This is a genomic window from Bacillus sp. AY18-3 (assembly GCF_008042305.1).
Lineage (GTDB): Bacteria > Bacillota > Bacilli > Bacillales > Bacillaceae_G > Bacillus_A > Bacillus_A wiedmannii.
Genome location: NZ_QKQR01000030.1, coordinates 115,344 through 172,769, shown reverse-complemented (window position 1 = coordinate 172,769; position 57,426 = coordinate 115,344). Strand labels below are relative to the sequence as shown.

Annotated in this window: 68 protein-coding genes and 3 pseudogenes (2 of these 71 running past the window's edge); 55 read left to right on the top strand and 16 right to left on the bottom strand. The window is 32.6% G+C overall.

Going from position 1 to position 57,426, the window contains the following annotated elements; translation table 11 throughout:
- The 19 genes from DM800_RS23600 to DM800_RS29735 all read left to right on the top strand — a co-directional run.
- A protein-coding gene (locus tag DM800_RS23600) for a nucleotidyltransferase domain-containing protein (protein ID WP_147787709.1) crosses the window boundary here: on the top strand, positions 1-378 show its 3' portion. Its footprint begins 324 nt before the window's first position; the window shows 378 of its 702 coding nt (coding positions 325-702); its start codon lies beyond the left edge, outside the window; its stop codon occupies positions 376-378.
- Between the two features lie 15 nt (positions 379-393).
- Positions 394-939 carry a GNAT family N-acetyltransferase gene (locus DM800_RS23595; protein WP_147787708.1) on the top strand — a complete coding sequence of 182 codons (546 nt, stop codon included), beginning with the start codon at positions 394-396 and terminating at the stop codon, positions 937-939.
- Between the two features lie 34 nt (positions 940-973).
- Entirely contained in the window at positions 974-1,474 is a 501-nt protein-coding gene (locus DM800_RS23590; RefSeq protein ID WP_097908584.1) for a GNAT family N-acetyltransferase, read from the top strand.
- A gap of 15 nt (positions 1,475-1,489) precedes the next feature.
- Positions 1,490-2,011, top strand: coding sequence for a DinB family protein (locus DM800_RS23585; RefSeq protein ID WP_147787707.1), 522 nt, complete (start codon positions 1,490-1,492; stop codon positions 2,009-2,011).
- A 69-nt stretch (positions 2,012-2,080) separates the two neighbouring features.
- Entirely contained in the window at positions 2,081-3,019 is a 939-nt protein-coding gene (locus DM800_RS23580; protein ID WP_087980770.1) for a DMT family transporter, read from the top strand.
- Positions 3,020-3,075: 56 nt separating this feature from the next.
- Positions 3,076-3,486, top strand: coding sequence for a GNAT family N-acetyltransferase (locus DM800_RS23575; protein WP_147787706.1), 411 nt, complete (start codon positions 3,076-3,078; stop codon positions 3,484-3,486).
- Positions 3,487-3,795: 309 nt separating this feature from the next.
- On the top strand, positions 3,796-4,986 hold the full coding sequence (locus tag DM800_RS23570) for a DUF418 domain-containing protein (RefSeq protein ID WP_147787705.1): 1,191 nt from the start codon (positions 3,796-3,798) through the stop codon (positions 4,984-4,986).
- A gap of 189 nt (positions 4,987-5,175) precedes the next feature.
- Positions 5,176-5,787: a hypothetical protein gene (locus DM800_RS23565; RefSeq protein ID WP_147787704.1), complete on the top strand. Its 612-nt coding sequence runs from the start codon at positions 5,176-5,178 to the stop codon at positions 5,785-5,787.
- Between the two features lie 20 nt (positions 5,788-5,807).
- Positions 5,808-7,055, top strand: coding sequence for a glutathionylspermidine synthase family protein (locus DM800_RS23560; RefSeq protein WP_147787703.1), 1,248 nt, complete (start codon positions 5,808-5,810; stop codon positions 7,053-7,055).
- Between the two features lie 324 nt (positions 7,056-7,379).
- The gene (gene aacC, locus DM800_RS23555; RefSeq protein WP_131233603.1) at positions 7,380-8,180 is read left to right on the top strand and encodes a BA2930 family N-acetyltransferase; all 801 of its coding nucleotides are present in this window, start codon (positions 7,380-7,382) and stop codon (positions 8,178-8,180) included.
- Between the two features lie 12 nt (positions 8,181-8,192).
- Positions 8,193-8,882, top strand: coding sequence for a phosphopantothenoylcysteine decarboxylase domain-containing protein (locus tag DM800_RS23550; RefSeq protein ID WP_048566190.1), 690 nt, complete (start codon positions 8,193-8,195; stop codon positions 8,880-8,882).
- Positions 8,883-9,019: 137 nt separating this feature from the next.
- Positions 9,020-9,493: a tetratricopeptide repeat protein gene (locus DM800_RS23545; protein ID WP_137036125.1), complete on the top strand. Its 474-nt coding sequence runs from the start codon at positions 9,020-9,022 to the stop codon at positions 9,491-9,493.
- Between the two features lie 12 nt (positions 9,494-9,505).
- Positions 9,506-10,561 carry a hypothetical protein gene (locus tag DM800_RS23540; protein WP_147787702.1) on the top strand — a complete coding sequence of 352 codons (1,056 nt, stop codon included), beginning with the start codon at positions 9,506-9,508 and terminating at the stop codon, positions 10,559-10,561.
- Between the two features lie 166 nt (positions 10,562-10,727).
- Complete coding sequence (locus DM800_RS23535) at positions 10,728-11,252, top strand: ribonuclease FAU-1 family protein (RefSeq protein ID WP_147787701.1); 525 nt, start codon at positions 10,728-10,730, stop codon at positions 11,250-11,252.
- A 171-nt stretch (positions 11,253-11,423) separates the two neighbouring features.
- Complete coding sequence (locus DM800_RS23530) at positions 11,424-12,179, top strand: ABC transporter ATP-binding protein (protein ID WP_147787700.1); 756 nt, start codon at positions 11,424-11,426, stop codon at positions 12,177-12,179.
- A 17-nt stretch (positions 12,180-12,196) separates the two neighbouring features.
- Entirely contained in the window at positions 12,197-13,183 is a 987-nt protein-coding gene (locus tag DM800_RS23525; protein ID WP_147787699.1) for an aliphatic sulfonate ABC transporter substrate-binding protein, read from the top strand.
- Positions 13,184-13,199: 16 nt separating this feature from the next.
- Entirely contained in the window at positions 13,200-14,048 is an 849-nt protein-coding gene (locus tag DM800_RS23520) for an ABC transporter permease (protein ID WP_147787698.1), read from the top strand.
- 163 nt (positions 14,049-14,211) lie between these two features.
- Positions 14,212-15,324, top strand: coding sequence for an FMNH2-dependent alkanesulfonate monooxygenase (ssuD, locus tag DM800_RS23515; RefSeq protein ID WP_098133257.1), 1,113 nt, complete (start codon positions 14,212-14,214; stop codon positions 15,322-15,324).
- A 223-nt stretch (positions 15,325-15,547) separates the two neighbouring features.
- On the top strand, positions 15,548-15,640 hold the full coding sequence (locus DM800_RS29735) for a putative holin-like toxin (protein WP_001289320.1): 93 nt from the start codon (positions 15,548-15,550) through the stop codon (positions 15,638-15,640).
- Between the two features lie 255 nt (positions 15,641-15,895).
- Here DM800_RS29735 and DM800_RS23510 read toward each other — a convergent pair whose 3' ends face one another.
- Positions 15,896-16,717 (bottom strand): HNH endonuclease, encoded by an 822-nt coding sequence (locus tag DM800_RS23510; RefSeq protein ID WP_060487133.1) that lies wholly within the window; start codon positions 16,715-16,717, stop codon positions 15,896-15,898.
- Positions 16,718-16,866: 149 nt separating this feature from the next.
- On the opposite strand from DM800_RS23510, the gene DM800_RS23505 reads away from it, so the two are divergent.
- A complete protein-coding gene (locus DM800_RS23505) occupies positions 16,867-17,952 on the top strand; it encodes an AI-2E family transporter (RefSeq protein WP_147787697.1) in 1,086 nt (361 codons plus the stop codon).
- Between the two features lie 241 nt (positions 17,953-18,193).
- Here the strand turns inward: DM800_RS23505 and DM800_RS23500 are convergent, their stop codons facing one another.
- Genes DM800_RS23500 through DM800_RS23480 form a run of 5 tightly spaced genes read right to left on the bottom strand, consistent with a single transcriptional unit; the run spans position 18,194 to position 19,009 of the window.
- A complete protein-coding gene (locus tag DM800_RS23500; RefSeq protein ID WP_064473550.1) occupies positions 18,194-18,334 on the bottom strand; it encodes a YrzI family small protein in 141 nt (46 codons plus the stop codon).
- A 25-nt stretch (positions 18,335-18,359) separates the two neighbouring features.
- Positions 18,360-18,500 carry a YrzI family small protein gene (locus tag DM800_RS23495; RefSeq protein WP_064469812.1) on the bottom strand — a complete coding sequence of 47 codons (141 nt, stop codon included), beginning with the start codon at positions 18,498-18,500 and terminating at the stop codon, positions 18,360-18,362.
- A 25-nt stretch (positions 18,501-18,525) separates the two neighbouring features.
- The gene (locus DM800_RS23490) at positions 18,526-18,669 is read right to left on the bottom strand and encodes a YrzI family small protein (protein ID WP_017560126.1); all 144 of its coding nucleotides are present in this window, start codon (positions 18,667-18,669) and stop codon (positions 18,526-18,528) included.
- A gap of 28 nt (positions 18,670-18,697) precedes the next feature.
- On the bottom strand, positions 18,698-18,841 hold the full coding sequence (locus DM800_RS23485; protein WP_000142721.1) for a YrzI family small protein: 144 nt from the start codon (positions 18,839-18,841) through the stop codon (positions 18,698-18,700).
- A 27-nt stretch (positions 18,842-18,868) separates the two neighbouring features.
- Complete coding sequence (locus tag DM800_RS23480) at positions 18,869-19,009, bottom strand: YrzI family small protein (RefSeq protein WP_000156189.1); 141 nt, start codon at positions 19,007-19,009, stop codon at positions 18,869-18,871.
- A 438-nt stretch (positions 19,010-19,447) separates the two neighbouring features.
- Here DM800_RS23480 and DM800_RS23475 point away from each other — a divergent pair, with 438 nt between their 5' ends.
- The 7 genes and pseudogenes from DM800_RS23475 to DM800_RS23445 all read left to right on the top strand — a co-directional run bounded on the left by DM800_RS23475 (position 19,448) and on the right by DM800_RS23445 (position 23,640).
- On the top strand, positions 19,448-20,035 hold the full coding sequence (locus DM800_RS23475) for a DUF4825 domain-containing protein (RefSeq protein ID WP_087983790.1): 588 nt from the start codon (positions 19,448-19,450) through the stop codon (positions 20,033-20,035).
- A gap of 14 nt (positions 20,036-20,049) precedes the next feature.
- A complete protein-coding gene (locus DM800_RS23470) occupies positions 20,050-20,538 on the top strand; it encodes a DinB family protein (protein ID WP_098133255.1) in 489 nt (162 codons plus the stop codon).
- 125 nt (positions 20,539-20,663) lie between these two features.
- Complete coding sequence (locus tag DM800_RS23465; protein ID WP_000805192.1) at positions 20,664-21,038, top strand: GntR family transcriptional regulator; 375 nt, start codon at positions 20,664-20,666, stop codon at positions 21,036-21,038.
- Positions 21,039-21,040: 2 nt separating this feature from the next.
- Positions 21,041-21,908 (top strand): annotated as a pseudogene (locus tag DM800_RS23460) (ATP-binding cassette domain-containing protein).
- A gap of 16 nt (positions 21,909-21,924) precedes the next feature.
- A pseudogene (locus tag DM800_RS23455) lies at positions 21,925-22,497 on the top strand (DUF4052 family protein); the annotation flags it as partial.
- A 36-nt stretch (positions 22,498-22,533) separates the two neighbouring features.
- Positions 22,534-23,013: a CcdC family protein gene (locus tag DM800_RS23450; RefSeq protein ID WP_147787696.1), complete on the top strand. Its 480-nt coding sequence runs from the start codon at positions 22,534-22,536 to the stop codon at positions 23,011-23,013.
- Between the two features lie 117 nt (positions 23,014-23,130).
- Positions 23,131-23,640, top strand: coding sequence for a 2'-5' RNA ligase family protein (locus tag DM800_RS23445; protein WP_098133252.1), 510 nt, complete (start codon positions 23,131-23,133; stop codon positions 23,638-23,640).
- A 6-nt stretch (positions 23,641-23,646) separates the two neighbouring features.
- Here the strand turns inward: DM800_RS23445 and coaW are convergent, their stop codons facing one another.
- The 7 genes and pseudogenes from coaW to DM800_RS23410 form a co-directional block, all read right to left on the bottom strand.
- Entirely contained in the window at positions 23,647-24,477 is an 831-nt protein-coding gene (coaW, locus tag DM800_RS23440) for a type II pantothenate kinase (protein WP_147787695.1), read from the bottom strand.
- A 92-nt stretch (positions 24,478-24,569) separates the two neighbouring features.
- Positions 24,570-24,968, bottom strand: coding sequence for a 3-hydroxyacyl-ACP dehydratase FabZ family protein (locus DM800_RS23435; protein WP_087983795.1), 399 nt, complete (start codon positions 24,966-24,968; stop codon positions 24,570-24,572).
- A 56-nt stretch (positions 24,969-25,024) separates the two neighbouring features.
- Complete coding sequence (locus tag DM800_RS23430) at positions 25,025-26,224, bottom strand: LL-diaminopimelate aminotransferase (protein WP_142310746.1); 1,200 nt, start codon at positions 26,222-26,224, stop codon at positions 25,025-25,027.
- A gap of 178 nt (positions 26,225-26,402) precedes the next feature.
- Positions 26,403-26,765: a hypothetical protein gene (locus DM800_RS23425; protein WP_061673347.1), complete on the bottom strand. Its 363-nt coding sequence runs from the start codon at positions 26,763-26,765 to the stop codon at positions 26,403-26,405.
- A gap of 170 nt (positions 26,766-26,935) precedes the next feature.
- A pseudogene (locus DM800_RS23420) lies at positions 26,936-27,222 on the bottom strand (hypothetical protein).
- Positions 27,223-27,387: 165 nt separating this feature from the next.
- On the bottom strand, positions 27,388-28,590 hold the full coding sequence (locus DM800_RS23415; protein WP_000269247.1) for an MFS transporter: 1,203 nt from the start codon (positions 28,588-28,590) through the stop codon (positions 27,388-27,390).
- A gap of 290 nt (positions 28,591-28,880) precedes the next feature.
- Positions 28,881-29,033, bottom strand: a complete 153-nt coding sequence (locus DM800_RS23410) for a YqbF domain-containing protein (protein ID WP_071680000.1) — start codon at positions 29,031-29,033, stop codon at positions 28,881-28,883.
- Between the two features lie 518 nt (positions 29,034-29,551).
- On the opposite strand from DM800_RS23410, the gene DM800_RS23405 reads away from it, so the two are divergent.
- From DM800_RS23405 to DM800_RS23365, 9 genes are all read left to right on the top strand, one after another.
- Complete coding sequence (locus DM800_RS23405) at positions 29,552-29,920, top strand: hypothetical protein (RefSeq protein ID WP_060487118.1); 369 nt, start codon at positions 29,552-29,554, stop codon at positions 29,918-29,920.
- A gap of 196 nt (positions 29,921-30,116) precedes the next feature.
- Entirely contained in the window at positions 30,117-30,902 is a 786-nt protein-coding gene (locus tag DM800_RS23400; protein WP_147787694.1) for a class I SAM-dependent methyltransferase, read from the top strand.
- Between the two features lie 69 nt (positions 30,903-30,971).
- The gene (locus tag DM800_RS23395) at positions 30,972-31,160 is read left to right on the top strand and encodes a DUF3970 family protein (RefSeq protein WP_000621879.1); all 189 of its coding nucleotides are present in this window, start codon (positions 30,972-30,974) and stop codon (positions 31,158-31,160) included.
- Between the two features lie 77 nt (positions 31,161-31,237).
- The gene (locus DM800_RS23390; RefSeq protein ID WP_087983800.1) at positions 31,238-32,203 is read left to right on the top strand and encodes a nucleoside hydrolase; all 966 of its coding nucleotides are present in this window, start codon (positions 31,238-31,240) and stop codon (positions 32,201-32,203) included.
- Positions 32,204-32,375: 172 nt separating this feature from the next.
- The gene (locus tag DM800_RS23385; protein ID WP_000638305.1) at positions 32,376-32,618 is read left to right on the top strand and encodes a GlsB/YeaQ/YmgE family stress response membrane protein; all 243 of its coding nucleotides are present in this window, start codon (positions 32,376-32,378) and stop codon (positions 32,616-32,618) included.
- Positions 32,619-32,695: 77 nt separating this feature from the next.
- Positions 32,696-33,091, top strand: coding sequence for a hypothetical protein (locus tag DM800_RS23380; RefSeq protein WP_000847587.1), 396 nt, complete (start codon positions 32,696-32,698; stop codon positions 33,089-33,091).
- A 125-nt stretch (positions 33,092-33,216) separates the two neighbouring features.
- Positions 33,217-33,714, top strand: coding sequence for a hypothetical protein (locus DM800_RS23375; RefSeq protein WP_137014773.1), 498 nt, complete (start codon positions 33,217-33,219; stop codon positions 33,712-33,714).
- A 107-nt stretch (positions 33,715-33,821) separates the two neighbouring features.
- Positions 33,822-34,679: a gluzincin family metallopeptidase gene (locus DM800_RS23370; protein WP_147787693.1), complete on the top strand. Its 858-nt coding sequence runs from the start codon at positions 33,822-33,824 to the stop codon at positions 34,677-34,679.
- Positions 34,680-34,695: 16 nt separating this feature from the next.
- On the top strand, positions 34,696-35,364 hold the full coding sequence (locus tag DM800_RS23365; RefSeq protein ID WP_147787692.1) for a YjgB family protein: 669 nt from the start codon (positions 34,696-34,698) through the stop codon (positions 35,362-35,364).
- A gap of 79 nt (positions 35,365-35,443) precedes the next feature.
- On the opposite strand, the gene DM800_RS23360 is transcribed toward DM800_RS23365, so the two are convergent.
- Complete coding sequence (locus DM800_RS23360) at positions 35,444-36,670, bottom strand: MDR family MFS transporter (protein ID WP_147787691.1); 1,227 nt, start codon at positions 36,668-36,670, stop codon at positions 35,444-35,446.
- Between the two features lie 101 nt (positions 36,671-36,771).
- Between DM800_RS23360 and DM800_RS23355 the strand changes: the two genes are divergently transcribed.
- The 5 genes from DM800_RS23355 to DM800_RS23335 all read left to right on the top strand — a co-directional run bounded on the left by DM800_RS23355 (position 36,772) and on the right by DM800_RS23335 (position 42,297).
- Positions 36,772-38,508 carry an ABC transporter substrate-binding protein gene (locus DM800_RS23355; RefSeq protein WP_147787690.1) on the top strand — a complete coding sequence of 579 codons (1,737 nt, stop codon included), beginning with the start codon at positions 36,772-36,774 and terminating at the stop codon, positions 38,506-38,508.
- A gap of 156 nt (positions 38,509-38,664) precedes the next feature.
- The gene (locus tag DM800_RS23350; protein WP_060487111.1) at positions 38,665-39,288 is read left to right on the top strand and encodes a YhbD family protein; all 624 of its coding nucleotides are present in this window, start codon (positions 38,665-38,667) and stop codon (positions 39,286-39,288) included.
- Between the two features lie 13 nt (positions 39,289-39,301).
- Positions 39,302-40,012, top strand: coding sequence for a bactofilin family protein (locus tag DM800_RS23345; RefSeq protein ID WP_098150888.1), 711 nt, complete (start codon positions 39,302-39,304; stop codon positions 40,010-40,012).
- Between the two features lie 18 nt (positions 40,013-40,030).
- The gene (locus DM800_RS23340; RefSeq protein WP_048560762.1) at positions 40,031-40,738 is read left to right on the top strand and encodes a cytoplasmic protein; all 708 of its coding nucleotides are present in this window, start codon (positions 40,031-40,033) and stop codon (positions 40,736-40,738) included.
- A 23-nt stretch (positions 40,739-40,761) separates the two neighbouring features.
- Positions 40,762-42,297 carry an MDR family MFS transporter gene (locus tag DM800_RS23335; protein WP_147787689.1) on the top strand — a complete coding sequence of 512 codons (1,536 nt, stop codon included), beginning with the start codon at positions 40,762-40,764 and terminating at the stop codon, positions 42,295-42,297.
- A 54-nt stretch (positions 42,298-42,351) separates the two neighbouring features.
- Here the strand turns inward: DM800_RS23335 and DM800_RS23330 are convergent, their stop codons facing one another.
- On the bottom strand, positions 42,352-42,672 hold the full coding sequence (locus tag DM800_RS23330) for a hypothetical protein (protein ID WP_064449455.1): 321 nt from the start codon (positions 42,670-42,672) through the stop codon (positions 42,352-42,354).
- Positions 42,673-42,895: 223 nt separating this feature from the next.
- Between DM800_RS23330 and DM800_RS23325 the strand changes: the two genes are divergently transcribed.
- The 4 genes from DM800_RS23325 (at position 42,896) to DM800_RS23305 (ending at position 47,267) form a co-directional block, all read left to right on the top strand.
- Positions 42,896-43,675 carry a BC_2878 family exosporium-associated protein gene (locus DM800_RS23325; RefSeq protein ID WP_147787688.1) on the top strand — a complete coding sequence of 260 codons (780 nt, stop codon included), beginning with the start codon at positions 42,896-42,898 and terminating at the stop codon, positions 43,673-43,675.
- A 249-nt stretch (positions 43,676-43,924) separates the two neighbouring features.
- Positions 43,925-44,695, top strand: coding sequence for a GNAT family N-acetyltransferase (locus DM800_RS23320; RefSeq protein ID WP_147787687.1), 771 nt, complete (start codon positions 43,925-43,927; stop codon positions 44,693-44,695).
- Positions 44,696-45,243: 548 nt separating this feature from the next.
- A complete protein-coding gene (locus DM800_RS23315) occupies positions 45,244-45,939 on the top strand; it encodes a CsxC family protein (protein WP_001975871.1) in 696 nt (231 codons plus the stop codon).
- Between the two features lie 125 nt (positions 45,940-46,064).
- Complete coding sequence (locus tag DM800_RS23305; protein ID WP_147787686.1) at positions 46,065-47,267, top strand: BC_2427 family protein; 1,203 nt, start codon at positions 46,065-46,067, stop codon at positions 47,265-47,267.
- Between the two features lie 217 nt (positions 47,268-47,484).
- Here DM800_RS23305 and DM800_RS23300 read toward each other — a convergent pair whose 3' ends face one another.
- Positions 47,485-47,916 carry a GNAT family N-acetyltransferase gene (locus DM800_RS23300; RefSeq protein WP_147787685.1) on the bottom strand — a complete coding sequence of 144 codons (432 nt, stop codon included), beginning with the start codon at positions 47,914-47,916 and terminating at the stop codon, positions 47,485-47,487.
- A gap of 671 nt (positions 47,917-48,587) precedes the next feature.
- Here DM800_RS23300 and DM800_RS23295 point away from each other — a divergent pair.
- The 10 genes from DM800_RS23295 to DM800_RS23250 all read left to right on the top strand — a co-directional run.
- Complete coding sequence (locus DM800_RS23295) at positions 48,588-49,178, top strand: spore coat protein (protein ID WP_147787684.1); 591 nt, start codon at positions 48,588-48,590, stop codon at positions 49,176-49,178.
- Between the two features lie 364 nt (positions 49,179-49,542).
- Positions 49,543-49,743 carry a hypothetical protein gene (locus DM800_RS23290; protein WP_060487103.1) on the top strand — a complete coding sequence of 67 codons (201 nt, stop codon included), beginning with the start codon at positions 49,543-49,545 and terminating at the stop codon, positions 49,741-49,743.
- A 14-nt stretch (positions 49,744-49,757) separates the two neighbouring features.
- Positions 49,758-50,210, top strand: a complete 453-nt coding sequence (locus DM800_RS23285) for a spore coat protein (RefSeq protein ID WP_088063739.1) — start codon at positions 49,758-49,760, stop codon at positions 50,208-50,210.
- A 474-nt stretch (positions 50,211-50,684) separates the two neighbouring features.
- Positions 50,685-51,545, top strand: coding sequence for a DegV family protein (locus DM800_RS23280; RefSeq protein ID WP_147787683.1), 861 nt, complete (start codon positions 50,685-50,687; stop codon positions 51,543-51,545).
- Between the two features lie 290 nt (positions 51,546-51,835).
- Positions 51,836-53,425 carry a M3 family metallopeptidase gene (locus DM800_RS23275; RefSeq protein WP_147787682.1) on the top strand — a complete coding sequence of 530 codons (1,590 nt, stop codon included), beginning with the start codon at positions 51,836-51,838 and terminating at the stop codon, positions 53,423-53,425.
- Between the two features lie 12 nt (positions 53,426-53,437).
- On the top strand, positions 53,438-54,187 hold the full coding sequence (locus DM800_RS23270) for a WecB/TagA/CpsF family glycosyltransferase (RefSeq protein ID WP_000386252.1): 750 nt from the start codon (positions 53,438-53,440) through the stop codon (positions 54,185-54,187).
- Between the two features lie 17 nt (positions 54,188-54,204).
- Positions 54,205-55,584 (top strand): 5'-methylthioadenosine/adenosylhomocysteine nucleosidase, encoded by a 1,380-nt coding sequence (locus tag DM800_RS23265; protein WP_147787681.1) that lies wholly within the window; start codon positions 54,205-54,207, stop codon positions 55,582-55,584.
- A 170-nt stretch (positions 55,585-55,754) separates the two neighbouring features.
- Positions 55,755-56,459, top strand: a complete 705-nt coding sequence (locus DM800_RS23260; RefSeq protein ID WP_147787680.1) for an alpha/beta hydrolase — start codon at positions 55,755-55,757, stop codon at positions 56,457-56,459.
- A gap of 389 nt (positions 56,460-56,848) precedes the next feature.
- Positions 56,849-57,307, top strand: coding sequence for a GNAT family N-acetyltransferase (locus DM800_RS23255; protein ID WP_147787679.1), 459 nt, complete (start codon positions 56,849-56,851; stop codon positions 57,305-57,307).
- Between the two features lie 99 nt (positions 57,308-57,406).
- A protein-coding gene (locus DM800_RS23250; protein ID WP_073515359.1) for a DinB family protein crosses the window boundary here: on the top strand, positions 57,407-57,426 show its 5' end (the start). The gene runs 478 nt beyond the window's last position; 20 of the gene's 498 nt are visible here — the first part of the coding sequence; it begins with the start codon at positions 57,407-57,409; its stop codon lies beyond the right edge, outside the window.

Below are 57,426 nucleotides of genomic sequence, written 5' to 3'. Positions count from 1 at the left end.
AGAGAAGCAAATGATTTACTAAATAAAGGGCCAGCTAAATGGACTGAAGAAATGATGAAGCAAAAACGGTATTTTATTACGGATACTTTGGACGATTTTATTGGTGCATCAAAAAGAGAAGAAGAATTGTTTATCGCGAATTTATTAGCTGATTTATTACATGAATATATATTAAGAGTAAATGGGAAATGGCTTGGAAGTTCAAAATGGTTTATAAGGGTACTTAGAAAATATGATGAACATTACGCAGATCAATTTGTAGAGGCGTTCGATCATTTTTATACAACGGGTGAGAAAAGAAACTTAATTACTTTTGTAGAAAAAACGCTAGAACAGTATGGAGGAAGAATGTTCGAAGGGTTTTCTATAGGAAAATAAAAAGGGGATAGCATAATGAATGTACCAATCGTTCAATTAAGAGAACTGACACTAGATGATGTAGAAGAGCGATATCAATGGTCATTAGATAAAGAAGTGACAAATCATTTAGTTGTACCGGATCAATATCCACCGTTCACTCGTGAAGATACGAAAAAGTGGATTGAAGCATGTATAAATCGAAAAAATGGTTATGAACAAAGAGCTATCACTACAGAAAACGGCATACATATTGGATGGGTAGATCTTAAAAACTTTGATAAAACAAATAAAAATGCAGAACTGGGAATCGCAATTGGTAATAAAGAGTATTGGGGTAAAGGATATGGATTAGCAGGTTTATATAGTATGTTACATCTGGCATTCATTGAATTTGAATTAGAAAAAGTTTGGCTACGTGTAGATGAAGATAATTTTCAAGCTAGAAAGAGTTATGAAAAGGCTGGTTTTGTTTGTGAAGGATTAATGAGAAATGATCGATTACGTCAAGGAAAGTTCATTCATCGTTATCGTTATAGTATGTTAAGAGAAGAATACGAATCTATAGATAGTAGTTTATAAAAATATTATGTTAACTTAAAGGGGCTGGAGAAATATGATTCGATTACTTACGAAAGAAGATGCAAAACAATATTGGGAGTTACGTTTACAGGCATTACAAGTAAATCCAGAGGCATTTGTAACAACTTATGAAGAGGCGATTCGTCAAGAAAATCCAATTAAGCGAGTGGAAAATAATTTAACAGCTACTACTAGCTGTACATTCGGTGCTTTTAATGAAAAGAATCAATTAGTTGGAGTGGTTACTTTACTAACAGAAGAGAAAGAGGCGTATAAACATAAAGGTCATATCGTTGCGATGTATGTAGATGCAAGCAATCGAAGAAGTGGTCTTGCACGTGAGTTAATACGAAAGGGAATTGAAAGAGCAAGAGAAATGAGCTTAGAACAATTGAACTTAGGTGTTGTATCTACAAACGAACCAGCAAAAAAATTGTATGAATCAATGGGCTTTAAAACGTATGGGATTGAAAAGAGAGCTATAAAGATGAATGGTGTGTATAGTGATGATGAACATATGGTCTTGTTCTTTTAATAGAGGGAGTTTAGTATGAAAGATCTCCATTTAGAAAAAAATATGAACCCGCAAGTAGCGATTTTGTATGCGACGGTTACTGATACATTTAAACGATTGCAAAAGTTAGTAGAAGGTACTGATGTGAAAGAACTGTCCTTCAAAAGGTCAGAAAATAATGAAAATAGTATTAGGCAACTACTTCAGCATTTAGCAATAGTCGATTTACACTGGGTGTACCGTTTAAAAGGAGAGGAAGTTCCACCGACACTTGAAAATAAATATGGACCAATGTTGAATGAAATGGGAGGATTGCCTAGTTTAAGAAAGTATAAATTACAAGAATTAATGCAAGATTATGAAGCGGTGCAACATATGTTTTATGAGGAGTGTATGAAACTAACAGAAAATGATTTAACAAGGGAAGTTTTTTATGAGAAGGGAGAAACTGCGACTATAAGGTGGGGAATATGGCATATAGCCGATCATAATCGGTACCATCAAGCTCATATTAGTCAGTTAAGAAAACTATATAGAGCTAGAATAGATGCGAGATAAAGATTTCGAATTTTAATTATATTTAATTTGTTGTATAGTATAAGAAGAAACTAAACAAGGGGTTTTATAATGAAAGCTATTGCAGTAGGGATATTGGCATCATTTTTCTTTGCCTTTACCTTTGTTTTAAACCGGGCGATGGACTTAGAAGGTGGAAGCTGGATTTGGAGTGCTTCATTACGGTACTACTTTATGGTTCCAATGCTTTTACTTATTGTCATGTATAGAGGGAACTTAAAGCAACTCTTTCAATATATGAAAAATAATCCGAAAGAATGGTTAGTGTGGAGTATCGTTGGATTTGGTCTCTTCTATGCACCACTTAGTTTTGCCGGAGCTTTTGGACCTGGTTGGCTTGTTGCATCAACTTGGCAAATTACGATTGTCGCAGGAATTTTGTTAACACCATTTTTTGCAGTAGATCCATTACATAAAAAACTTCCAATAAAGGAATTAGTTATGTCTGGGGTTATTTTATGCGGTGTTGTACTCATGCAAGTAGAACATGCTTCTTCATTAGGAATTCGAGAAACCGTTTTATGTGTAGTTCCTGTACTTATTGCAGCGTTTGCGTATCCTCTTGGAAATCGAAAAATGATGCAAGTTTGTAAAGGCGAATTAGATGTATTCCAGCGAGTTCTCGGTATGACATTAGCAAGTTTACCATTTTGGTTTTTACTATCTGGTTATGAAGTATCAACAGGCGGATTACCGTCAAGTAGCCAAGTTTTCCAATGTTTTATTGTAGCAGTTAGTTCTGGTTTAATCGCGACAGTACTATTCTTCTTTGCGACAGATCTTGTAAAAGATGATCCACAAAAACTAGCAACAGTAGAAGCAACACAGTCCGGTGAAGTTTTATTTGCGCTAGTAGGAGAGCTTATCTTACTATCTGCGCCAATTCCGTCATCTTTATCTTGGATCGGAATGAGTCTTGTTATTGTCGGAATGATACTACATAGTTATGTAGCGGTCGTTGTGAAAAAAGAAGAAAAAATAACAGCGTAATGAGATTAGCTCTTTATAGAAAGAGCTAATCTTTTTTCATGGAAAGGAATGTAGAAATGAATTTGCAACGCGTGGAACAAATTGTGAAAGATCCAATTTTAAATGTGTTACGGTATGCAGTCGGGCCAAGTGAAACTAGCTTAAAGAAAGCAGTTTTATATTATGAGAGTAATAAAGGGACTTTGTACAGATATGAAGAAGAGGCTTGTATAGGTATTGAAATAATCGGAGCAAATAAAGCGAGAATATGTCACATAGCAGTCGCTCCACAATATCGTAATAAAGGAATTGCGTTGCAAATGATAAAAGAAGTAGTAAAAATGCTTCAATTAACTTATATAGAAGCAGAGACAGACAATGAGGCAGTAGAATTTTATGAAAAAATTGGTTTTCAGGTTAAAAGTTTAGGAGAAAGATATCCGGGGATTGAAAGATTTCATGTGTATTTTAAAAATAAAACATATTAAAATCATCTTAGAATATAATATCCGGAATAGGATTTGAAGAAATAGTTCGTTTTATATGTATCCTGCTATTTGTGGACAGTAAAACTCCCACCTCAAAATTTGGCTGGAGTAAGGAAGCTAGGTGGAAGCCCTGAAGCTCGTAAAAGCCCGATTGGTACGGAATAATAATTAGTGGGTGATGAACGAAACCGCCACTGCTTAAAGTTTCACTTTATTTGTTTTAATTTTAATAGCAACTAGTTATTAGTTTTTGACAAAAATGTAAGAAAGGTCGGAATGGTTAGTTGATGCTAAGGAAGGAAGTAAAATATGAGTAAATCAATAAATAATGTAACAATTGAGAAGAAGCGTGCAGTCTCATTAGATTTAGCAAGAGGTACTATGTTACTATTAATCGTACTTGCCCATGCACCGCTTTACTTGTATGCTGCAGATCCTGGAATTATGCATAGGGTGGAAAGCGGAAGTTTCTTTGATCAAATTGTAAACCTTTTTGGTATATTCATAATTGATAACCGTGCAAGAGCGATGTTTGCCGTATTATTAGGCTACGGTTTGGTTCTAGCACTCGAAGGGCAGATATCAAAAGGGAAAAATGAAAATCATGCTGTAAAAATAGTAAGAAGACGCTCTTGGTATTTAATACTGTTTGGGGTTGTGTTAGCAGTATTAATTGGAGGACAAGATATTCTTATGGCCTATGGTATAGCCGGGCTTCTTGTTAGCCCGCTATTAAAGTGTAAAATGAAAACATTAATTCGAACATTTACGATTATCACTATATTGTATATCATTTTTATCCCAATAATATGGGGATTTAATATGCAAGCAATAGGCGATTACGGTTTTTCACCAGATGTTTCAGCAAAAGACACGTATCTAAGTACTACAATGTTACGATTACTTTTCTTTCCTGTTATACCTGTTCTCATCCATTTTATGTTCCCAATTCTTCCTTCGGTAATTCTTGGTTTGTGGATTGCTAGATATCAGTTATTAATAAAACCAGAGCAAAATTTGAAAAAATTATATTATATAACAATTATAGGATTAGCAATTTCCTTAATAGGTGCTTTGCCTCTATCTTTTATAGGGACTTTATGGTATCCAAGTGTATTTACAGCTGGAATGATAAATGGAATCCATATTTTAACTGGAATTGTTGGAGGATTAGCATATGCAACGGGTTTCGGTATAATAGGGAGTAGATTGAAAAATCTAGGGTACTTTAGCCTTTCATTAATTGCTTTGGGAAAGCGCTCATTAACATTTTTTGTTTTGAATGAGGCACTGCTTGTTATACTTTTATCACCTGTAGCATTTGATTTAGGAGGGCATGTAAGTAACGCTCTTGCTGCATTGATAGCTATAAGTATTTGGATATTGTCTGTCATATTAGCTACAATAATGGAGAAAAACAATCTGAATGGACCATTAGAGATTTTATTGAGACGTTTAATATATAAAAATAAAACAATTGAAAGACGACCCAGGTATTAGGTCGTCTTTCAATTTATTATAGTCTATAAATAAAATTATAATCTAATGATAGTTTGTTTTTATTCATGGAATAAAAAGCATAAAATATGCAAATGTGCATCTAAGGTATAGTTTGAAAAAAGTAAGATTTACATTATATAATAAAGGTATCTGGAAAAATATAGATAAAAGAAATTAGGTGTATAACACATGAGAATGGATAAAAGTAAATTTATAAAAATTGCTACTTCAATAGGGGTATCATCTTTTTTATTAACTGGATGTGGCGATTATGAAGAAGATACTGCTCAACAAGAAAGTACTGCTGTTAAAACGGATGGTGAAAAACAAGGAAATGAACAAGAAACTTTACATTGTGATGATAAAACTCCTACCAATGAAAATGTAGAAAATGATGAGTTATGCAAGGAAATTAATCCATCGTTTTCATCGTATAATGAAAACTCACATTTACCGATACTGCCATTCGTAGCGGGATATTTATTAGCAAGCAGAACTTCAAATATGAATTATTCAGCAAAACCCAATGTAATGAAAAAAACGTATGCAAATAATATTATTCCATATCGTGAAAAAGACCAAAGTAGAACTGGTGGCAGCGGTGGTGGAGGATACTACGGTGGAACTAACAGTAACAACAATAATTCTTCCAATAAAGTAGATTTAAACAAACAACAGCCCAATTCCTCAAATAAGGTGACGCCAGATACAAATACGCCGAAATCATCTACTACTCAAACGCCGAAAGTGAATTCTGGTTCAAGTGGAATTGGAAACGCAAAAGCGCCAGCCGGATCATAACACGAAAGGATAATAGGATCATGTATACAGAACAAGAGCAGAAAGAGTATATGAAAGTATGGTTTTCACTTGCGGAAGAGGCTGGTCGGAATGGTTTTACATGGCCGAGTCTATTAGAAAATGAAGAATGGAATCAATATATGGCAACAGGTATGTATCGTATGCCAGTAAAAACTTATACTGCTATTTCAAAAGCGACAGAGGAAGTTATGTACGTGTTATATAGAACGTATCAATATATTGTCAATACAACAGAAGATTTTCAAAAACTAGGATTTCCAGCTGAAACGTGGGAAATTGCGAGAATGAAACATATTGGTTTGTTTTCATATTTTACAAGGTTTGACTTTATCGTAAATGGTGAAGATATAAAGTTAATAGAAGTAAATTGTGACACACCAACAGGTTATTTAGAGCCGTCTGTCGCAAATGAAGTGTTATGCCGTTATCACGACGTGAATCACCCAAATCATATAGAAGAGCATATTGTGCAGGCGTGGGAACAAATTAAACATGACTATAATATAGGTCCTGAAGAGACGATATATTTTACTAGTTATGATTGGCACGATGAAGATCATCAAACAGTTCAATTTTTAAGAAGCTATTGCTTAGATCAATCAACAGACTATATAGGAATACAAGATATCGTCGTTACAGATGATGGTATATATACGCCAAGTGGCGAACGAATCCATTATTTATATAGACTATATCCAATTGAATATTTAGTTTCAGATACCGATAAAAATGGGAAAAGAATTGGACTTCAGCTTTTAGATCATATAGCGCAAGGAAGAGTGAAAATTATTAATCCACCTGCTGCTTTTCTTATGCAAAATAAAAGTGTACTCGCATTAATTTGGCAACTGTTCGAAGAGGGAGTTTTCTTTGAGAAAGAAGAGCGAGAAATCATTCAGAACTACTTCTTACCAACATATTTTACAAATAAACCGTTTATAGAAAGAAATGAATTATATGTTTCTAAACCTTTATACGGCCGTGAAGGCGGAGGAGTATCTATATACGAAAATGATGAACTATTGGCTGAAGATAAAACGAAGTATTACTTTGAACAACGGAAAATATATCAGCAATACATAGAAATGCCTGACTATACAATTGACACATGGGATGGTCCGTATACTGGTAAACTATTAATTGGTTCACACTGTATTAGCGGGAGAGCCGCAGGGTTATTTTTACGTGTAGGCGAGAAAATAACGGGAAACTTATCGATGTTTACAGGGGTTACAATTGAAGGGTAAATGAAACGGAAGAGCTTATCAGTTGTGATGGGCTCTTTCGTTTATATATAGTGTTTGTATTGTTTTGACGTATCACTTTTATTTTTCTTCATACTGAAAAAACGTATGTAATTAAGCAAATTAGTTCAAATAGTAGAAAAGAGAATAAAGTTTTTTTATTTATCTGCTATTATTATTTGAGATCGATATATTGTCATTTGATTATTATGCATGTGAATTTATAACCTTTTTTTGAAGTGACAGAAATGATTAAGTTAAAAATTAAGAAAAATATGATAATATATGTATGTATTAGTTTTAAAAAATGGGGGAACAATCGTGAAAATGAATGACATAGTGGCAAGTACACAATTGCCAAATACAATCAAAACAATTACAAATGATTTAAGAGAATTAGGGTTAGAAAAAGGAATGACGGTTATTGTGCATTCTTCGCTCAGTTCTATTGGCTGGGTATCTGGCGGAGCCGTTGCGGTAGTAGAGGCGTTAATGAAAGTTATTACGGAAGAGGGAACAATTATTATGCCAACTCAATCTTCGGATTTATCTGATCCGAAACATTGGTCAAGACCACCTGTACCTGAAGAATGGTGGCAAATTATTCGAGATAACGTCCCGGCGTTTGAGCCACATATAACACCAACAAGGGCAATGGGAAAAGTAGTTGAATGTTTTCGTACATATCCGAATGTAGTACGTAGCAACCATCCATTAGGAAGTTTTGCTGCATGGGGAAAACATGCGGAAGAAATAACGATGAATCAGTCGCTATCAATGAGTTTAGGAGAGGAATCTCCATTAAGAAAAATATACGATTTAGATGGATACATATTATTAATTGGTGTTGGATATGATTCCAATACGTCTGTACATTTATCTGAAGTACGTACTGGTGCATGTGAGTTAATAAAAGTAGGGGCACCAATTATAGAGAATGGTGCAAGAGTATGGAAAGAGTTTGTTGATATGGATTACGATTCTGATAAGTTTGTAGAAATCGGTGTAGAGTTTGAGCGAAAAGGAACTGTAACAAATGGAAAAATAGGAAATGCAACGTGCCGTCTTATGAAGCAACGAGATATAGTTGACTTTGGAACAGAATGGTTTCGTAAGAAAAATCAGTAAGGGATGGTTACAATGAAGGGGAAAAAGGTATTAATTACGAGTGGTGGTTGTTTAGAAAAATGGGATCAAGTGCGTGGTCATACGAATATGGCAAAAGGAACAATTGGTAGAATAATCGCTGAAGAGTTTATAAGTAAAGGAGCACATGTTATATATTTACACGGTTATTTCGCTGAGAAACCGAACGATGTAAACAATCAATTAGAATTACACCCATTTGAAGGAATTGTTGATTTACAAGATAAAATGAAAAGTATAATTACACATGAAAAAGTCGATGCGGTCATTATGGCAGCGGCTGGATCAGATTGGGTTGTAGACAAGATTTGTGATCAAGATGGTAATGTTCTTAATATGAATGGGAAAATTTCAAGTGATATAGCGCCAATTATTCATTTTCAAAAGGCTCCAAAAGTATTAAAGCAAATAAAAGAGTGGGATCCAGAAACCGTACTCGTTGGCTTTAAACTTGAAAGTGATGTAAATGAAGAAGAATTGTTTGAAAGAGCGAAAAATAGAATGAAAGAATCTAAGGCAAATGTAATGATTGCAAATTCACCACATTCTTTATATTCACGTGGAGCGGTGCACTACGTAATTGGACAGGACGGTAAAGGGAAGTTATGTAATGGGAAAGATGAAACGGCGAAAGAAATTGTCAAAAGGTTAGAGGTACTATGTAATCACATTACTGCTTTATAATTTTAAGTATTTGGATAAGAGTGAATCCGCATAGTATATATAGGCAAGCGAAACTTTAATTTATGGGAATTTTACTTTTACACAAACGTTAACCATTCAAGATGGATACATAAAATAATTGGTGAGGAGTGGATTCTATGGAACATTTATTAAAGCAAGCGATTAAACTAAGAAATGAAAAGAAATATGCGCAATCTAGAGAGATACTAATGGGGTTAACCAATTTTACGCGGGATGCAGAAGTGCTTTTTCAATGTGCCTGGATACATGATGTAATGGGACTTGAAACAGACGCTGTGCCGTATTATGAACAGGCAATTGCAAATGGTCTTGATGGTGAGTCACTTTGCGGTGCATATATCGGTCTTGGAAGTACATATCGTTGTATAGGTGAGTATGACAAAGCAATTACAGTTTTAGAAACAGGTTTGCAGCAGTTTCCGGATAATGACGTGATAAAAGTATTTTTATCATTAGCAAAATATAACGTTAACGATCATGAATCCGCGATGAAATTATTACTTGAAACGGTTATAAAAGTAGACGAAGTTAAAGAATTTGAACGTGCGATTACATTTTATAAAGATCATTTAAACGAGGTTTTTAAATAGAGGAGTGAACGTATGAATGCCACACTATCACGAAGGCGAAAAGGCATTTGGATTGGACTCGTATCTTTCATCTTATTATCAAACTATTTATTGTATGCCCTTCCGATTGTACCAGCCGCTCCGAAAGAAGTAGTGCTTGGTTCTTTGTTAGATTGTATGTTTGTAATTCCGATTATTACATATTTCTTTATTATTCAAAAAAGATACTCGCTAACGTATATATTTCCTGTCGTAATAGCTGGATATATATTTGCGAGATTTATTATTCCAAGTGACTATTTACAAGCTTTTTCAAACGTTTCTTATATTATAGTTGCGGGAGAAATTGCTTTTGTAGGTCTAGAACTATTCCTGTTGTATAAAATCGTTAAAGTGCTTCCTAATACAATCAAAAGATATAAAGAATATAGAAGAGAATATTCTTCATTTTCTTATGCGATTGATGCAGCGTTTGATGCTACTATGAAAAGAAATAAATTAGTAGATATTATTGTAACAGAGTGTAAGTTAATCTATTATGCATTTTTATCGTGGCATATAAAAGTACCGGAAGGTGAATCCGTATACTCATATCACAAAAAGACCGGTGCAATAGGTGTATATATCATGATCATTCATGCGACCATAATAGAAAGTATTGGTTTTCATTATTTACTTCATCAATGGAATCCAGTAGTAGCATGGATTTTACTTATTTTAAACGCATACGCAATGTTTTATTTTTTAGCTGAAATACAAGCAATGCGTAAAAATCCAATTATTGTTACAGAAGAACGAGTAATCATTCAAATCGGATTAGGAAAGAAAATTGTTATACCATTTACACAAATTGATAAAATTGCGTTTTATAAAGGCAAACCTTTAAAGAAAGAAGAAGAGAAAGAGGTTCTTGACGCAACTGTGATGGAATTTATAAAGGAACCTCCAACATTTGAAATAACGCTAAAAGAGCCAGTGAAAGCACAATTGTTATATGGATTTTCTAAAACAGTAAGTCGTGTTCACTTAAATGTTGATGAGGAACGGAAATTTTATGATATGGTTACGGAGAAGTTGAAACATGAATAATGCTATTGGAGTTCCTTCTAATTTAGAAGGGACTTTTTTGTGTAGTAGAAAATGAGATTATATGGATTTTATCTTTAAAAACAAGAAACAAATTGACTGAACGCTTTCTTAGTGGAAATATAAAGGGATATAATGAAAGAACTAAAATAAAAGGGGAAATAAAAAAATGAGTTGCTTATGTACGTCAGACATTGAAATTATTGAAAGAAAAATCCGATATGATGGTACAACCATAGATCATGCTTGTTTACTAATAGAAGCGCAGCAGGACAAAATTATTTTATATCATGAAGTACAGTATTCTTTTACAATGGCAGCGAACGATACGAAGTTAACGATCCCGAAAGGAAGTTATACAGTTGCATACTACTGGGTAAATCTTCCATATAATTTATACGTTTGGAGAGATCAGGATGGGGGGTATCTAGGTTCGTATTTTAATATTGTAAAGAATACATGTATAACGGATGAAGTGGTATCCTTTGAAGATTTAATCCTTGATATTATGATACTTCCAAGTGGAGAATTTTTTATATTGGATGAGGATGAATTACCTGAGTCGTTAGAACAATTTGAAGACGGGTATGTAGAAAAGGCTCTTCATACAGTCAAAAACACAATTCAAGAGTCACTTCCAAAAATCATTTCAGAAACTGCTACTCTTTATAAAAAAATAAATATCGTTCATTAAAACCTAGTTGACTTATCGGAAATATTTGTATAATATGTAGTTAATTCTATAACGTATTGCTGATTGGAGAAACCAAAGGCATTTTATCTATTGATAAAATGCCTTTGGTTTTTTTATTATACAAATGCTGAATCTATTCATTTAAATGAATCATTTCAAGGAGGGGAAGAAGTGACTGTTTCAATTGATGGGGTATCAAAATATTTTTCGAAACAAACTGGTACGGTTCAAGTATTAGAAGATATTAATTTTCAATTAGAGAAAGGTGATTTTGTCACTGTAATCGGACCGAGTGGTTGTGGGAAAAGTACGCTTTTGAAAATTGTTGCGGGGTTAGATAACGAATTTGAAGGTGAAGTTATCATCGATGGAGAGCAAATTGTAAAACCGAGTAAAAAACAAGGTTTTATTTTTCAAGAACATCGTTTATTTCCGTGGTTAACAGTTGAAGAAAATGTTGCTGCAGATCTGTCGTTAAAAGATAAGTATGTAAAAGACAAGGTAAAGGAATGGGTTGAAATCGTTCGATTGGATGGTTTTGAAAAATCATATCCAAAAGAAATTTCAGGCGGGATGTCACAACGTGTTGCGATTGCGAGAGCTTTGCTAAGGGATCCAAATGTATTATTGCTTGATGAACCATTTGGAGCACTGGATGCATTTACCCGAAGTCATTTGCAAGAAGTACTGCTCAACATTTGGGAACAAAAAAAGACAACAATGATATTCGTTACACATGATATAGACGAAGCAATATATCTTTCGAACCGAATTGTCATCATGAGTGCAAAGCCTGGAAAAATACATAAAGTGATTGAAAATAATTTACCTTATCCACGTAGTAAAACTTCGGAGTCATTCCAAAAAATGCGAAAGAAAGTATTACAGCAGTTTGAACACGGGGGACTAATTCAAACAAGTATATAGGGAAAGAGTGAGTACATATGTATAAAAAAATCAAAGTTCTTTCTTTTGCTTTATCTATTTCTTTATTTTTATTCGGATGTGAAAAAAGCACAGCAAGTAGTAAGAAGGAAGATGTAACGGTACAAATTGGTATACAGCAAGGATTAAGTCCACTATTACTCGCACAGAAAAAAGGATGGTTTGAAGAAGAGTTTAAAAAAGAAGGTGTTAAAGTGAAGTGGACAGAGTTCCAAAGCGGTCCTCCTTATTTTGAAGCAATTGCATCAAATCGATTAGATTTTGGTGAAGTTGGGAACTCCCCAGTTATTTCAGCGCAAGCTGCAGGTATTGAATTTACTGAAATTGCTAATACAAGTTATGCGAGAAAAGGAACAGGGATTCTTGTACAAAAAGATAGCAAGATTACGAGTGTAAAAGATTTAAAAGGTAAAAAAATTGCAGTAGCAAAAGGAAGTAGCGCATTTAATTTATTATATCGAGCATTAGAAAAAGAAGGTATAAATGCGAAAGATGTAAATGTCATTCAACTGCAACCAGATGAAGCGCAGCCGGCATTTGAATCCGGATCAGTAGATGCATGGGCCATTTGGGATCCATTCATTTCACTACATACGTTAAATAAAGGGGCAAAGGTTATTGCAGATGGTGAACGATTAAATGTTTCTTCACCAGAGTTTTTAATTGCGAGAACAAAATTTGCGAAGGAACATCCAGAATTAGTTGAGAAATTCCTTAAAGTTTATGAAAAAGCACGTGTATGGCAAGAGTCAAACTTAGATGAAGCGATAAAAATATATACTTCTGCAAAGAAGATAGATGAAGAAATTGTAAAAGAAGTGTTTGATCACGACAAACCAATTTTAGTTCCGGTAACGAAAGAAATAATAGTCGAACAGCAAAAGACAGCGGATTTTCAATATAAGCTCGGCTCTATAAAGAAAGAAATCAAAACAGATAAAGTTGTAGATAATTCTTTCGTAGAAAAAGCATTAAAGGCGAAATGAAAAGAGGTTTTGTAAATTGGAGGATACGAAAGCTGTTATGAAAAGGGCGAGTATAACGATTGGCAAAAACAATGTAAAGAAAGTGCGAAAGACGAATGTAAAAGTGCTAGTAAGAGCGATTACTATACCGATTATCGTATTAATTATTTGGCAGTTAGCCGGCGTATTCGATTTAGTTTCTAAAACAGTTTTACCAACGCCATTAGATATATTACTAGCTTTTCAAGAACTTATTAAAACAGGAGAGTTATTCGGTCATTTAAGTATCAGTGTATTTAGGGCTGCGGCTGGTTTCTTTATCGGCGGGAGTTTAGGAATTATTTTAGGAACGATTGTTGGATTTTCAACGAGAAGTGAGCAATATTTAGATCCATCTGTACAAATGTTAAGAACTGTACCTCATTTAGCTGTTGCGCCACTTTTCGTATTATGGTTCGGTTTTGGAGAAACATCGAAAGTATTATTAATTGCGGACGGTGCATTTTTTCCTCTATACGTAAACGCGTTTTTAGGGATACGAGGTGTAGATTCAAAGTTATTCGATGTTGCCAGAGTGTTAGAGTTTAGTAAAAGAAAATTAATTACAAAATTAATTTTACCAGCAGCATTGCCGAACCTATTACTCGGAGCAAGATTATCATTAGGAGTTGCATGGGTGAGTTTAGTAGTAGCAGAACTTATGGGGTCTACAGAAGGTATCGGCTATATGATTATGGATGCAAGGCAATTTTCAAATACAGATATCGTATTTGTCGGCATTATTATTTTTGCATTCGTTGGAAAGTTTTCTGATTCACTCGTACGTTTACTAGAAGTGAAGTTTTTAAGATGGCGAGATAATTTTAAAGGAGAGACAGGGAATTAACATATAAAGTGAAACTTTAATCAGTGGGGGACATCCCCCACTGATTATCAGCCCTCACCAATCGGGATCTTACTGCCCGCAAATAGCGGGGTAAATTATTAGGGGTAATTTATATAGAGTATGTTAGTATACGTTTCAAAATAAATAAGGGGTGTGTAAAGATATGGAATTATTATGGTTTATTCCGGCTTATGGAGATGGTCGATATTTAGGAACGACAAAAAGAGGAAGAGCAGCTGAATATGGTTATTATAAGCAAGTTGCACAGGCAGCTGATTATTTAGGATATACTGGTGTATTACTTCCAACTGGTCAAGGTTGTGAAGATCCATGGGTGTTAGCATCAGCTCTTGCGGCTGAGACAGAGAAATTAAAATTTTTAGTAGCAGTTAGACCAGGGTTAATGTCACCGACAGTTGCAGCGAGGATGGCATCTACATTTGATAGAATTTCAGATGGGAGATTACTTATTAATGTAGTAGCTGGAGGAGATCCTGTTGAATTGCAAGGTGATGGATTGTATCTTGAACATGATGAAAGATATGAAGTTGCAGATGAATTTTTAAAGGTTTGGAAGTCAGTATTACAAGGTGAAACGATCTCTTTAGAAGGAAAACATATTAAAGTTACGGAGAGTAAAGTTGTATTTCCTCCGGTTCAAACACCGTATCCACCAATTTATTTTGGCGGATCGTCCGCTGCAGGTAAAGAAGTTGCGGCTGAACATAGTGATGTATATTTAACTTGGGGAGAGCCACCAGAGCAAGTGAAAGAGAAAATAGATGAAGTAAAAAAACTTGCGGAAGAGAAGGGGCGTAACGTACGATTTGGTATTAGACTACACGTAATTGTAAGAGAGACAGAAGAAGAAGCATGGGAAGAGGCTGAAAGGTTAATTCAATATGTAGATAATGAAACAATTGAGCTCGCTCAAAAAACATTTGCAAGATATGATTCAGTTGGACAAAAACGAATGACACATTTAAATAAAGGAACGAGAGAGTCGTTAGAGATAAGTCCTAACTTATGGGCTGGAATTGGGCTTGTAAGAGGTGGTGCTGGCACTGCGCTTGTTGGAGATCCGCATACAGTAGCAGAAAGAATAAAAGAATATGAAGCGTTAGGAATTGATACGTTTGTATTATCAGGATACCCCCATTTAGAAGAGGCATATGAAGTGGCAGAACTGTTATTTCCTTTATTGAAAGACGAGAAGGAACAAGAAAATAAAATTGTTGGTGAAATGATAGCTGATGCATATGCATTAAAAAAATAGTGAGAAATAAAGTTGAACCAATCGGCTATTAACAGGCAGTTTCACCTATGTTTTGCTTCATTTTGTTTACTGCCTGTTAATACGGGATAAAAAAACTCGCAAGTATTTCACTTGCGGGTTTTCGTCGTAAACTATTAGAAAATATGGTAAAATTAAATAGTAACTTAAGGTACGGTTGGTTGTTCAATTATCACTTCTCCAAATAGGAGGGGGGTGATAATACGTGAGTGAAATAGCGTTGCTACTGCAGGGTGGACTGTTTCTCGTTGCATTGTTAACGTTCGTCGTCGTTTTAATAGACAAGCTCAAAAAATAACAACCCACCTATGCCAATAGAATGTGGGTTGTTTTGTTTGTAAGAAACAAATAGGATAAATGAACAATCCAATCTGCTAAGTTACGTGGACTAGTGTGTAGCCGCACACTGGTCTTTTTTATTTATTTACAATTAATAATTGGTTTATGTGATTGTATTGTTCTTTTCATACTTATTATAACACAGTGTCTTTTCATACTTATTATAACACAGTGTCTTTTCATCAAGAAAGGAGACCGTATGTTCTGATTTCGATTAAATAGTAGGTTTTTTTTCTTTAAATAGCCCATCCATATACTGTTTTAAAGTTTGGACATAAAATTCCTGCCTATTTACATCATTTACGCCGACAATTGGAGATGAAAGTTCATATCTCTTTTCTGATAAATGAACGACAACGTCAAATATATCAAATAGACGAATGAAACAGAACAGGCCATCTTTATCACTTAATAAAATAAAGTAATGGTTCTCGCTATTTGTATTTAATGTATTCCATAAAGAACTTTTACTTAAATCGCGAACTATACTTTTTTCTTTTAATTCCATAAAATCGGCATTTGATAGAATGTTAGAAATAACAATCGCATCTGGATCTTCAAAATAGCCATCAACAGCTTGGACAGCGAAAGTATAAGCTGTTTTTAATACACTCATTTTGTATTTACGGTTATCTAAAAGTAATTCACGTTGAATAGAGCTAGCTACTTTCGTTACACGTTCTTCTTTCCAAATTTCATTATGTAGCGAAATATCGTGCTTTTTACATAGTTTCATAATTAATGCATTGGAATAAAGTATTTCATCACTTACTTCAACAACATCTGTCTCAGCAGCCGCAAGTTCCTCACCATGTTCATTCGTATAGAGCGGGGAATCAATTTGTTTTTTCATTTGCTCAATCTTAAATTGACTTAATTTATGCCGAATTAAGGGGCGATCAATATTTGCTGTCATTTGTTCATGGCAAGTATCACAAATTGAGTTTGTGAAATAATATCCACATAATATTTCGGGGATGACATATTGTTCACTAAGTTCTTTCGTATCTTTTCTGCATATGATGCATTGTGTCATTTTTATCACCTTTACCTGCAAATTTGTATGTAATCTCATTGTAGTGTATTTATTGGTATTTTGGAATATTGTAAAGGAAAATATTATGTGAAATTCTTGCTTATTTTGGTACAATGAAGAGAAGTGCTAGTTTAAAGGAGGACGTTTTTTTGAAATCGAAAGTGCACTTTTGGACATTAGAAGTGCTAATGGTTGTAGCGATCATATTTATTTGCACAAAAATATCGTTTCTATTTCAACCGATTGGTATCTTCATATCAACGTTGTTTTTCCCAATCTTAATCGCGTTATTTTTATACTTCATATTTAACCCATTGTTAGTCTTTTTGGAGAATAAAAAAGTACCTAGAAATTTAGCGGTTTTACTGTTATATCTTTTTATTATAACATTAACTGCAGTTGGAGTTGGGGTAGTTGTTCCAACGATCTCGCAACAGTTAATGGATTTAGTAAAAAATATGCCCGGTTATATTAAAGAGGGAAAACTATACATACAAGATTTATCCCATCATAGATTGTTTGAATGGTTATCTACACAAAACTATGTTTCCATTGAAACAATTGAAAAAAATGCAATTGAATACTTAAAGGATATACCAAACACAATTACGTCGAGTGCAACGGCTTTATTTGGTATTATAACGAACGTCGCATTAGTTATCTTTACAGTACCGTTTATTTTATTTTATATGTTTAAAGATGGACATGCGTTTCCAGGGAAAGCAGTTAGTCTATTACCTGAGTCTTACCGTGAAGAAGGACTTCGTATCATTAAGGAAACGAACGAAACATTATCTGCATATATTCAAGGACAAGCGCTCGTTTGTATATTTGTAGGTGCTTTTACTTTTATCGGTTATTTAATTATCGATTTACCGTACGCTTTCGTTTTAGGAATTATAGCAGCATTTACAAATATCATTCCTAACCTAGGTCCATTTATCGGTGCAGCACCAGCTGTTATTGTAGGTCTGTTCGTATCTCCGATGCAAGCGTTGTACGTAATTATTATCGTAACAATTGTACAACAGTTTGAAAGTAACATCATTTCACCGCGTATTATGAGTTCAAAATTAAATATCCATCCGTTAACAATTATTATTTTAATTTTAGGGGTAGGTAACTTTGCGGGAATTATCGGAATGATTTTGGCAGTACCAGTTTATGCAGTAACAAAAACAGTTGTATCGAACTTAGTGAGATTGTTTAAGACGAAACGAAGTAATCGAAAATAGTATAAGTTGAGAAAGATACACCGCTTTTTAAGTGGTGTATCTTTTGTTTGTTAATCAATGTAAAAAAGTGTATGCATAAACTTTTATTATATATTTATTACATATCAAATATAACGATAAACTTGTATGATATAGCCCCAATAAAACTATGTGGAATCCCTCTGAACTATCCAAATCATTTCCTTACAGCGTGCTAGCAACATCATAATCGACCCCTTTCAAATTTTATATTTTTAAAAGATTATAGATGAGAGTAGTACTTGCTTCTACGATCTCGAATTTCGTCTATAACCTGTTTATATTGTTGTTCTTGTTTTAATTCCGCATCAGAATAGTTTTTTTTCTGAATTGTAATTGTTAAAAAGAAAAGGTGAAACTTCATGATACATTCCTCCTTTCGAAAGGAATTATAGATGGCTACAGTAGTGACTTTGACGTTCTTTTACATCCTCCATAGCTTTATTAATTTGATGGTCATGCAATATCTCACTGTCTGAGAACTTAGTTTTGTGAATGGTGATCGTTAAAAAGAATACTTTAAATTTCATTTGTTTTTTCCCCTTTAAAAGTTATTTAGAAAAGACGGCTGTAATAAGAAGCTTGGTGCTCTTTCACTTCGTCCATAATAGTTTGAATGTGTTGCTCACGCAAAATCTCACTTTGAGAAAGCTTACGTTTTTGAATGGTGATTGTTAAAAAGAATGCTTTGAATTTCATGAAGGTATTGCTCCTTTAAAATATATTTTTAATACATTTGCGTATAGTATGAACTTTTAATGTCAGTCATTTTATCAGTCAGTTGTTTTAATTGTTGTTTACGAATGATTTCATCTTCAGATAAAGTGTTTTTCTGAAGTACAGTTGTAAAAAAGAAAATATGAAAAGTCATAAATGAATTCCTCCTTTCGAAAAGGAATTACAGGTGATCACAATAAAGCGCTTGGCGCTCCTTAACATCATTCATAGCTTTTTCAATTTGCTCATTATGAAAAATTTCATCTTTGGAAATTGTATTTCTTTGAATCGTAATACTTAAAAACAATACGCTAATGGTCATCGAATGTTGCTCCTTTCTTTAAAAAATAATATAAGAGGCTAAAAAATCGCACAAAAAAGCCACAGGAAGATATAGTTCTCCTATGGCTGGGCGTCAAAAGGCCACAGGAAAGTATACGACCTCCTGTGGCGAATTTATGAATTAATAGAAATAAAGTGCGATTTTCAATTCTCCATTAGGGTGGTCGAATTCATATTTAATTGTCCGAAAAACAAAGGTGCAGTTAACGCTAAAGTTAAAGCATGTAATTGTAATTTCATCATTTCCTTCGACCTCCTTTTAGAATTTTTTCTTACGTTAGTAAGTATATACAATTAATGGATAATTGTAAACATGAAAATTGAAAATTTTTAATTTTGATTAAAATGCGTATATTTTAAAGGGTTTTGGAAAGAAGTATTGTAATGAACGAAATATCGATAAAATGGGGGATGCTAAATGAAATATATGCATCGTAATGTAGTTGTTATGCTAACAATTTTTTTATGTATTACTGCTTGTTCTAGCGGAGAAAGAATAAAAGAAATATCTGATGTTGAACCTAGTGACTTTAAGAAATATGCTGGGACATACGTTGGTAATAACTCAGATATGGTTGCAATTGTTAATCATTTACCCGGTGGTGATACATTTCAAAGTATTAGTTTGGAGAATGAAAGTATAAAGGTAAACTATGGTGCAAATGGAACTCTGACAGAAGACATGGTTGAGACGTATTGGTTTGATGGCAAGGACACAATGGAGAAGAATTTTCTCTTTAACGTTATTTATCTAGCGATTTTAGTACCAAATGCGAAAAGTTACGAGTTTCAAGTAGAAAATAAAAATTTCACGATAAAAAGAGAAGATATACTATCAATCTTGTATGAAAAATTTGATGATTTTCCAAAAGAAAATGATATATGGGATAAAAAGAAAGTAGTAAAGTTCCTTAACGATAATAGCGAAAAAATTACAATGTTTATAAATGATAAAGAGTTTCGGAAAGCTTTATTTGCTAAATATCCGGTGCAGCAGTTGAAATGATAGGAGGAGAATAGGTGGAGTTAGTATACAAAATTACTTATCATCGAATGCAAGATCATTATTTACCTAAGTTATTACAGGCAATTAGCCTCGTTAGTGAAGAAGATTTGTGGAAACAAAGGGACTCTATTAATTCAATTGGTGGAATCGTACTGCATATTAGTGAACATATACAGAGAAATACTAGTCGTTATAAAAATCCAAATATAGTTTTTGAAAAGGGAATCGAGGAGTATTTTCCAGTAAAGCGACAACGTACTGAAGTTTTGCTACAGTACGTTGAAGAAGTATTTGATGAATGGAGAAAAGCATATTTACAAGCATGCGAAGAAAAAAAGCATATGGATCTTCATAGCTTATTACATTTAGCGGAGCATACAAGTTATCATTTAGGGCAAGTAGTAGATCGTACAAAGTCCATAACGGAACAACAATTTAACTTTTGTCAAAATGGAATAAATGAAAAGAATTTGAGAACAAGAGTTGAAACCTCGAAATTTTAGAAAGAGAGTCATTCTTAATAGAATGACTCTCTTTTTTTGTAAAAGAAATTTATGGAAATAAATGTTTTTATGTGATATGGTTAATTACATAAGTAACGAACCTATGAACCTAAGGTGGTGAAATTGTGAAACCTACTCTGGAGCAAAATAAATTAATATACTTACAAATTGCAGAAACGATTGAATCTGATATTTTAAAAGACATATTACTTGAAGAAGAACAAGTTCCATCAACAAATCAATTTGCGAAGATGTTACAAATAAATCCAGCTACTGCAGCTAAAGGGGTAAATGTATTAGTGGATGAAGGGATTCTATATAAAAAGAGAGGGATTGGGATGTTTGTTGCAAAGGGAGCGAAAGAAGTCGTACTTAAAAAAAGACAAAATACTTTTATGACTGAATATTTACCTAAAGTGTGGGAAGAAGCAAAAGTACTAGAAATATCCAAAGATGAATTGATGGATATGATTCAAAAAATTACGAAGGAGGGGAAATAGGGATGATTGCACTTGAAACAAAAGCCGTAACGAAAAAATATAAAAAGAAAATAGCAGTAAATGAAGTAACGATTTCATTGGAAGAGCATAAAATATATGGTTTGCTCGGTAGAAACGGGGCAGGAAAAACGACACTATTAAATTTACTTGCAGGCCAAATTACTTCAAGTAGTGGAAGTATATCAATATTTGGCGAACATGTTTTTGAAAATAGTAAAGCGATGCAAAATATTCGTTTTATTAAAGTGAAAGAAGCTGCTAAATAATAAAATTAAAGAAATTTTTAATTTATGTAACATGTTTTATAAAAACTGGGATCAAGAGTTTGCTGAAGAACTTGCCAAGAAATTTCAACTTAATTTGAAAGAAAAATACCATAAACTATCACATGGAATGCAAACTGTTGTAGGAATTATTCAAGGATTAGCAAGTAGGGCGCCAATTACCATTTTTGATGAACCAACTACAGGTTTAGACGCAGCACATCGCGAGTTGTTTTATAGTTTACTACTAGAAGATTACGGTGAGTATCCACGAACAATAATATTATCAACACATTTAGTAGAAGAAGTAACCCATGTTATTGAAGATGTAATCATCATAAAAGCAGGCGCACTTGTTGTTCAATCATCGGTGGAAGATTTATTGCAACAAGCTCATATTATTTCAGGAAAAAAAGATAAAGTAGATGAGTTTTCGATAAATAAAAAAATAATAAATCGAGAAGTTTATGGAAATAAGGGGATTGCTGTTATATGGGAAGAACTTTCTAATGAAGATTATTACTCTCTTGAAAAAGAAGGGTTACTGATTGATAGAATTACATTACAAAAACTATTTATACACATAACTGGTGGTGAAGTGAAATGACGATGTTAATGAAGCAAATGCTGCTCATTTAAATGGAGCGAACATTGGTTATTTACCTGAAATTATAAATAACCCTTCAATAGCAATTATGTTATTTATAGTAGGGAGTGTTTTCATCATACAAGATGAGCTATTTCGTTTAGCAGTTTCATTCGGTGTAACGAGAATACAATATTTTATCGGAGCAATTTGTTACATTGTACTTTAATCTGCATTATTTTCATTTCTTCAAGTTATGCTTTTACAAGATTTAAAATATAACTTAGTAAATGTTAATTTTGGACAGCAATCGGTACAACAATTTATTTTGCAATTTTTATTTTATGTTACAACAGCATGTTTCTTTCAAGTGGTAGTAGTTTTTAAGCAACGATTTAAGTGGATTGGTCTTATGATTGGTGGAACACTTTTCTTATCAACAAATAGTGTGCTTTATGGGGAAGCAGGAGTAACCAGTTTATTATTTACGAGTGATGTATCCTCAGTAGATATTCCATATTTTACTGTTATTTCAATTGGATTAACTGTTCTTTATATCATAACTAGTAGTATATTTATTCGAAAAGTATCATTCGAAAAAACGATTTAAAATAGTATTAGATTACTATAGAGAGAAGGGTAGCAAATGGGAGACACATTTTCACTCATTACATTTTTTTTATGCATTGCACTACTAATATTCTGGCGTCGTTATCGATCTATGTATAAACCTATAAAGGGAACTGGGCTACGTATTTTGTGGCCATTATTATTTTTAACACCGGGTGTTTTATGGTTTTTTGGTCCCGTACATCCAGCTATAGTACAAGTAGTTATAGCAGTATCGATTGGAATTCTTCTCGCCGTACCACTTATAGTTTTAACAAATTATGAACGAAGAGATGATGGGAATATTTATACGAAAAAAAGTGCAGCTTTTTTAATTACTTTTATTGCACTTGTCTTTTTAAGATATGGTTCAAGACAATATATTGTTGACTTAGATCAACAAACAATTGGTTTATTATTTTATGTTGTTGCTGTCTCGTATATTATTCCTTGGAGAATTGCTTGTTATATAAAGTTTAGGAAAGTTTGGCGGGAAAATAATAATCATGCTTTATAAGAAAAAACTTTTCTTTTGAGAAGTTTTTTCTTTTTATATGTAATTGAAATCATTTGTTGAAGTGCAAGCTACCATACAATATGATGAATATAAAAAGAGAAAGTAGGGGATATAAAAATGCGTACAATTTTACTTTTTCTAAACGACATGTCTATTAATGAAATAGAGAACATTAGGAAAAAACATGATCCTTTATTTGGTTTAATCCCACCGCATATTACAATTGTATTCCCATTTGAAAGCTCGATTTCAAATGATGAGCTGAAATTACATATTTTAAAATTATCAAAAGGGATACAAGAGATAGAAATAGAATTTGCGAATCAAATTTCGGGTGAAGGGGAATATTTATTTTTACGAGTTGAAAAGGGGCAAAAACAAATAGAAGAACTACATGACTTGCTATATACAGGAGCCTTATTACAATTTTTGAAAGAAGATATTCCGTATATACCGCATGTAACAGTCGGGAGAAAAGAACGTACTGAGTTAGCTGCTGAAGTAGCTAAGGATATTCATAATTTCCCTGAAAAGTTACAATGTATAGTTGATAGAGTTAGTGTAGAGCGAATTGGAGAGAATGGGGAATCAATTATAGAATTTGAAGTACCGTTGCAAAAAAGCTGACAAGTGTCAGCTTTTTTTATCCGTAATATGAAGTAAAGCACCAATCGCACCGCTATTACCACCATCTCGTAAAAAGATTGGTGTTTTATTTTGATATTTTGTGTAGTTACTAATAATATTTTGAAGGTGTACGTTATTACATAGAGTGGAACCAATATAAATAATATGGTCAATGTTTTTTGTTTCGGCGAATTGAAGGCTTAATGCAGTAACAACTTCACCGACAAGTCCTTGCACAGTTGCTAGTATATCAGCACTACTAAAATTTGAATCTGTTTTGGTAGCTTTACCAAAATTGCTTGCAGTTAAGCTATTATCAATAGGAGAGAGAATGCCACCATAAATATCACCGACCGTAATATCTAGTTCTTTTCTAGAACCTAATTTTGTTAAAGGAATCACATCTTCAAAATGATCTATATTTGTTAACAATTTTGAAAGCCCCATAATAGTACCACCGCCAACACCCGTTCCACCAGCTCGAATATATTTTTCATTATAAACGTAATGAATGGAAGTACCTGTACCTATATTTGTTAAAATAAAGTTGTTTATATCATATTGCTCTTCTTTTAATATGTATCGGACACCTACAAGAGTAGCTTCAAATTCGTTTAGTTCTACTATATTATATGAGTCTGAAAGTAGTTGCTGTAATTGTTTTGCTTTACCACCTGTTATACATATTTGTTTTATACGAGTGCTTTTCTTAAGCCGATCTATTATTTTATCTTGTTCATTTGAATAAAATTTTTCAAAAGCTAATTGCTTTTGTTCGTTCAAATAAGCAATTTTCGTTAATGTTCCTCCAGCATCGATACCGATAGTACTTTCCATTTTCCTGCTCCTAACCAAGTAATTTGTTTACTCTGTTCATGTTGGCGAGACGAATTTGTAGGAGGGAGATATCCTGACGAATTACATCGTCTCTATTCTGCTTGATATATTAATAGCTTTTCTATAGTTACAATCGGCTGATCGTTAATAGTTGCAGTACCTTTACCGAGAATAAAACCTCGACGATTGCGAGTAAGCTTATAATGTAAATCAAGTTTATCACCGGGATATGCGTTTCCGTGGAATTCAACCCCATCCAACGAAGAGAGGAAGCCTAGCCCTTCAGAGTCACTTGTATTTACAAATGCACTAAGCTGAGCAAGTGCTTCTACAATTAACATATGAGGCATATGTTTTTGATTATCATTTATAAACCACTCATTATTTGAAATCAGTTTATATCCCGTAACGGATTCACCATGTTTTACATTTGTTACTTTATCAATCATTAAAAAAGGATAACGATGAGGAAGAGTGTCTTGAATATGCATATGAAAGTACCTCCAATAAATAATACCCCTGCTACAGTTAAGCAGGGGAGTTATCATTAATTTTTAACTAATTCATTTACTTTTTCAAGAGAAAAAATACCGCTATTTCTAATGTTTTCAACAACTTGTTGTAACACTTCTTTATCTTGAACAAGTGCAATACGTACAAAGCCTTCTCCATGAGGTCCAAATGCATGACCTGGTGTAACAACGACATTCGCACGATCCATTAATGCATAAGCGAAATCTATCGAAGTCCAGCCTTTCGGAATTTCGGCCCAGACGAACATACTACCAGCTGGTTTATCAACATTCCAACCAAATGTTCGGAATCCATCAACTAAAGTATCTCTACGTTCTTGATAAATACCGCGATTTTTCTCACAAAACGCAGCGCCATTTCTTAGTGCCGCTGATGCCGCTTTTTGAATTGGTAAAAACACACCATAATCTGTATTTGATTTAAATTGAGTAAGTGCACGAACAATTTCTTCGTTTCCAATCATATATCCAATACGGCTACCTGCTAAACTATAACTTTTTGATAAAGAGTTGATTTCTACTCCAACTTCTTTAGCACCAGGTACAGAGAGGAAGCTAATTGGTTTATTACCATCAAAATAAAATTCAGCATAAGCAAAATCATGGACAACAATAATGTTATGCTTTTTCGCGAATGCAATTACCTCTTTAAAGAAATCTGCATGAGCCATTGCTGGGACCGGATTCCCTGGGAAGTTTAAAATCATCATCTTCGCTTGATCGGCAATTTCTTCAGGAATTAGCTCTAAGTTAGGTAAGAAATCATTTTCTTTCTTTAATGGCATGTAGTAAGATGTTGCACCAGCCATTTGAATTCCAGTTTCATAAGCTGTATATCCTGGATCCGGAACTAATATAATATCTCCCGGATTTGCATAAACCATAGGTAAATGAACGAGTCCGTCTTGTGAACCCATTAATAATAAAACTTCTTTATCGGCATTTAATTTAACGTTATGAGTGTTGTTGTAATATTCAGTTACAGCTTCGTGAAATTCTGGAATACCACTTAATGTGTATCCATAGCTTTCTTTTTCACTTGCTGTATGTACCATTTCTTCTCTTACGAAGTCAGCAGGCGGCATATCAGGATTCCCGATACTTAAATCAATCATTTTGTGACCTGCTGCAATTTTTTCTTTTTTATAAGCCCCTAATTCACTAAATATAGAAGATTGGAATGCTTTCATTCTAGTTGCTAACGTGTAAGTCATCAAAACCCCTCCTAAAAACAGTGTTTTCTTTCTGCGTTTTTAATTATTCTGAAAACACATGTTTACATTTTATCATTTTTTTATGAAAATTAAAACGATTGACAAATTTAGAGGGAGGATAATAAGGAGAAACATATAAGACGCAGAAAATATTTTCTGCGTCTTATATGAAGTGTAATCATTTCTTTTTATATGTACATAACTTTTCCACTGCATAAAAGTATACATTTAATTTGCCATCGACAACTTTTAAAGTTTGATCCGATGTAAATGAGTTACCATAATCAATGTGATATACATTAGAATTCTTTACAAATGAGCCTTTGTATAAATCTTCTTTTTCCTTTGATGTTTGCATCTCCACTAAATATTGAACAATTTTTTCTTTCTTTTCTTCTTTTACAACTGTTTCAAATTTATAAGATGCAGGGCAAAGACCATTTTTGTTGTCAACGACTTCCCAAGAACCGTATATATCATTATTGCTACATCCGCTAAGTAGAACGATGAATATTGGAATAATTAATAGAACCTTTTTCATTTTGTACTCCTTTCTTTTCATTTTTAATAAACGTGCGAATACGATACGAATATTGTAATAAATAAAGTTTAAATTTTTATAAAGAATTATTTAATTTCACATAAAAATTTAGGCGGAATTGAAAAAGCATAAATCTAGTGTAAAGTCAGATCCATGCCGAGTACAGTAGCCTATGTTATGTCTCTTTTGAGGAAAAATAAAGAGGAAAATAGGATTACTATCCCATTTAAAATATATATAATTGCAACAATGAAGGCTAGCCCACCTGCGCCAAATCCAGCTTTATCAAATATAGAAGCGAATGCTACGGTAGCAAAAAAACAATAGGAGTTAGTAGTAAAAAAATGAAACCTGCGATAATTCTTCTTTTAAGGTTATGTCCAGATAAGGAAATTGCTAAAAAGTTTATGATGCTAAACAGAGCTAATACAAAAATAAAGATACTAAATAACTGCATACCATCAGACAATTTCGCACCTCCTGTATATATCATGTTAGTATACTGTATTCGAAAGTGAAAGAGGGTACTCCTTTAAATAATTATAATAAGCGTAATAAATAAGGCTTTATATAACAAAGACGCATGGATTAATCTAATATGATCCATGCGTCTTTATTTATGCTATAAATTCGCAGATTGCGAAGGTTGTTTTTCATATTGTTTCTGTTTAGATAATGAAATGAAAATAATTAATAATGAAATCACACCGAAAATGAGAACCATATATTGCAATCCAATCGTATCTAAGAAGAAGCCTGTGCCGAGTAAGACAATTTGGAACATAACTCTCTCAAACATATTACGGAATGAGAAGAGACGACCATGATAGCTTTTTTCCACTTTCGTTTGGAAAATTGTCGACATAATAGGGAAGAAGCAACCAACACTAAAACCAAATAAACCAAATGATGTAAGAGACATCCATTTTATATCGCTAAAGAACAAGGAAAGGTGTGCAAAAGCGGTACAAACAGCGAAGAAATATAATAATTTTTCAGGTTTGAAATGGTCAGATAAACGTTTAATAACGAAGGCCCCTAACATAAATGCGACACCTTCAATTGTATATATAAAGCCTTTAATCGTTGGATCATGTTGCATTTCACTAATGTTGATTACCATTAAATTAAATCCGGCTATAAATAATAGAGGGATAATACTTAATATAAGTGCTGTAAAAGCAATAGGAATTCCTTTTAAAATACGAAATACTTCCATAAAGCTATTATCTTTCGCAGCTTGTTTACTTGGTGTTGTTGATTTCTTATCTTCGAATTGTAGGAAGAAAGTTGAGAGGAATAATAAAGCGTATGCTGCCATTGAGAAGGCATACATATACTGTAAACTCATTACAACTAAAAGAATTCCACCTAGTGAAGTACCTGCAATACGAGCGATTGTACCTACATTCATATGTACACCGTTCATCTGTAATAACTCATGCTCACGTACGATGAGTGGAATTACAGATTGTAATGCAGGGAAGTAAAATGCTGCAGAAATTTGAAGAGCAACCATAAATGCAATCATGAAGGCAATGCTTTCAAATTGGATAGCGAAAAACATAAAAATAACACTAATAACGCGACCGAACCCAGCATAAAGAAGAACTTTTTTCTTTTCATACTGATCGATAATACGACCAGCCATAGGACCAACTAGTACACCAGCTAATAGTCCGATAAATAATATAACTGATTTCATGAAATCAGAAGGGACATATTTTTGCATAAATTCAAGGTTGCCAAGAATACCAAGCCATAGCCCTAGACCAGCAATAAACTCCCCAATTAATACAATCCAAACATTTTTATTACGCCACATAATGTAAAACCTCTCCGTCTTTTAAAATGAAAAAATCGTATATAAAACCTCCTTATTTTATGTATAATTTATAACGAACTTTTTTAGAGTCAGAGTCTATATTACGTGTTTCATGAGTGGATTTCAATCTTTTTGATTTGTTAAAAATTTGATGTGTTAATAGATGAAACAAGTAAGTCGAAATGTATAAAATCAATGATTACATATTCAGTGAAATTAAGGATAAATAAAATAAAAGCATCAAGAAAATATCACTATTAAATGATATTTTTCTTGATGCTTTTAATACATCAGGCCGAATATTCTTCTTTACGTACTTCGAAAAATTCATTACGACGTAAGTAATTATAAACTTTCTCGGAAACCTCTTCTTCTTCAGACATTAAGAAACGATGATCAAAAGCATAGAATGATTGACCTTTAATTAATTTTACGTAGTATATTTTACACACCTCCTCTAGCATAATTGGAACTTAATTAATATTATGATGGCCTATATGCTTGTTAATCATACTTGGAGTTTCAAAGGATAGAAACTAAACAAATTACAAAAGATTACAAAACTGTAATGTTGTTGTCACGTTTTCCGATAGTTAAAAATAACCAATCTCTTCTATACTACAAATAAGTTATATAAAATAAGGGGGAAAAAAGATGGATGAAGTAATTGGAGAAGTTGTAGCAGGTATGTATGAATTTGTAGTTGAAGTAACGGCAGATGCTATTGGAAATTTAGTTTCTAGAAATAATGAGGAAAAAGAAACGATATAAAAATATAAAGGCTGATTTCTAAAGGGAAATCAGCCTTTATATTTTTACATTATATTAATCGATATTAAAATTTAAATTCTGATTACTGAAGGGAAATCAGCCTTTATATTTTTACATTATATTAATATTATTTAAATATTTGTTTGTTAGGATGGAGATGAAACCAATATTGGAGGTGATTAAAATAAATATGCCGAGTTTGGGATTAGATTTATCTAATTCTCGTTTAATTATGGCGAATGTAGACGAAAGGGAATATCATTTTATTATACGTGAACATCCGATTTTAGGGAAAATTATATCGCTACTTGAAAATGGAAAAGAATACGGCTTAATGGATAAACAAATCGCTAATAAAGATAAATTTATAAAATCGGAGCTTATTAAATTAGATTATTTTAACATAGATGTTCTACAGCATACACCTGGATGGATATGGATTGGTATGGATCAATTTGGTTTACATGCTCGTGAGGCTACTTATAACGAAGTAGACGTTATTATGAAGTTAAAAGAGGATTTATATTATATAGATGTATATGAAAAAGTAAAAATGTAATAAATATTTAGTCAGGTTAGGGGACAAGTTTCCGTAGCCTTTTTTGTTTAGGAATAAAACGTAAAATTTATATTATATTGATGATAGGAAAGCATGATAAGAAGTAAGCTGAAAAGAGGATTTGAAAATACATAAAGAGAACTTTAATTATTATATGAATCCTATATGTAAATAACAATAGAAAGCAGATGATAAAATGAGTAAAGAAGAGCTTGTGAAACAACAGTTTGGTAATAATGCTGAAAAATATGTAAAAAGTAAAATTCATGCTAATGGACCAGACTTACAATATGTAGTTCAACAAGTTGAGTCTCGTCATAATAATCGTCTTCTTGATATTGCTACTGGCGGTGGACATGTTGCGAATATATTAGCTCCATTGTTTAAAGAAGTAGTTGCCTTAGACTTAACAGAAAAAATGTTAGAGAATGCGAAAAATTTTATTATCAGTAATGGACATGAAAATGTATCTTTTATTGCTGGAAACGCTGAAAGTTTACCGTTTGCTGATGGTTTTTTTGATACAATTACGTGCCGAATTGCAGCACATCATTTTACGAATCCACCTCAGTTTATATATGAAGTAAATCGTACGTTAGAACATAATGGATTGTTTATTTTAATAGATAATGTTTCACCGGAAAATAATGAATGCGATACATTTTATAATTTTATAGAAAAAAAGCGGGATCCGAGTCATGAACGAGCGCTGAAAAAAACAGACTGGATTTCCTTGTTAGAAAAAAACGGTTTGCAAATGCAGTCATGTCTTACTTTTGACAAGAAATTTGAATTTGACTGGTGGTGCGATATGATGAATGTACCTTTGCTGAAACGTATGAAATTAACAGAGTGTATGATGAAAACACCAGTTGAAATGCAAGAATTCTTTAATATTCAAATTGAAAATAATAAAATAAATTCGTTTTATACTGAAATGGCATTGTTTGTATGTAAAAAAAGCGCGACATTAAAAAGATAAATTTCTTGCAGTCTTTTCAAAGTACGTTATACTTAGTACAGAGAAAATGAGAATTGAGGAAAAGTAATAATGATTCGCGTACGTATTGAAGGAACTGAAGAAGAAATGCTTGAATTTATGGAGAAAATGCCGGACATTCCTGGATTTGAAAAAACACATATGAGAGAACCGAGAAAAGGGAATAATCCAAAATACGATTCAAGTAAGAATGTATTAGCATATTTATCATATAAAAAGATTGAAGTCGCCAATAAATAGGCGGCTTTTTTAGTTGGCACTGTTTCACAGCCTTGTCTTTTTTACATAATAATAATAGTAGATTATGTTGAAGAGGGGTGAGGATAGTTAAAAAGAAAATCATCTTTTTTGGAGACTTTGGTATTGACGATGCTGTGGCGTTAATTTATGCAAATAAAACATGTAAATTAGATATTATAGGTATTGTTGCTGAATATGGGAATGTATCGCGAGAAATCGTAACAGAAAATGTGTATTTTTTAGAAAGATACTATGCTACAGAAGTGAAAATCATTGAGGGTGCAGCTAGACCAATGACAGCGGAAGAACCATTGTTCTTTCCCGAAATTCATGGGGAGCATGGCCTAGGCCCAATTATTCCACCTGATATGAGGATTTGTAAACGGGAAAATTTTTGTGAATTAATTAAATTAATTGAACCTTGTCCAGAAGATATTATTATCGTAGCGACAGGGCGTTTAACAACATTGGCAACGTTATTTTTATTATATCCAAATGTAATGGATAAGGTATGTTCATATTATATTATGGGCGGTGCGTTTTTATTTCCTGGTAACGTTACTCCTGTATCAGAAGCTAATTTTTATGGGGATCCAATCGCCGCAAATATTGTGATGAAGTACGCAAAAAATGCGACTATTTATCCGTTAAATGTAACGCAAGCAGCCCTCATTACTCCTGAAATGGTGGATATTATTAATAAAGAAGGAACAGGACAGGCGAAACTTATTAAACCGATGATCGATTTTTATTATGAGAACTTTTATAAAAAAGAATACCCGGGTATTGCTGGAAGTCCGATTCACGATTTACTTCCGTTCATTTCCTTTATTAATGATGATATTTTTGAATATAAAAAGTCAGCAGTTTGGATCAGTACGACAAATGACGTAACAAGAGGACAAAGTGTGGCAGACTTTAGAAAAATAGCCGAGCCAACAACATTTGATAATAGACCAATTCAAAAAATTGCAGTTGGTTTTGACTATCCTGCATTTAAAGAAGAGTTTATGCGGACAATATTAAAGCCTGACTGTCCTTAATATGTGTATTACGAATAACATCAACCTCGAGTCGAAAAACTGGCCGTTCATTATTTTGAAATAATCTAATAGTTGATCTGTATGAATAACTATTGAAAAATGTAACATAACTAATGGTAAGCAATTGTTTCTAATTATATTTTGATTGGTAAAATATAAAGGAGGTTATCATATGATTTGGTCTTTAATCGTCGGTGGTATATTAGGATGGCTTGCGAGCTTAATTACTGGAAAGGACGTACCTGGTGGTGTAATTGGTAATATTATTGCTGGTATTATCGGTTCATGGATTGGTTCGAAATTACTTGGTAGTTTTGGTCCAGTCATTGGTGGATATGCAATTATTCCAGCTTTAATCGGTGCGATCGTTTTAATTTTCATCGTAAGCTTCTTATTACGAGCAATGCGAAAATGAATGTAAGGACTGTTTACATTTGTAAGCAGTCCTTTTTATATGTTATGCTAGTATTATACAATCAGGAGGTGTCAGCATTGAAAACATTTACAGTAAATTTCCATCAAGAAGATAATGCTAAAGCGACAACAGTACATAAATTAAGTGAAGAGGACTTCAACAAAGCAACAGAAAAAGGCACTCGTCATCTATTTGATTTAGATACAAACGTTGGATTCTTCGTATTCTTTGACGCAGAAGATGCAGAAGGAAACGATCAATACTTAATGTTACAATACGAAGGTGATCATGAAGAGCCAACTGCGTGCTACGGATTTGATTTAAAACTATACTATCAATTTTTAGCACTGTACTTAAATGATCTTGAGTTCCAAGGTGAAACAGATGAAGAAGAGGAAGAGTATGGCCCAATTCATCATTTAGCTCACTTGCTTTATCATATTGTTGAAGATGGTAAGTCAATCGAAGTGTAAAAATACATATGTAAAGCTGTCCTTTTTGGGCAGCTTTTTTCATTTTCTTAAGCAAAATATACAAAATGTTTGCTATAATTTTATATATCTTGATAATTATATGAAATGAATAGGAAGTGAAGTCTTTGTTTACGATTGAGAACTATAAAAATTCTTTAGTAAATGGGCTCGAAGCAAAATCCTCGGATTTGATTGAAAGTTTAAAAGCGACAACACAGCTTAATTATTATAAAGAAATAGATTTATTAGATTTTACAGTTTTTGTTCAGTCATTTGAATTGTCTATCGTTATGTTTTCAATGGATGGAGAAGCGAATGAAGTTTTTTATGAAGGGACTGATAAAAGAATTTTTTCTGGTAGTTATAATGTAATGGATGACATTACATATTATACGTTTAGTGATGAAGAATCTGATGAGTTCTGGGGTTTTTATGAAAAAAATGATGCGAAGTTATCTGAAATTGGAACGAAAGCTATAGTAGAATGGTTTGCGGAATGCTGGAATAAAGCTGGTAGTATGAATGTAAAATTACCATCTTACGTTAGTTTTCATGACGATGATGAATGTTATGATTTGCATAATGGTAAATGGATTTCTGATGGTGATAAATGGTTTGATTAAACAGAAAAAGCAACAAGGAAGGCTCATCCCTCTTTGTTGCTTTTTCTACGTTTCAGGAAGGATTGCGGTGTATATGACGAGAAGGGATATATAAGGAGATGGGAAAAATGATAAATAATACAATTCCAAGTTTTTTGAAAGTATGGGAAAGTGATAATGTAGAATTAGAAGTTCTTAACCAATATTTCATTTCGCATCCAGAGATATTTGAAGAATACTTTAAGTATCATTGTCCACATACGAGAGAACGTCTTTCTACTGCCATTAAACAATATCCCGCAAAAATAGAAGGTATTCATATCATTGCAGAAACATTACCGATTATTATTCAAGAGATAACGAATGAATATCATAATAATTATAACTTTGATGTAAATATGAAGTTTCATTTATTTGTTGGAGCTTTTGGCTCTAATGCATTTGTAGAAAGGGAAATTATTGGAGACATCTTTTTTGCGGCAGAAAAATTATCTCCAGATGTAAATCACCTTCGTGTTATTGTCGCTCACGAAATAGGACATATATATCATAATGTTATGTTACAAAATGATGAAATGGATTGGACAAAAGCTGAGTGGACTGACGCGGCAGTTACTTTGTATCGTGAAGGTGTTGCAACATATTTATCAAAGCAAATTATAAAAGGCGTAAATGAATCAGTGTACTACTCATATAACAATGATGGTGAACGTTGGTTACAATGCTATATAGAAAATGAAAAACAAATAAAGAATCGTTTTTTGGAAGATTATATAGAAGGATGGACGTTCGAAAAAGAGAAAGAGTGGTTCCGGTTATCTGGCGGACAATACTTTGGATACAACCGAATTGGTTATTTTTTAGGAACAGCTTTTGTAGAGGATGTTGTACAAGCACTAGGAGAAAGTGAAGCATTTATTTTTTGGAACAAATATAATTTGAAAAGTAGCGTAATGGATTGGTTATCGAAAGGAATAAGATTATAATAGGGGGCTGAAATGTATGAAAGTGTATGTAAAGATAGCTATGTTATTTCTCGCTTTTACATGCCTATTGGCATTAGTAGCATGTAAAGGGACAGACGAAAAAAAGGAAACAAACCCAACCTCTGAAAATAGTAAAAACGAACAAAATAATTCTTCTGAAGAAAAGAAAGAGCCTGAAGCAAAATCAAATAATGAAGGATCAGCAAAACCAAAGACAGATTCAAGCACGAAAGATACAGTAATCAATCAAAAATCAATTAACCACATTAAAGATTTGTTTGAACTAGCGAAAGAAGGAAAAGTACCTAATGTTCCGTTCGCAGCTCATACAGGAGATATTGAAGAAATAGAAAAAGCGTGGGGGAAAGCAGATAAAACAGAACAAGCAGGTAACGGAATGTACGCTACCTTTACAAATAAAAATGTTAGCTTCGGTTTTAATAAAGGATCACAAGTTTTTGATGTACGCTCCTATCATGCAGAGCTAAAATCAATTACATTACAAGAAATAGAGAAAGCATTAGGAAAACCAACTTCTGTTAAGGTAAATGGGGAAGATAAAATATATGTATATAAAGTAAACAATCAGTTTGAGCTGAAATTCATTATTCCAGAATCGACTGGTAAGGTAAATCATATTTCGGTATTTTCACCAGAAGATAGTATTAATAAAATGGCAGGGTAATAAAGAAAGGATGTCACAAAGGTCATCGAGACTTTTGTGACATCCTTCTTTTTACTGTTAAAAGGATGAGGGACGCAGCCTATAAAACATGGGGAGTATGTTCTGAAATATCTTTTTTTATTTTATTACGCTCTAAATTTTGAACAAAAAGAGCTTGAATAATGCCCCCAATTATTAAGAAACAAGCACAAATATAAAATAGCATACTACCGTTTAGTTTACTTAATAAAACCGCACCAAGTACAGGACCGCACGTTCGAGATATATCCCAATGTAACCCGTAAATTGAAAAATACAATCCACGTTTATCTGTAGGAGCAATTTCTGAAACGAATCGAAGTAAATGGTTTAAAGCAATACTTTCCCCAATGACTAAAAAGAGTAATGTGAAAAATAGTGACGAGATTGTTGCTGAAAATCCGTAGCCAATTGCAGCTATCGTAAAGCAGGTGTAAGAAATAAGAATAATTTTCGCCATAGAAAATCGTTCAGACCATTTCACGAGGAAAATTTGTAGAATGATTTCCATAATAGCCTTGCATGTTGAAATAAAAGCGAGTATGAATACGAAATCTGGAAATATATCTTTAGCGAAAATGCGATAATTTGTCTCAGTTTGAGCATAAAAAAAGCTAATAGGAATTGTAGAAATCATAAGTCCCAAAACGGCGTAATGTTTGTGTACAAATTGTTTTGGAGATGTTACTTCAAGTTTTTGCTTTGGCGTTGTAAGTGCTGGAGCAGTTTCTGGAAGCTGCGTCCAAACAACGACTGCATATATCATAAGTGTAATGCTTTGCATTATAAATAAATATTCAGGGTGCGTACGATAAAAGATAGTACCAATTATTGGACCGATTACGGAACCAATTGCAGCCATTGTATGCAAAAGAGCAAAAATTTCTGCTTGTTGTTTTTGTTTTGTTAAATCAGCAATTTGTGCACGTTGAGCGGGAATATATAAGGAACGGCCAACCCCATTTATGATGTATAACAATGCAAATATAAAAACAGATTGAGCAAAGACGAAGCTGCCGATTGCAACGCCTTGTAGCAATAATCCGAGCAACATAATTTTCTTTCGCCCATATTTATCAGTAACTCCCCCAGCAATAAGTGTAAATACAATGTCTGATAGAGGTTGTAGTCCGAAAATGAGCATAGTTATTATTATATTACCGTTTAACATTTTATTAACGTAAATAATCATAATGAGAGCTAACATAGATTCAGTCGTTCGGGTTAATAATTCGCCGCACAGTCTAATAATAATGGGTTTATTATAACGTAGTATGAGATTGTTCAATATTAATTCCTCCTTTCTATATTGAAATGATAAGATGAAAGGAGAAGTGGAAAAAGGGTAGAAACAAAAGGGGTTATTTTTCACCTTTTAGGGGGATTATGATGTTTATTTTAAATCAATATATTGAACTATGGTGTGCCTATGGTAAAGGGAGACAAGAAGGAGAACAATTAGAAGTTACCGTACAAATGATAGCAGAAACATTATTTTGTACGGAGCGTAATAGTAAATTAATAATAAAAAAATTAGAAGAGTTAAATTGGATCGCTTGGTTTCCAGGGCGGGGGAGAGGGAATCGCTCTAAATTAATATTTCAAAAGCAACCGATGATATTAATTTTAGACAGAGGAAAAGAACTAACGAAAAAAGGGGATGTGAAAAGTGGAATCTCATTTGTGGAACGCTACAGCTCACAATTTCCATTAGTAAAGAAAGAGTATGAAGCTTGGGTAGATTCCATATTTGGTCATCAAATAGAACGGACACCTGAAGGAAGAAAAGACGTACTTCGTTTACAAGTACAAATGAACCTGGACATCGCTTTAGATCCAGTTTACGCTACGATGCGCTCAGAATGTCATATGGTTAAACATATTTTTGATACACTCGTATATGTGAATGAGGAAACAAATTGTATAGAGCCAAGACTTGCTTTTCACTGGCAATATAATGACGCTGACAAGGTTTGGACATTTCATTTAAGAAAAGGCATTTATCTTCATAATGGAAAACGACTTACTGCACATGATGTTATCCATTCATTGAATCGATTTATGAAAACTGAAAACAACCCACACGCATGGATGTTACAACATGTTGAAAGCGTCCGTGCAGTGGATGAATGTGTTGTTGAAATTCAATTACATGCAGAAAATAGGATGTTTTTACATATGCTTAGTGCAGAACAGTGTTCTATCGTACATGAAGATGAAACAGGAAACTTCATTGGTACTGGGCCTTTTACATTACGAGAGAAGAATGCATATTTATTTGTACTAGAAGCACATGATTTATATTATCGCGAAAGACCTTTCCTTGATCGAATTGAACTGTTGAATGTGGAGCAAAGTGTAAATACATATGACGTGTTAGTAAAGGCGCAGTATAAAGATAAAGAAAAACATAATAAAGAAATTTCTCGGCTTGAATCGAACGTAACATATGTAACGTGCAATCTTGTAAAAGAAGGGCCAATGCAAGATGAGCTACTTCGAAAGGCGCTACATCAAATTATTCATGGCGATAAAGTTGTTCGAGAACTCGGCGGAGAACGCGGAGAAGTGGCAAAGAAACTAATATTAGCAAATGAAAGCATAGTAGAAATTGAGGAAGATATAGAAAGTTTAATTAAGAGAAGTAAATATCATAATGAAGTGCTACAACTTTATACATTTACAGGACGAGATCACGTTGAAGATGCACAATGGATACAAAAAGAGTGTGCGAAGTACGGGATTTATGTAGAAACTAATTTTCTTGAAATAGAAGATTTATTAGAAATGAGTACGATACAAAAGGCTGATATGATGCATGATAGTGCAACAATTAGCGAGCGAATAGAAGATAGTCTGCTTTATATGTATCTGACAAAAAACAGTTTTATTCATGGGCAAAGCAGTATGGACTTTCATAAAACGTTGTTCCCATATTTTAAACAAGAACAATTAGAGAATAGAGTTACATTGTTACGCGATATTGAGGACACTTTGTTACGTCATATTCATATTATTCCTTTATACCGTAACAAACAACAAGTAACTTCTCATGAAAAAGTACAAAATATAATGATTAATTCACAAGGATGGATTGATTTTTATGAAATATGGTTTACATGTTGATATATAAGGGTTTTTACGCATTTATAGGATGCATAAAAACCCTGTTTTTGTGTGTGAAACAGTTTTTTTACACACTGTTACGCCACTTATGATAAAAGTCTATTTACAGCGTAACAGTGTTATGTTACATTGTTATCAGGAAGGAGTGTTATACAGTTGAGTACAGATTTAATTTCAAAAAAAGATTTATTAGAACTAACTGGTATTTCATACGGACAGTTATATAGGTGGAAAAGAAAAAATTTAATACCGGAAGATTGGTTTGTACGAAAGTCAACATTCACGGGTCAAGAGACATTTTTTCCGAAAGAAAAGATATTAGAGCGTATTGATAAAATCCAAACGATGAAAGAAGATTTATCACTTGATGAACTAGCAAATATGTTTTCACCGAGTGTTAGAGAAATTCTTTTAACAAAAGAAGACGTCATACGTAAAGGAATTGCATCAGAGCCAGTTTTACAATTCTTCATAGAACAAACGAATAAAACAACAGAGTTTCAATTTGTAGATATTCTTTATGTGTATATGTTAGAAGAGTTACTACAATCGGGAGAGATTAGTTTAGAAGAAGGAAAAATGGTCTTGCAAGTTTTACGTGAAAATTATGAAGCGATTAAGCATAAAACTTGTGACTTAATCATCGTCCGAAAGTTAGGGATTTCTACATGTTTCTTAGTTTCAAATGTGGACGATTTAATTTTTGAAAAAGGTACCAAAATTGTTTTACGCGAAGCGATTATGAAATATACCGAAGCATTAAAAACGAAACTGTTGTAGTGGAGGAGAAAGTATGCGTACAGATAATTTGATTATAAATGGTTACGGTTCATCGAATGGCGGCGAGTTTCATAAAGTGCAATTAAATGGAAAAGGGACTGTTAATGGAAATATTGAATGTGACCAATTTGAATGTAACGGATATGGTGCTGTTACTGGAAATTTGAAAAGTAGCAATGCAAGAATTAGTGGATCAGGTAAAGTTGATGGTACAGTTATTGCGGAAACGATGCGAATTGATGGGAAAGCAACAATTACGCAAGATGTGAAGGCAAACAGTTTAAAAATTGCAGGAAAAGGTACAGTAGGTGGAAATGTAACTGGAGAAGAATTTAAAATCAACGGTCAAGCAACGATTGATGGGAATTGTGAAGTGGATACTTTTTCTTCAGAAGGACAATTTACAATTGGTGGATTATTAAGCGCCGATGAAATAAATATTAATATTCACGGTACATGTCGAGCGAAAGAAATTGGTGGTCAAACGATTAAAGTAAAACATAGACTAAGTACTTTTAGTAGACTGTTTAAATCAGTATTTGGTATGCAATTAGAGGCTGAACTATTAGAAGGTGACAATATCGATATTGATTATGCTCACATAAAAACGGTAAGAGGAAACAATGTTACAGTAGGAGCTAACTGTGAGATTGAACTGATCGAATATACGGGTGTTCTTACTGTTGATAAAAGCGCAAATGTAAAAGAAATGAAGCAGATTTAATGGAAGGGAGAAAGTAATATGGAAGATCAACATAGTCTTACTGTTAATGGTTCTGGTAGTTCAGCAGGTGGGGATTATAACAAAGTGAAGATTCGCGGTGAAGGAACGATTTCTAATGATATGAGTTGTAATGAATTTAAAACGTACGGCACGAGTGAAGTGCGCGGTAATATGAAAGTGAAAAATTATGTCGTGTATGGAGATAGTGAAGTACAAGGAAATGTAGATGCGGAATATGTAAAAGTATACGGAAATACACAAATGAATAGTGATGCCCATATTGAAAAAACGAAAGTAAGAGGTATGATAGAAGTTAAAGGGAAGTTTACTGGTGATTTCGTAGATGTGAAAGGCGCTTTAAATGTGAAAGGAGATATTGAAGTTGAAGAACTATCACTAACTGGTGGCCTTGAAAGTGATGGATTACTTAATGCTGAAAATATTGAAATTTCACTTCGTTATGAAGGCAGCAAAGTGAGAGAAATCGGCGGTAAAAAGATTACCGTTCGTAAAAAAGCGAGATTTATTCCATTTACAAGTCATGCTGGAAGCCTCCAAACGTCTATCATTGAAGGAGATGAAATTTATTTAGAGCATACGATTGCTGAAGTAGTACGAGGAAATAACGTTACCATTGGTCCAGGATGTGAAATTAGTGTTGTAGAATATCATACTAGTTTTAATCAAAAAGGTAATGCAGTTGTAAAAGAACATAAACAAATATAAGTAGTACGAGGGAGAGCAAGTTTATGGTTGAGAAGAATAATAAGCTCGGCTTTGTTGTGGCAGGCTTATTGCTAGGTATTTTAATGGCATCAATGGACAATACCATTGTCGTAACAGCGATGGGAACGATTGTTGGTGACTTAGGAGGCCTTGAAAACTTTGTATGGGTCGTTTCTGCCTATATGGTCGCAGAAATGGCAGGTATGCCGATATTCGGAAAACTATCAGATATGTATGGTAGAAAGAGATTCTTTATTTTCGGTTTAATCGTCTTTATGATTGGTTCGGCACTTTGTGGTACTGCTGAAAATATTACACAGTTAGGTATTTATCGTGCCATTCAAGGTATTGGCGGCGGGGCATTAGTGCCGATCGCGTTTACTATCGTTTTTGATATTTTCCCTCCTGAAAAGCGCGGGAAAATGGGTGGATTATTCGGAGCAGTATTTGGTTTATCAAGTATTTTTGGTCCGCTGCTTGGTGCGTATATTACAGATTACATAAGCTGGCACTGGGTATTTTACATTAACTTACCGCTTGGCGTTTTAGCACTTATTTTTATTACATTCTTTTATAAAGAATCACGAGTTCATAGAAAGCAAAAAATTGATTGGTTTGGCGCAATTACTTTAGTTGGTGCAGTAGTTTCGCTAATGTTTGCTTTAGAACTAGGTGGACAAAAGTATGATTGGGATTCTAACTTTATATTAAGTTTATTTGGCGGATTCGCTATTTTAATTATTGCATTTATTTTTATTGAACGTAAAGTAGAAGAACCAATCATTTCATTTGAAATGTTTAAACAACGTTTATTCGGAATGAGTACCATTATTGCATTATGTTACGGTGCTGCGTTCATGTCAGCAACTGTATACATACCGTTATTCATTCAAGGTGTATACGGTGGCACTGCAACAAACTCAGGATTATTACTTTTACCGATGATGTTAGGATCAGTCGTAACAGCGCAGTTAGGTGGATTTTTAACGACGAAGCTTAGCTACCGAAACATTATGATTATTTCTGCTGTTATTATGCTAATTGGACTATTTTTATTAAGCACATTAACGCCAGAAACAAGTCGAATATTATTAACGTTTTATATGATTATCATTGGATTTGGAGTAGGTTTCTCATTCTCTGTACTAAGTATGGCAGCTATTCACAACTTCGGTATGGAACAGCGTGGATCTGCAACTTCAACGAGTAATTTCATTCGTTCATTAGGAATGACACTAGGTATTACAATCTTCGGAATGATTCAAAGAACAGGTTTCCAAGATCAATTAGAAGAAGCTTTTAAAGGTATGAGCGGAGGAATGAATACAAACGCTTTAGGAGATTCAAGAGCGATTCTATCAGAATCGGCAAGATCTCAAATCCCGCCGCACATATTAGATAAAATTATTGACGCTCTTTCTAGCTCCATTGTTCAAACATTTATGTGGGCATTAGTACCAGCAGGTCTAGCATTCATATTTATTTTCTTTATGGGAAACGAGCGTATGGTAATTAAGAAAAAACAAACGTATAAAAAGAGTGAAACATCAAAAGCGTAATGAAAAAGCTCCTTTCCAATTGGAAAGGAGCTTTTTCGTATGTACAGATTTAGATTAGCCTTCGATAATTTCGTATTCTTCGTCTGCTAATAATAAAATTTGTGTTTTCTTACCTTTGTTTTGAACTTCGATAACATCGTATGCACCTAAGTCTCTTAGTTTGTTTTGAGAAGCGTTAACCATAACTTCCATAGAATCAATTAAGATATCTTCTTCAATGTATGATTCAGGCAATGCCATATCTTCTGTTTCTAATACACATGCATATAGATTTTGTAAGTTTTCAGCAGTTGGGTTTTGTTCCTCGACATCAATGATGTTCTTTACTGCTTCCATATTTTCTTCTTTTGCTTGGTATACTTTAATTTTAGCCATTGTTTTAATCTCCTTTATAACGTAATCGTAGAGGCTACACCTTATTATAACGTTTTTTTCATGAAAGATGAAATTGTTATATGTATTTATAGTAAAAATTATGTGTTATTCCTTATACTTAGTGTGAATTCTTACGTTAAAGTTATATTGTCCAAGCTTTTTTTATACTCCGCTCATATTATATGTATTAGATAAAAACATATTGGGAAGGGATGGAGTGTAAGTGGATTGTGAGCCGAAACGTGATTGTGGATGTTGCCAAAATAGTATATGTGAATTTTTACAAAGTCTTGAACCGTATACTAAAGTTGAGAGTATTGTAATAGCAGGAAATGAAATTGTTGTATCTTATTTTCTTTCATTTAATAAGAGGAATGGTATCGTATCCTTCGTACAAGAGGACAATGAGGTTATTTTTGTAGATTGCTCTAAGATTGATGCAATTCGAATAGGAAAAGTTTGTAGTTGTAAAACGAAAGTTAAATTTATTGAAGAGGATTTTAGTCTACTTGGAAATATTTGTCCGCAATGTTTAACCGAAGGAAGTACACTCTTTTTTGACTTTCACAATCCAGAATTGAATTTATCACTTCAAGCAAAAACAATTGATGCACCTAGTTGTACTGAGTTTATAGATGAGATGGGAAATATAGTAAAGCAAATTACTATAATAGGTGAAGCAATTGTTTCTAAAGATTTTGTTCAAGTGCCTGAATTATTAAGTTTCCGACTAGTATTATCTGATACGGCTACGAACCCTTTAAAGTTTGGAATACTGTTCATTAATTTCCCTGATCTTACGTTTATTATTCTTTTCGCATCGAGTGGATACCTCAACATATCGAACTGTTTGAAAATTGAGAGTGGAGCTGGTAATACCGAGATAGAAGAGATGAGAAAGATGATATCGAATGACGATAATGCGTACACATCAGTTGTTCAAGTGACTAAAGTATATAAAAACGGGGCAACAGAATCATTTCTTTATAAGAATGAGTTATAACATATATATTTAAATGAACCCTTAGACTAATGTTGAGGGTTTTTACATAATAAAAGATTATAGATTGTGAATTATTATTAAGTATATTATCTATAAACCTATACACTAGGAAGTCATTTACTTTTTGATGAAATGTTATAATAATTTTATATTTATGAATAATTTATAATTATATGGAATGTAGTAGACGTTTGCTTATATGTAGAAAAGAGTAGAAGTACATTAATTCTAAAGAAAGCAGGAATGTAAATGATATATGAAGCGAATAAACATACAAGAGAAAAATTAGTTACTATGTTCGAAGATTTCAATAACGTTGTTTTACTTTCTTATTTACAAGGACATATGGGTACCGCTTGGGTAAATAATCTTGAAAATCCAACAGTAGCGCAAGTTACGATAGGGATTTTCACATTTTATGCTGGGGATTCAAATGCGAAAGAAACAGAAGAATTAGTACGTAACATTCCTGATAGAATGTTAGTAATCGTAAATAGTGAAGAGTGGAAAAAGCGTTTAGAAACATTTTACGGAAGAAAAATAGATAAGTTTTTACGCTATAAATTCAAACGTAATGCAGAAGTTTTTAATCGTTCAAAATTACAATCTTTTATATCAGTGCTTCCAAAAGGATACGAGTTAAGAAGAATAGATGAAGATATCGTAAATAACCCTACATTACATAAAGTCTCTGAAGATTTTACAAGTCAATTTCAATCAGTTGAAGATTATATAAACCGAGGTATAGGGTATTGTATTTTGTATACAGGAGAAGTTATATGCGGTGCATCATCATATAGCATTTATGATAATGGGATTGAAATCGAAGTGGCGACTGATCACAACCATAGAAGAAAAGGGTTGGCAACTATAGTTAGTGCGGCGTTAATCTTGGATTGTTTAGAAAAAGGGATATATCCAAACTGGGATGCAGCAAATACTACATCTGCGAAACTAGCAGAAAAGTTAGGATATGTTTTTGATAAGGCGTATGATACGTATTTTGTGGATAATAGATGAATGGGCAGAGAGTGTAAGATGTGTACAAAGTAAAGAGTTTAAAGGGAAAGACCGATAACTAGAATGCTTTGATAGAGTTTTTAAAAACTCTATCAAAACATTAGAAAATAAAATAATTAATTAAATAATAAGAATATTCTATAATATATTGAGTGTAAAAACTGGCTTTTTTAGTCCGTTTTTATTTTTTATAAAAAGATAAATTAGTCGAGACCTTCTATTTTGTGGATATTAAAAAGTCGGTAAATGGTTCTTATTAAATATTAACCTTTGTTAGATGGAATAAAAGACTCTTGAAAAATTAATTTTGGAACACCTATTAGCTCTAACAGAAAAAAGTCGAGACTTTCTATTTTATATAGGTAGATATCAGTATAGGCTCCTTTTATTAATTTATATGTTTTTAACTATCAAGGGGAAATGAATCTCTTATTTTGCAAATGATAAAAGTGACTATGATACAAACCCACGCATTAATAGAAAAAGTACATATACAGTATAGAGAGTTGAAAAACTCTAATTTTTTTTTATAAAGGAGATTATATATTATGAGTGAACAATGTCCAATTAATGTACCATGTCAGGTAGTAGGACAAACCCAAACACCATTAAGTGATGAGGCAGCAGCACCAATTCTTACACCAGGAGCACCGATTGTAAAAATTCCAGTGGTATTAGCCGAAAGAACAATTCAAATTGTTGTAGAATCAGATGTTCCATTAGCACCTGCAGCATCCGAAATTAAACGTGTGTTAAAAAACGTATTTTTAACACAGTGTAAGTTAGTTCCAGTAGCATTCACTCCAGTACCAGGTACAAATTACCGCCGAGTTACAAGAGCAAAGTTATTTGTACAAGGATATATTCGTAAAAACATTGAATATGCAGGTAGTGGATGTAATTCAGTACTATTTGATCGTATCGCAAATGTTCCATTTTCTGGTTTTGCAGATTTAACAGAAACAGATTTTCTATCACTAGCAATAGTAGCTGCTTCCTCAGATACTACATCTCACTTTATTAATCCTAATAACGGTGACTTACCACGTTTAGACAAATACTTCTTTGAAAATACTGTTTTTTATAATGAACAACCATATTGCGAATTAGTTAGCGCTCAATTTTTTGAATTAGACTTCTCTCCTTGTCCAACAGAATTAAACGAATCATTTGAGACTCTTCGTGAGAAAATTGTACTGGATCTTACTGTGAAAGTTTTACAAGTGCAACAAGTACGAGTGTAAAACTAAAAAAGCATTGTCTTTGATAAAAAGACAATGTTTTTTTTTGTTTTATAAAACATATATAATAATGAAATGGTCGCGTACAAAAATATATTTTTATGAGTTTCATTGGTGGGGGGATGGTGATGAAAAATCCATGGGTTGGTAAGAAAATATGGAACAAAGTTTACAAAGGAGAGATACTGATTGATCAAGAGCAATCTCATGAAATAAGAGAAAATAAGAAAAGTAAACAAACAGATTCAGAGAAAAAAGAGAAAGCAATACAAGTAGAGAAAGAAGGTAAAGGACCAGAACGTAAGGTGAAGGCAATACAAGCAGAAAAGGAAAATAAAGAAACAAAGTCAAAAAAAGAAGAAAAAGCAATACAAGCAGAGAAAGAAAGTAAAGAAACAAAGTCAAAAAAAGAAGAAAAAGCAATACAAGCAGAAAAGGAAAATAAAGAAACAGATCCCAAAAAAGAAGAAAAAGCAATACAAGCAGAAAAGGAAAATAAAGAACCAGAGCCCCAAAAAGAAGAAAAAGAAAATGAATCTGAGAAAAAAATTGAAAAAATTGTCCTAGGAAAAGAACATAAAACGAGTGGATTAGAGGGAAAAAGTATAGATACTGAATCAAAAATAGCGAATTCAGAACGTTCAATAGAAGTGAAAACCCCATTTTCTATTATTTCAGATGTTACTAGTTTTAAAAAATTCCCTAATATGAATGTGAAAAATCAAGAAGTATATGTATTTCGTAATGAAGAAGATGCAAGAGGGCGTGAGCTGGATTCTACGTTACTAACTACAATGGAATATTATCATGGAGAGATTGATTGTAATTTAGTTTCTTCAAACCTTCATGAAAAGAGGGTACTTTTAGAACTTTCTAATCAAAAAGAAAAAGGGAATATTGAAGAGAGTTGGGTAGGCTCATCTTCATGGATTCCTATCCACGGTATAATATTAGAGAAGGAAGTTGAAGCAGATGTAAATAATTATATAACTGCGAAATTACCAATTGAAATAGGGAGGTATAAAGGTGAAATTAGTCTAATAGAAAAGATTGTTTTTAAAGAAACAGTTATAGAAATAAAAGAAGTATCACAGGAAATTATTGTAACAAACAAAGAATTCTTATTGCCAAAAATAATAAAGAAAGGAAAAAATCCATCTATAATTGAAAAAGGAAGCTTACGTGTAGAAGGTTATATATTTCAGTGTATTGAATTTACATCAGAACAAAGTGAAAATCATGATAAGATCTACCAGTTAATGCAAAATATTATATTGGAACTAAACGTCCAATTATTACAAGAACAGGAAGTTCGTGTGCGAATTACATAAATGATTATTTCACTATCAATCAGTTGAATTTTTTTAGGAGTTTGTAATAGAAAAACACAAAAAGTGCTAGCAAGTCTGCAAACAAGCTAGCTAACATGCATTGGAAGTGAAATACTGCCAATGTAGTAATTAACAATACGTTAATTAACTAGGTGAAACGTGATAAATCTTTTTTACATGTGGGGAAATACAAGGTGTTAAATCTTAATTTAGAAACTCACAACTTAAATAGTAAAACATGTTTATCATAAGTATCCAAACACCAGTTATATTTTTTTAGAATAATTGGATGGATAACCTCTTTTGTAGCATCAACTTCAGTAAAGCCATATTTCTTATAAAAGTTTTCTAATTCCTCAAAAGGAAGACAATATACATTTTTTACTTGTAATTTTTTCGCAGTTTCTACTAAAAATGATACAAGTTCCCCAGCTAATTGTAACCCTCTAAATTGAGGAAGAATAAAAATTCCACCCATTTCTATAGTATCATCATCTATTTGGACTAATCGTCCCACACCTGCATACTCGTTGTTATATGTAATAATTGCAACTTGATCTCGTTTTAAATCACTTCGTACAAATCCTATTGAGTCATATTGACTATTAATCCATTTTAAATCGTTAGATGTAGCTAGTTGAATACTCATATACATCCTCCTTCGGAATACTAGCGCTCTCTTCATTATATAGAACATAAGATACTATATCAAAGGAACCTTGAGATAGCACATTTGTTTAAGTTATTAGTTAAAAGTGTGGGGTTGCTGGCATTGAAATGATGGCTTCACCAAATATAGGATAATAATCTTGTGAATTTAGTGTTACATAGTCAAAATAAAAATTAGTTCATGCGTTCGGTAACGCACGATTTTTTTAGTGTAGAGAAGATCATAGGGGTATTTTAATTAGTAGCTACTGTATTAATTGAAGTTATTAAGGAAATGTGGTAATCCCTAGCCTTAGTGATACAAATCATATTAGGGTTTAGTAAAAAAACTCTTCCTGAAAAAGAGGGGGATTAAAGATAAGAGCACTTTGAAAAGTGCCCTTCAGTAACGACTACTTATTCTAAAAAGAAAGGATGCAATATATTATATGAAGTTTAGTGTATTTAAGTATGGGTCTTTTATATAAATGTGAAATAAAAGAGGGTTGTCTTCTTATTAGAAGGCAGCTTTTTGTTATTAGAAAAAAGAATTAGAAGTAAAATAGAAAATCAAGTTACTTGTCCAAACAATTTTTTTGAAAATACATAAAATGCTAGTAGTTAGCCAATATTTTCATATTGCTAATTTTTTAGTCTAAAAGGGGTGATTTTATGTGTGATTGTGAAGTTTGTAGACGAAAGAAAAACCGGGATCCATTAAATCGGGATTCTGAACGAAAAAAAGTGGATTCTGAGCTAATAAAAAAGGATTGCGAACCAAAAAAAGTGGATTCTGAGCCAATAAAAAAGGATTGCGAACCAAAAAAAGTGGATTCTGAATCAATAAATCAGGATTCAGAATCATTAAATTCTAATTCATTTAGTAAAAATGCAAATTTTTTAGAAGAAGCTATACAAACAGATGAAATCGATCAAATTTCTGAGGAATATATTGAAATAGTAGATTCAGCAGATGTACAAGTTACTACTACAGATACAAAAGCTGCGCTATCTATTCAAGCGGCATTACAAGCAGCTATTGTGGTTGTAGTAAGTATTTCTATAGCAGATAGTGAAAAGGCAGATAAAATAACACAAGAATTATTTCAAAAATCATCTATTAAACAAATTAATAGACAAAAAACATTTATTAAAAATTCCAGAAACGTAACCGTAACAACTACTGATACAGATATTGCAGTGAATGTTCAAATTCTCCTTCAAATTTTATTAGCTTTATTAGTTAAACTAAACATTTTATAATGTTTCTAATCTGTTTATATTTAGCTATAAGGGTTCACTCTAAGTAAATATTTTTTGTTGTAATATGTGGTACAAGCTTGGAATTCTTATTATGACTGAATTAATATTCAATATTAATGGGAAAGTAAGTGTGGAAAACTGCAAAATAGTAAAATTTAAATACATTATTTAACAGTAAATGAAACTTATGTTTATGTGAAGGAAAGCTGTCTTCTTATTAGAAGCCAGCTTTTTGATTTTATTAGTAAAAATAAGTGGAAATAGAAGATTGAGTTACTTGTCCAAGCAATTTTTATTAAATTACATATAATGCTGGTAGTTATTTAAAAATTTTATAGAAAATTGATTGGAGTGAATATTGTAAATGGATGATTTAAACAAATTTTCTTCCTTTAAGTTTGATAAGGATCAAAAGAATATAATCATAGACCTTTTACTCTCAGATATTTTTAATAGGCATGGGATAAATGAAGAAAGGTTAAAAAATTTATCGCCAGAAAAAAAACAGCAAATTAAAAGTATTGTTTCTGAAATACAATCACAGGTTAATAATTATTTAGATTGAAAGGGGGTGAACTTATGGACAAAGCGTGCCATACAGATGAAAATAAAAAGTGGAGTGCATTAGATTCTTCAAATCCTCATCCATCTTTTAAAAATGCCAATGTTTCAGAAGCAGCTGCACAAGAAAGCAAAACTTATCAAATTTCTGAAGAATCTATTACAATTGTTGATTCAGCAGATGTAGAAGTTACTACTACAGATACAAAAGCTGCGTTATCTATTCAAGCAGCATTACAAGCAGCTATCGTGGTTATAATAAGTATTTCTATAGCAGATAGTGAAAAAGCTGACCGTGTAGCACAAGAATTGTTTCAAAAATCATCTGTTAAACAAGTTAATAAACAAGAAACTGTCATTAGAAATTCTAGAAATGTTACAGTTACGACTACGGATACAGACATAGCAGTAAATGTTCAAATTCTTCTCCAAATTTTATTAGCTTTACTAGTAAAATTAAATATTTTATAAAATGTTTAACTTGTTTTTTATCTAGTGATTCTTACAGGTGAATATTCACTGTTTTAATTATAGTACAGGCTATAAATATTAATCATAACTGGACTAATATTTAACATCGCCAAAATAATAATGAGAACAATGTGATGGAAAATAAAGTTTGGTTATTTTATGAAAATTTAAAAGCCATTTCCTTTATTGGATTTGGCTTTTAAATTTTAAACAGTATGAATTTGAAAAGATTATATTAAGATAAAGAATTAAAATATAATGATACAAAATATTTATAAAATTATTCGTGTTATAGAAAAATAATAAGAAAAAGGTGTTTAAAATAGAATCATTTTCATTAATAGTTCAAGTTTTGAAGAATAGTGCATACAATATAAAGTGTTTTCCTTTCTTCATTTAAGTTTTACGTATATAATTTAAAAGTACTATTTTTATTTTATTATTTTATATTTATAACAGAATAGAGGTTTAAAAATGGGTGTTAAAATCATTACGGATAGTGCGGCGGATTTACCAGTAGAATTGCTGCAAGCATATGATATTGATTTAATTCCACTCCGTGTATATGATGAAGCAGAAACAGAGTATTTAGATGGAGTAACATTAGAGTCAGTTACATTATTGCAAAAAATGAGAGGAGGCGCTGTTTATAGAACGTCATTGCCTTCACTTGAAACTTTCCAAGAAAAATTTGTTTCTTATGCAAAAGAAGGTAATCCTTGTATATATTTAGCTTTTTCATCTGAACTGTCTGGTACATATCAATCATCAGTTGTCATTAAAGAGGAAGTAAAAGAAACATATGTAGATTTAGATTTAGAAATTATTGATACGAAATGTGCTTCGCTTGGTCAAGGTCTTGTCGTTTTAGAAGCTGCTAAAATGGCAAAAGACGGCGCATCAAAAGAAGATATTTTAAACCGTGTCGCTTTTCTAATGAACCATATGGAGCACATCTTCACTGTAGCTGACTTACAGTACCTTGTTAGAGGTGGACGTTTAAGTAAAGTAGCTGGTTTTATCGGTGGTTTACTAAACATTAAGCCGATCTTAAACGTGGAAGAAGGAAAACTTGTACCACTTGAAAAGGTACGAGGGAAAAAGAAAGTATTAAGCCGTATTGTTGATATTATGGAAGAGCGTGGTAAAGACCTTAAAGGTCAAACAATTGGTATGACTCACGGTGACGATTTAGAAACAGCTGAAGCATTAAAATCATTAATTACGGAAAGATTCGGTTGTGAAGTATTTATCGTAAATACAATTGGTGCAGCAATCGGAGCACATACAGGTCCTGGCGTTATAACGTTATTTTTCTTAAATGAAGTAGAGTAAAGGATTGATCTTTTGATCAATCCTTTTTTATTTTTTAATCTGTGATAATCGGTCGATATGGTATTGATGAAGATAAAATCTTTGAAGTTTTCCTATATCAAATGCAATCTTGTAGAGGGAGTATTTTTTATATGTGGAATGATACTTAATGGTAGAAGAAAAGAGTATAAATAAGAATGTATTTATAGTAATCTGAATATTTAATGATATCGAAATTTTGTCATTTCATATATAATTGTGTAGGGAGAAATATCTGTAACTATTTGTAAAAATAGGAGGCGGCTATAAAAATGCAAGAAATTGCTAGATGGGATTTAAATCGATTGTATTTGAATGAGGATATTCTATTTCCGATTTTGGAGTTGAAAGAGCAATATTTTGTAACAAAAGATGTAGAGATTCTTTCAAAGCTTATACAAGCTATTGAAAAAGCAGAATACTATTTGTACTGTCAATCGGTTGAAGAAAGTGTTTCATCTGACCTTACTAAATTGACTGTGAAAGTGAAGGAACTAAAAAGTGAAGTACAGCAAGTAATACAGAAAAGTGAAATGGAAACTTCCAATAATCTTAATACTAATTTAATAAAAGATGAACTTGGTGCATGGGAAAATATGTACATACAATTAAGAAATAAGATAGAAATAGAGCACAATAATAAGCAAATATCATTTGGACAAGCGAATAATATTGCAATGAATAGTGATAATGAAAAGGAAAGATTAGAAGTATTCGAGTTATTAATAAGTGCTTTACATAAGGAAAAAGAAATCTTTGCTACTGTATTGAATCAAATAGGGAGATTGCGTAATACAAAGAGTAATGAATTAGAAGATAGAGAGATTTTAACGCAATCTCTACATGCGAATGGCATTACTGAAACTGTATTATTACAAATGTGGAATGCGACAGAAGAAAACCTTGATAAATTAGTAAGTGCTTTAAACGTGTATAAGAAAAGGAAAGCTTCCATTACATGGCATGAACTTATGACAGTAAAAGAAAATAATGAGGCTATTATTCCTTTTTCAGTAGCAGTAAAAAACATATATGATGCACTAAAAAATATAGATGAAGAATTGGCACAGTTCGCACAGAATGCAATAGCAAATGGATGGGTAGATGCTGAACCGAGAGATAATAAACCACCAGGTGGGTTTTGTGCTCCTTTTTTCAGTGAAAAAGAATCCCGTATTTCAATGCGTTATGATGGAACAATTGATAGTGTAAGAGTACTTGCTCATGAACTAGGACACGCTTGGCATTTTTATAATATGAGTTTTGAACAATCTACTTCTTTTTTAGATGATTATTTGCCAATGAGTACGGCTGAATCAGCATCTATTTTCTTTGAAACCGTGCTCATAAATTATCTAATTCAAACAACAGATAGTATAGATATGAAAAAGTCATTGCTTAGTTGGAAAATAAGAAACAGTTTTAATTATGTAATGGCGATTCGAGCATCGTTTGAATTTGAGAAGAATTTTTATGAAAAGTGTAAAGAAAGTTCTTTAAGTGCTGATGAAATTGAGAAGTTATCTATAGCAGCGCAAGAAAAAGCATATGGGAATGCATTATCAGAATATCAGCCGTTTGTTTGGATGAAATATGTTCAGTTTTATATAGCAGATATTCCTTTTTATAATTATCCATACACATTTGGCTATTTAGCTAGTTTTAGTTTATTAGAGATGGCTCAAGAAACTAAAAGTACTTTTCATTCGAAATATAAAGAGTTTTTACGAGAAACAGGAAAAGCTCCAGTGGAAGAGCTTATGAAAAAACATTTTGAAATAGATATAACAAGCTATGAATTTTGGGATAAAGCTTTTAAACAAATTTCTAGAGATATCGATGAATATTTGAGGCTTATGTAAGGAGAGAGTATAGTGGATTACCAGCTTATAAAAGGAATACCTTTTTCAACTTTAGAATACGCAAAAGCTATAAGTTTATTAAAAGGTTGGCTACATGAACAACAAGAGAAACCAAGGTTTGTAGTAACTGCAAATCCTGAAATTGTTATGTCTGCAAAGGAAACCACAGAAAAATCAAAGCAGTTTAAAAAGATGTTACTATCTGCGGATCTAATAACAGCGGATGGGATTGGCGTCATAATTGGCTCGAAAATATTGAAGGGAACTTTGAAAGAACGTGTTACTGGGGCAGATATCACTCATGATTTAATAAAATATTGTAATGACAATGGATACCGTGTCTTTCTTTTTGGAGCCGCACCAGAAAGTAATAAAAAGGCATTATTAAAATTAAATGAGCAGTTCCCAGGAGCACAGTTTAAAGGACAGCATGGATTTGTAAATGTTGAAGAAATAGAAGAAGTAAAAATAAAAATCAAGCAATTCAAGCCGCATTTATTGCTAGTAGGACTAGGTTCACCAAAACAAGAAGAATTCATCTATGAAAACATACAAACGTTAAACGTTCCGCTATCTATTGGTATTGGAGGCATGATTGATATAATATCTGGTACTGTAAAAAGAGCACCGAAAATTATGAGGGATACTGGAACCGAATGGCTGTATAGGTTACTCTCACAGCCGAAACGGTTAAAGAGACAACTTGTACTTCCGAAATTTTTATTTTCGGTTATGTCTGAAAGAATTAAAGGGAGTAATTAATGAAGGGGACTACATACATGAACAAAATCGGCATTATCGGAGCAATGCAAATCGAAATAGACTTACTTTTAGAAAAACTAGCTATACAAGAAGAACAGACGATTGCGGGAATGCCTTTTTACATTGGCGAATTCATGGGAACAAAAGTAATTATTACACGTTCTGGTGTAGGGAAAGTAAATGCAGCCGCATGTACACAAACATTAATTCATAAATTTCATGTAGATGCTATTATCAATACGGGTATTGCTGGAGGGTTACACCGAGATGTAAAAGTTGGTGATATCGTTATTTCAACGAATGTTACCCACCATGATGTAAGTAAAACTCAAATGAAAAACTTATTCCCGTTCCAAGAAGAATTTGTCGCAAGTATGGAATTAGTTGAGTTAGCACGTACAGCATGCAATAGTAGTAGTTTACATATGGAGGTTCATGAAGGAAGAATCGTCAGCGGTGAATGTTTTGTTGAAGATTCAAAACTAAAAGCGAGATTAATAGACGAATATGCGCCGCATTGTACTGAAATGGAAGGTGCAGCAATTGGCCATGTTGCTTACATAAATGAAGTACCATTTCTCGTTATAAGATGTATTTCTGACAGTGCAGATGATGAAGCACAAATTTCTTATGACGACTTCGCGAAAACTGCCGCAAATTATTGTTCAGAAATTATTGTTGAGATGCTGAAAAATATATCGAGTAAAACTTATAGTTCAAAAGGGGAGAATGACATGTTACAAGCATTAATTTTTGATATGGACGGAACGTTATTTCAAACTGATAAAATTTTAGAATTATCGTTAGATGATACATTTGATCACTTAAGATCACTACAATTATGGGATACGGTAACACCTATTGAAAAATACCGTGAAATTATGGGTGTGCCTTTACCGAAAGTTTGGGAAGTTTTATTACCGAAGCATTCTCTTGAAGTAAGAGAACAAACAGATGCATATTTTTTAGAAAGACTAATTGAAAACATTAAGAGCGGAAAAGGTGCTTTATATCCGAACGTAAAAGAAGTTTTTACATATATAAAAGAAAGTAATTGTTCAATATATATTGCTAGTAATGGTTTAACTGAATATTTACGAGCAATCGTATCTTATTATGATTTAGACCAATGGGTTACTGAAACATTTAGTATTGAACAAATAAACTCACTTAATAAAAGCGACTTAGTAAAAAATATTTTAAACAAATATGATATAAAAGAAGCAGCTGTAGTTGGGGACCGGTTATCTGATATAAACGCAGCTAAAGATAATGGCTTGATTGCGATTGGATGCAATTTTGATTTTGCACAAGAAGATGAACTTGCGCAGGCGGATTTAGTAATAGATGATTTACTTGAGTTGAAGGGAATATTGCCTACTGTGCAGAGATTATAAATTCATTTAAAAAATCATATAATATTTTAAAAATCCTTCTTCCACGAATGGAGTAGAATTCATTTGTGATAAAATAGTAATAGTTTGATTTTTTAAAAAACTGAGTAGAGGATTATAAAGTGTGTGCAGTTTTTTGCCAATTCCTATATATCTTATTCCACGGAGGAAATATGCTTAAAGATAATTTTAACATTAGTAATATTCCCGCGGTTTTGTGGGGAGATAAAAGTGAAAAAGTTTTTATTGCAGTACATGGAAATATGTCAAATAAGGAAGATACAGTTATTCAAATATTAGCTGAAGAAGCTAATCAAAAAGGTTATCAAGTATTAAGCTTTGATTTACCTGAGCATGGAGACAGAAAAAATGATAATACTCCTTGCAAAGTACAGTTTTGTGTTAGTGAATTATCGATAATTATGAATTACGCAAAAGAACATTGGAAAAAAGTAAGCGTGTTTGCATGTAGTATAGGAGCTTATTTTAGCCTTTTAGCTTATCAAAATGATGTGATAGAAAAGGCATTATTTTTATCACCAGTAGTTAATATGGAACGAATTATCGAAAATATGATGAAATGGTTTAATGTAACACCAGAGCTTTTGCAAAAAGAAATGACTATAGAGACACCGATTGGTCAAAAGTTATATTGGGATTATTTATGTTATGTAAAACAACATCCTATTAATACATGGAATACAGATACATATATTATGTACGGATCCAAGGATGAACTGTGCGAATTTGAAACTATTAACTATTTTACAAAAAAACATCGTTGTAAATTAGAAGTCATGGAGACAGGTGAACATTATTTTCATACTGAAGAACAGTTCAAGATATTTGAACAGTGGTTACACAAACGTATCGATTAACAAATTATAATTTATCTTGAACCTGTTAGAGAAGAATAGTGAATATATAAACTAATATTATATTTGAAAGATATTATAAATGTAAAAGTATTCACTTAAACAAACAATTGCCTTAGTTCAATAAGAATTAAACAACTTTATTAATGATTTTTGAGTACAAATATCTTTATATGTATAAAAATTAAACAACTTTAAAGAGCTTTACCACACACTAGAGTGTAGCAAGGCTCTTATATTTTCATAATAAAATAAAACAACTATATTATCGATTTACATCTGAAGTGAAGAATACGCACACTACGAATTAAATAAAATAACAACCATAAAAATGCTCAGAATAAATAATTCTTGAGCATTTTTACGTATTTTTATATTAAGGGGGAATTTACTTGAAAGATATACATATTCAACAAATTGAAGATTTAATGAAATACGAGCACGATTATCTTGTTCAAGAAAGCAAAGAAGAAGGATTTAATTTCTTAATAAAACTAATAAGTGAATATGAAAATAAAATAAACATATTTAATAAAACTGGAGAATGTTTATATGGTATTTTTCAAGGGGAAAAGTTAATTGGAATAGGAGGGTTAAATGAGGACCCATATACAGAAAACAATAGGATTGGTAGGATAAGGAGATTTTATATTGCAAAAGAATACCGAAGGAAAGGATTAGGGAGGTTACTGTTAGTGCGAATTTTAGGCGAAGCGAAAAAATATTTTAATATTGTTGTCTTACATACAGATACAGAACAGGGTGACAAATTTTATACTTCGAGTGGATTTTTGAAAGGGATAAAATTTGTGGGATCAAGCCATTATTTGAACTTACATAAAAGGATGTAGTGAATTAATATTTATCTCTCTAACAGAACTTTTGTTCGTTTTTGTATAGATTGATGGTATAATTTATTAGAATCTATTATTAGAATGGGGAATTAGATAATGGGAGAGAATAAAATTAT

What these genes read in the sequence shown, in the direction of transcription:
- DM800_RS23370 (WP_147787693.1), top strand. Translation starts at nt 33,822, where the DNA reads ATGATAAATAATACAATTCCAAGTTTTTTGAAAGTATGGGAAAGTGAT.
- DM800_RS23330 (WP_064449455.1), bottom strand. Translation starts at nt 42,672, where the DNA reads ATGGCTAAAATTAAAGTATACCAAGCAAAAGAAGAAAATATGGAAGCA.
- DM800_RS23435 (WP_087983795.1), bottom strand. Translation starts at nt 24,968, where the DNA reads ATGCATATTCAAGACACTCTTCCTCATCGTTATCCTTTTTTAATGATT.
- DM800_RS23525 (WP_147787699.1), top strand. Translation starts at nt 12,197, where the DNA reads ATGTATAAAAAAATCAAAGTTCTTTCTTTTGCTTTATCTATTTCTTTA.
- DM800_RS23490 (WP_017560126.1), bottom strand. Translation starts at nt 18,669, where the DNA reads ATGAAATTCAAAGCATTCTTTTTAACAATCACCATTCAAAAACGTAAG.
- DM800_RS23585 (WP_147787707.1), top strand. Translation starts at nt 1,490, where the DNA reads ATGAAAGATCTCCATTTAGAAAAAAATATGAACCCGCAAGTAGCGATT.
- DM800_RS23415 (WP_000269247.1), bottom strand. Translation starts at nt 28,590, where the DNA reads ATGTGGCGTAATAAAAATGTTTGGATTGTATTAATTGGGGAGTTTATT.
- DM800_RS23430 (WP_142310746.1), bottom strand. Translation starts at nt 26,224, where the DNA reads ATGACTTACACGTTAGCAACTAGAATGAAAGCATTCCAATCTTCTATA.
- DM800_RS23580 (WP_087980770.1), top strand. Translation starts at nt 2,081, where the DNA reads ATGAAAGCTATTGCAGTAGGGATATTGGCATCATTTTTCTTTGCCTTT.
- DM800_RS23345 (WP_098150888.1), top strand. Translation starts at nt 39,302, where the DNA reads ATGCGTACAGATAATTTGATTATAAATGGTTACGGTTCATCGAATGGC.
- DM800_RS23540 (WP_147787702.1), top strand. Translation starts at nt 9,506, where the DNA reads ATGAATGCCACACTATCACGAAGGCGAAAAGGCATTTGGATTGGACTC.
- DM800_RS23260 (WP_147787680.1), top strand. Translation starts at nt 55,755, where the DNA reads ATGCTTAAAGATAATTTTAACATTAGTAATATTCCCGCGGTTTTGTGG.
- DM800_RS23365 (WP_147787692.1), top strand. Translation starts at nt 34,696, where the DNA reads ATGAAAGTGTATGTAAAGATAGCTATGTTATTTCTCGCTTTTACATGC.
- DM800_RS23320 (WP_147787687.1), top strand. Translation starts at nt 43,925, where the DNA reads ATGATATATGAAGCGAATAAACATACAAGAGAAAAATTAGTTACTATG.
- DM800_RS23305 (WP_147787686.1), top strand. Translation starts at nt 46,065, where the DNA reads ATGAAAAATCCATGGGTTGGTAAGAAAATATGGAACAAAGTTTACAAA.
- DM800_RS23475 (WP_087983790.1), top strand. Translation starts at nt 19,448, where the DNA reads ATGAAATATATGCATCGTAATGTAGTTGTTATGCTAACAATTTTTTTA.
- DM800_RS23595 (WP_147787708.1), top strand. Translation starts at nt 394, where the DNA reads ATGAATGTACCAATCGTTCAATTAAGAGAACTGACACTAGATGATGTA.
- DM800_RS23425 (WP_061673347.1), bottom strand. Translation starts at nt 26,765, where the DNA reads ATGAAAAAGGTTCTATTAATTATTCCAATATTCATCGTTCTACTTAGC.
- DM800_RS23510 (WP_060487133.1), bottom strand. Translation starts at nt 16,717, where the DNA reads ATGACACAATGCATCATATGCAGAAAAGATACGAAAGAACTTAGTGAA.
- DM800_RS23285 (WP_088063739.1), top strand. Translation starts at nt 49,758, where the DNA reads ATGGACAAAGCGTGCCATACAGATGAAAATAAAAAGTGGAGTGCATTA.
- DM800_RS23565 (WP_147787704.1), top strand. Translation starts at nt 5,176, where the DNA reads ATGAGAATGGATAAAAGTAAATTTATAAAAATTGCTACTTCAATAGGG.
- DM800_RS23290 (WP_060487103.1), top strand. Translation starts at nt 49,543, where the DNA reads ATGGATGATTTAAACAAATTTTCTTCCTTTAAGTTTGATAAGGATCAA.
- aacC (WP_131233603.1), top strand. Translation starts at nt 7,380, where the DNA reads ATGAATGACATAGTGGCAAGTACACAATTGCCAAATACAATCAAAACA.
- DM800_RS23575 (WP_147787706.1), top strand. Translation starts at nt 3,076, where the DNA reads ATGAATTTGCAACGCGTGGAACAAATTGTGAAAGATCCAATTTTAAAT.
- DM800_RS23335 (WP_147787689.1), top strand. Translation starts at nt 40,762, where the DNA reads ATGGTTGAGAAGAATAATAAGCTCGGCTTTGTTGTGGCAGGCTTATTG.
- DM800_RS23400 (WP_147787694.1), top strand. Translation starts at nt 30,117, where the DNA reads ATGAGTAAAGAAGAGCTTGTGAAACAACAGTTTGGTAATAATGCTGAA.
- DM800_RS23445 (WP_098133252.1), top strand. Translation starts at nt 23,131, where the DNA reads ATGCGTACAATTTTACTTTTTCTAAACGACATGTCTATTAATGAAATA.
- DM800_RS23485 (WP_000142721.1), bottom strand. Translation starts at nt 18,841, where the DNA reads ATGACTTTTCATATTTTCTTTTTTACAACTGTACTTCAGAAAAACACT.
- DM800_RS23265 (WP_147787681.1), top strand. Translation starts at nt 54,205, where the DNA reads ATGAACAAAATCGGCATTATCGGAGCAATGCAAATCGAAATAGACTTA.
- DM800_RS23385 (WP_000638305.1), top strand. Translation starts at nt 32,376, where the DNA reads ATGATTTGGTCTTTAATCGTCGGTGGTATATTAGGATGGCTTGCGAGC.
- coaW (WP_147787695.1), bottom strand. Translation starts at nt 24,477, where the DNA reads ATGGAAAGTACTATCGGTATCGATGCTGGAGGAACATTAACGAAAATT.
- DM800_RS23545 (WP_137036125.1), top strand. Translation starts at nt 9,020, where the DNA reads ATGGAACATTTATTAAAGCAAGCGATTAAACTAAGAAATGAAAAGAAA.
- DM800_RS23495 (WP_064469812.1), bottom strand. Translation starts at nt 18,500, where the DNA reads ATGAAATTTAAAGTATTCTTTTTAACGATCACCATTCACAAAACTAAG.
- DM800_RS23590 (WP_097908584.1), top strand. Translation starts at nt 974, where the DNA reads ATGATTCGATTACTTACGAAAGAAGATGCAAAACAATATTGGGAGTTA.
- DM800_RS23500 (WP_064473550.1), bottom strand. Translation starts at nt 18,334, where the DNA reads ATGAAGTTTCACCTTTTCTTTTTAACAATTACAATTCAGAAAAAAAAC.
- DM800_RS23535 (WP_147787701.1), top strand. Translation starts at nt 10,728, where the DNA reads ATGAGTTGCTTATGTACGTCAGACATTGAAATTATTGAAAGAAAAATC.
- DM800_RS23280 (WP_147787683.1), top strand. Translation starts at nt 50,685, where the DNA reads ATGGGTGTTAAAATCATTACGGATAGTGCGGCGGATTTACCAGTAGAA.
- DM800_RS23340 (WP_048560762.1), top strand. Translation starts at nt 40,031, where the DNA reads ATGGAAGATCAACATAGTCTTACTGTTAATGGTTCTGGTAGTTCAGCA.
- DM800_RS23315 (WP_001975871.1), top strand. Translation starts at nt 45,244, where the DNA reads ATGAGTGAACAATGTCCAATTAATGTACCATGTCAGGTAGTAGGACAA.
- ssuD (WP_098133257.1), top strand. Translation starts at nt 14,212, where the DNA reads ATGGAATTATTATGGTTTATTCCGGCTTATGGAGATGGTCGATATTTA.
- DM800_RS23355 (WP_147787690.1), top strand. Translation starts at nt 36,772, where the DNA reads ATGTTTATTTTAAATCAATATATTGAACTATGGTGTGCCTATGGTAAA.
- DM800_RS23550 (WP_048566190.1), top strand. Translation starts at nt 8,193, where the DNA reads ATGAAGGGGAAAAAGGTATTAATTACGAGTGGTGGTTGTTTAGAAAAA.
- DM800_RS23405 (WP_060487118.1), top strand. Translation starts at nt 29,552, where the DNA reads ATGCCGAGTTTGGGATTAGATTTATCTAATTCTCGTTTAATTATGGCG.
- DM800_RS23395 (WP_000621879.1), top strand. Translation starts at nt 30,972, where the DNA reads ATGATTCGCGTACGTATTGAAGGAACTGAAGAAGAAATGCTTGAATTT.
- DM800_RS23480 (WP_000156189.1), bottom strand. Translation starts at nt 19,009, where the DNA reads ATGACCATTAGCGTATTGTTTTTAAGTATTACGATTCAAAGAAATACA.
- DM800_RS23570 (WP_147787705.1), top strand. Translation starts at nt 3,796, where the DNA reads ATGAGTAAATCAATAAATAATGTAACAATTGAGAAGAAGCGTGCAGTC.
- DM800_RS23450 (WP_147787696.1), top strand. Translation starts at nt 22,534, where the DNA reads ATGGGAGACACATTTTCACTCATTACATTTTTTTTATGCATTGCACTA.
- DM800_RS23295 (WP_147787684.1), top strand. Translation starts at nt 48,588, where the DNA reads ATGTGTGATTGTGAAGTTTGTAGACGAAAGAAAAACCGGGATCCATTA.
- DM800_RS23300 (WP_147787685.1), bottom strand. Translation starts at nt 47,916, where the DNA reads ATGAGTATTCAACTAGCTACATCTAACGATTTAAAATGGATTAATAGT.
- DM800_RS23560 (WP_147787703.1), top strand. Translation starts at nt 5,808, where the DNA reads ATGTATACAGAACAAGAGCAGAAAGAGTATATGAAAGTATGGTTTTCA.
- DM800_RS23275 (WP_147787682.1), top strand. Translation starts at nt 51,836, where the DNA reads ATGCAAGAAATTGCTAGATGGGATTTAAATCGATTGTATTTGAATGAG.